Annotated in this window: 47 protein-coding genes; 22 read left to right on the top strand and 25 right to left on the bottom strand. The window is 60.3% G+C overall.

Annotated elements, in window-relative coordinates; genetic code table 11:
* The first annotated feature begins 182 nt into the window (after positions 1 to 182).
* The 5 genes from trxB to infA all read left to right on the top strand — a co-directional run bounded on the left by trxB (position 183) and on the right by infA (position 6,112).
* Positions 183 to 1,157 carry a thioredoxin-disulfide reductase gene (gene trxB / locus CYR55_RS00230; protein WP_101814178.1) on the top strand — a complete coding sequence of 325 codons (975 nt, stop codon included), beginning with the start codon at positions 183 to 185 and terminating at the stop codon, positions 1,155 to 1,157.
* A 242-nt stretch (positions 1,158 to 1,399) separates the two neighbouring features.
* Positions 1,400 to 3,172, top strand: a complete 1,773-nt coding sequence (gene cydD / locus CYR55_RS00225) for a heme ABC transporter permease/ATP-binding protein CydD (RefSeq protein WP_101814651.1) — start codon at positions 1,400 to 1,402, stop codon at positions 3,170 to 3,172.
* 2 nt (positions 3,173 to 3,174) lie between these two features.
* Positions 3,175 to 4,896: a heme ABC transporter ATP-binding protein/permease CydC gene (gene cydC / locus CYR55_RS00220; protein WP_101814177.1), complete on the top strand. Its 1,722-nt coding sequence runs from the start codon at positions 3,175 to 3,177 to the stop codon at positions 4,894 to 4,896.
* Between the two features lie 28 nt (positions 4,897 to 4,924).
* Entirely contained in the window at positions 4,925 to 5,662 is a 738-nt protein-coding gene (aat, locus tag CYR55_RS00215; RefSeq protein ID WP_101814650.1) for a leucyl/phenylalanyl-tRNA--protein transferase, read from the top strand.
* Between the two features lie 231 nt (positions 5,663 to 5,893).
* A complete protein-coding gene (gene infA, locus CYR55_RS00210) occupies positions 5,894 to 6,112 on the top strand; it encodes a translation initiation factor IF-1 (RefSeq protein ID WP_002211347.1) in 219 nt (72 codons plus the stop codon).
* A gap of 218 nt (positions 6,113 to 6,330) precedes the next feature.
* On the opposite strand, the gene clpA is transcribed toward infA, so the two are convergent.
* Both clpA and clpS read right to left on the bottom strand, forming a co-directional pair.
* Complete coding sequence (clpA, locus tag CYR55_RS00205; protein ID WP_101814176.1) at positions 6,331 to 8,607, bottom strand: ATP-dependent Clp protease ATP-binding subunit ClpA; 2,277 nt, start codon at positions 8,605 to 8,607, stop codon at positions 6,331 to 6,333.
* A gap of 26 nt (positions 8,608 to 8,633) precedes the next feature.
* Positions 8,634 to 8,954, bottom strand: a complete 321-nt coding sequence (gene clpS / locus CYR55_RS00200) for an ATP-dependent Clp protease adapter ClpS (protein WP_072925860.1) — start codon at positions 8,952 to 8,954, stop codon at positions 8,634 to 8,636.
* A 356-nt stretch (positions 8,955 to 9,310) separates the two neighbouring features.
* Here clpS and cspD point away from each other — a divergent pair, with 356 nt between their 5' ends.
* Positions 9,311 to 9,532 (top strand): cold shock-like protein CspD, encoded by a 222-nt coding sequence (cspD, locus tag CYR55_RS00195; RefSeq protein ID WP_072925863.1) that lies wholly within the window; start codon positions 9,311 to 9,313, stop codon positions 9,530 to 9,532.
* 170 nt (positions 9,533 to 9,702) lie between these two features.
* Here cspD and CYR55_RS00190 read toward each other — a convergent pair whose 3' ends face one another.
* Positions 9,703 to 11,406 carry an ATP-dependent nuclease gene (locus CYR55_RS00190; RefSeq protein ID WP_101814175.1) on the bottom strand — a complete coding sequence of 568 codons (1,704 nt, stop codon included), beginning with the start codon at positions 11,404 to 11,406 and terminating at the stop codon, positions 9,703 to 9,705.
* Between the two features lie 345 nt (positions 11,407 to 11,751).
* Between CYR55_RS00190 and poxB the strand changes: the two genes are divergently transcribed.
* The 3 genes from poxB (at position 11,752) to CYR55_RS00175 (ending at position 15,913) form a co-directional block, all read left to right on the top strand.
* Positions 11,752 to 13,473, top strand: coding sequence for a ubiquinone-dependent pyruvate dehydrogenase (gene poxB, locus CYR55_RS00185; protein ID WP_101814174.1), 1,722 nt, complete (start codon positions 11,752 to 11,754; stop codon positions 13,471 to 13,473).
* Positions 13,474 to 13,576: 103 nt separating this feature from the next.
* Positions 13,577 to 14,638: a low-specificity L-threonine aldolase gene (gene ltaE / locus CYR55_RS00180; protein ID WP_101814173.1), complete on the top strand. Its 1,062-nt coding sequence runs from the start codon at positions 13,577 to 13,579 to the stop codon at positions 14,636 to 14,638.
* 252 nt (positions 14,639 to 14,890) lie between these two features.
* Entirely contained in the window at positions 14,891 to 15,913 is a 1,023-nt protein-coding gene (locus CYR55_RS00175; RefSeq protein ID WP_101814172.1) for an NAD-dependent epimerase/dehydratase family protein, read from the top strand.
* Between the two features lie 11 nt (positions 15,914 to 15,924).
* Here the strand turns inward: CYR55_RS00175 and CYR55_RS00170 are convergent, their stop codons facing one another.
* Together CYR55_RS00170 and CYR55_RS00165 are read right to left on the bottom strand one after the other, a co-directional pair.
* Positions 15,925 to 16,758 carry an N-acetylmuramoyl-L-alanine amidase gene (locus CYR55_RS00170; protein WP_165699497.1) on the bottom strand — a complete coding sequence of 278 codons (834 nt, stop codon included), beginning with the start codon at positions 16,756 to 16,758 and terminating at the stop codon, positions 15,925 to 15,927.
* A 2-nt stretch (positions 16,759 to 16,760) separates the two neighbouring features.
* Complete coding sequence (locus CYR55_RS00165) at positions 16,761 to 17,090, bottom strand: heavy metal-binding domain-containing protein (protein WP_101814170.1); 330 nt, start codon at positions 17,088 to 17,090, stop codon at positions 16,761 to 16,763.
* Between the two features lie 126 nt (positions 17,091 to 17,216).
* Between CYR55_RS00165 and CYR55_RS00160 the strand changes: the two genes are divergently transcribed.
* The 9 genes from CYR55_RS00160 (at position 17,217) to sanA (ending at position 26,042) form a co-directional block, all read left to right on the top strand.
* Positions 17,217 to 17,804: a lipoprotein gene (locus CYR55_RS00160; protein WP_101814169.1), complete on the top strand. Its 588-nt coding sequence runs from the start codon at positions 17,217 to 17,219 to the stop codon at positions 17,802 to 17,804.
* Between the two features lie 267 nt (positions 17,805 to 18,071).
* Positions 18,072 to 18,800 (top strand): arginine ABC transporter ATP-binding protein ArtP, encoded by a 729-nt coding sequence (gene artP, locus CYR55_RS00155; RefSeq protein WP_101814168.1) that lies wholly within the window; start codon positions 18,072 to 18,074, stop codon positions 18,798 to 18,800.
* Positions 18,801 to 18,818: 18 nt separating this feature from the next.
* Entirely contained in the window at positions 18,819 to 19,550 is a 732-nt protein-coding gene (gene artJ / locus CYR55_RS00150) for an arginine ABC transporter substrate-binding protein (RefSeq protein ID WP_101814167.1), read from the top strand.
* Positions 19,551 to 19,559: 9 nt separating this feature from the next.
* Positions 19,560 to 20,276 carry an arginine ABC transporter permease ArtQ gene (gene artQ / locus CYR55_RS00145; protein WP_101814166.1) on the top strand — a complete coding sequence of 239 codons (717 nt, stop codon included), beginning with the start codon at positions 19,560 to 19,562 and terminating at the stop codon, positions 20,274 to 20,276.
* A complete protein-coding gene (gene artM, locus CYR55_RS00140) occupies positions 20,276 to 20,944 on the top strand; it encodes an arginine ABC transporter permease ArtM (protein WP_101814165.1) in 669 nt (222 codons plus the stop codon). The genes artQ and artM overlap by 1 nt, the downstream gene beginning before the upstream one ends.
* Positions 20,945 to 21,157: 213 nt before the next feature.
* Positions 21,158 to 21,889 (top strand): arginine ABC transporter substrate-binding protein, encoded by a 732-nt coding sequence (locus CYR55_RS00135; protein ID WP_101814164.1) that lies wholly within the window; start codon positions 21,158 to 21,160, stop codon positions 21,887 to 21,889.
* Between the two features lie 217 nt (positions 21,890 to 22,106).
* Positions 22,107 to 22,988, top strand: coding sequence for a cytidine deaminase (gene cdd / locus CYR55_RS00130; protein WP_101814163.1), 882 nt, complete (start codon positions 22,107 to 22,109; stop codon positions 22,986 to 22,988).
* 230 nt (positions 22,989 to 23,218) lie between these two features.
* Entirely contained in the window at positions 23,219 to 24,916 is a 1,698-nt protein-coding gene (locus CYR55_RS00125) for an NAD-dependent malic enzyme (protein ID WP_101814162.1), read from the top strand.
* Positions 24,917 to 25,094: 178 nt separating this feature from the next.
* Complete coding sequence (gene sanA, locus CYR55_RS00120; RefSeq protein ID WP_101814161.1) at positions 25,095 to 26,042, top strand: outer membrane permeability protein SanA; 948 nt, start codon at positions 25,095 to 25,097, stop codon at positions 26,040 to 26,042.
* Positions 26,043 to 26,104: 62 nt separating this feature from the next.
* Here the strand turns inward: sanA and mglC are convergent, their stop codons facing one another.
* From mglC to CYR55_RS00085, 7 genes are all read right to left on the bottom strand, one after another.
* Positions 26,105 to 27,115, bottom strand: coding sequence for a galactose/methyl galactoside ABC transporter permease MglC (mglC, locus tag CYR55_RS00115; RefSeq protein ID WP_101814160.1), 1,011 nt, complete (start codon positions 27,113 to 27,115; stop codon positions 26,105 to 26,107).
* A 20-nt stretch (positions 27,116 to 27,135) separates the two neighbouring features.
* Positions 27,136 to 28,656, bottom strand: a complete 1,521-nt coding sequence (gene mglA / locus CYR55_RS00110) for a galactose/methyl galactoside ABC transporter ATP-binding protein MglA (protein ID WP_101814159.1) — start codon at positions 28,654 to 28,656, stop codon at positions 27,136 to 27,138.
* A 173-nt stretch (positions 28,657 to 28,829) separates the two neighbouring features.
* Positions 28,830 to 29,828, bottom strand: a complete 999-nt coding sequence (mglB, locus tag CYR55_RS00105; protein WP_101814158.1) for a galactose/glucose ABC transporter substrate-binding protein MglB — start codon at positions 29,826 to 29,828, stop codon at positions 28,830 to 28,832.
* Between the two features lie 294 nt (positions 29,829 to 30,122).
* Positions 30,123 to 31,121: an HTH-type transcriptional regulator GalS gene (gene galS / locus CYR55_RS00100; RefSeq protein WP_101814157.1), complete on the bottom strand. Its 999-nt coding sequence runs from the start codon at positions 31,119 to 31,121 to the stop codon at positions 30,123 to 30,125.
* Positions 31,122 to 31,430: 309 nt separating this feature from the next.
* Positions 31,431 to 32,591, bottom strand: a complete 1,161-nt coding sequence (yeiB, locus tag CYR55_RS00095) for a DUF418 domain-containing protein YeiB (RefSeq protein WP_101814156.1) — start codon at positions 32,589 to 32,591, stop codon at positions 31,431 to 31,433.
* Between the two features lie 60 nt (positions 32,592 to 32,651).
* On the bottom strand, positions 32,652 to 33,314 hold the full coding sequence (folE, locus tag CYR55_RS00090) for a GTP cyclohydrolase I FolE (RefSeq protein ID WP_101814155.1): 663 nt from the start codon (positions 33,312 to 33,314) through the stop codon (positions 32,652 to 32,654).
* A 160-nt stretch (positions 33,315 to 33,474) separates the two neighbouring features.
* Positions 33,475 to 34,623 (bottom strand): YbfB/YjiJ family MFS transporter, encoded by a 1,149-nt coding sequence (locus tag CYR55_RS00085; RefSeq protein WP_101814649.1) that lies wholly within the window; start codon positions 34,621 to 34,623, stop codon positions 33,475 to 33,477.
* A gap of 195 nt (positions 34,624 to 34,818) precedes the next feature.
* Between CYR55_RS00085 and ptrR the strand changes: the two genes are divergently transcribed.
* The 4 genes from ptrR (at position 34,819) to CYR55_RS00065 (ending at position 38,836) form a co-directional block, all read left to right on the top strand.
* Positions 34,819 to 35,718 carry a putrescine utilization regulator PtrR gene (gene ptrR, locus CYR55_RS00080; protein ID WP_101814154.1) on the top strand — a complete coding sequence of 300 codons (900 nt, stop codon included), beginning with the start codon at positions 34,819 to 34,821 and terminating at the stop codon, positions 35,716 to 35,718.
* 66 nt (positions 35,719 to 35,784) lie between these two features.
* Positions 35,785 to 36,909: an S-(hydroxymethyl)glutathione dehydrogenase/class III alcohol dehydrogenase gene (locus CYR55_RS00075; protein WP_101814153.1), complete on the top strand. Its 1,125-nt coding sequence runs from the start codon at positions 35,785 to 35,787 to the stop codon at positions 36,907 to 36,909.
* 18 nt (positions 36,910 to 36,927) lie between these two features.
* Positions 36,928 to 37,767, top strand: a complete 840-nt coding sequence (fghA, locus tag CYR55_RS00070; RefSeq protein ID WP_101814152.1) for an S-formylglutathione hydrolase — start codon at positions 36,928 to 36,930, stop codon at positions 37,765 to 37,767.
* Positions 37,768 to 37,936: 169 nt separating this feature from the next.
* Positions 37,937 to 38,836, top strand: coding sequence for an SDR family oxidoreductase (locus tag CYR55_RS00065; protein ID WP_101814151.1), 900 nt, complete (start codon positions 37,937 to 37,939; stop codon positions 38,834 to 38,836).
* 94 nt (positions 38,837 to 38,930) lie between these two features.
* Here CYR55_RS00065 and CYR55_RS00060 read toward each other — a convergent pair whose 3' ends face one another.
* From CYR55_RS00060 to CYR55_RS00005, 13 genes are all read right to left on the bottom strand, one after another.
* On the bottom strand, positions 38,931 to 40,007 hold the full coding sequence (locus tag CYR55_RS00060; protein ID WP_101814150.1) for an aldo/keto reductase: 1,077 nt from the start codon (positions 40,005 to 40,007) through the stop codon (positions 38,931 to 38,933).
* Between the two features lie 120 nt (positions 40,008 to 40,127).
* Positions 40,128 to 40,805: a respiratory nitrate reductase subunit gamma gene (narI, locus tag CYR55_RS00055; RefSeq protein WP_101814149.1), complete on the bottom strand. Its 678-nt coding sequence runs from the start codon at positions 40,803 to 40,805 to the stop codon at positions 40,128 to 40,130.
* Complete coding sequence (gene narJ / locus CYR55_RS00050) at positions 40,805 to 41,506, bottom strand: nitrate reductase molybdenum cofactor assembly chaperone (protein WP_101814148.1); 702 nt, start codon at positions 41,504 to 41,506, stop codon at positions 40,805 to 40,807. Before narJ ends, narI begins: the two co-directional genes overlap by 1 nt.
* Complete coding sequence (gene narH, locus CYR55_RS00045; protein ID WP_101814147.1) at positions 41,506 to 43,041, bottom strand: nitrate reductase subunit beta; 1,536 nt, start codon at positions 43,039 to 43,041, stop codon at positions 41,506 to 41,508. The genes narJ and narH overlap by 1 nt, the downstream gene beginning before the upstream one ends.
* Complete coding sequence (locus CYR55_RS00040; RefSeq protein WP_101814146.1) at positions 43,038 to 46,775, bottom strand: nitrate reductase subunit alpha; 3,738 nt, start codon at positions 46,773 to 46,775, stop codon at positions 43,038 to 43,040. The genes narH and CYR55_RS00040 overlap by 4 nt, the downstream gene beginning before the upstream one ends.
* A gap of 102 nt (positions 46,776 to 46,877) precedes the next feature.
* Positions 46,878 to 48,239 carry a NarK family nitrate/nitrite MFS transporter gene (locus tag CYR55_RS00035; protein ID WP_420912713.1) on the bottom strand — a complete coding sequence of 454 codons (1,362 nt, stop codon included), beginning with the start codon at positions 48,237 to 48,239 and terminating at the stop codon, positions 46,878 to 46,880.
* A 719-nt stretch (positions 48,240 to 48,958) separates the two neighbouring features.
* Positions 48,959 to 49,873: a glutathione ABC transporter permease GsiD gene (gsiD, locus tag CYR55_RS00030; RefSeq protein ID WP_101814145.1), complete on the bottom strand. Its 915-nt coding sequence runs from the start codon at positions 49,871 to 49,873 to the stop codon at positions 48,959 to 48,961.
* 6 nt (positions 49,874 to 49,879) lie between these two features.
* Positions 49,880 to 50,800 carry a glutathione ABC transporter permease GsiC gene (gsiC, locus tag CYR55_RS00025; RefSeq protein ID WP_101814144.1) on the bottom strand — a complete coding sequence of 307 codons (921 nt, stop codon included), beginning with the start codon at positions 50,798 to 50,800 and terminating at the stop codon, positions 49,880 to 49,882.
* Between the two features lie 63 nt (positions 50,801 to 50,863).
* Positions 50,864 to 52,405 (bottom strand): glutathione ABC transporter substrate-binding protein GsiB, encoded by a 1,542-nt coding sequence (gene gsiB / locus CYR55_RS00020; RefSeq protein WP_101814143.1) that lies wholly within the window; start codon positions 52,403 to 52,405, stop codon positions 50,864 to 50,866.
* Positions 52,406 to 52,432: 27 nt separating this feature from the next.
* Positions 52,433 to 54,325: a glutathione ABC transporter ATP-binding protein GsiA gene (gene gsiA, locus CYR55_RS00015; RefSeq protein ID WP_241522042.1), complete on the bottom strand. Its 1,893-nt coding sequence runs from the start codon at positions 54,323 to 54,325 to the stop codon at positions 52,433 to 52,435.
* Positions 54,326 to 54,339: 14 nt separating this feature from the next.
* On the bottom strand, positions 54,340 to 54,465 hold the full coding sequence (locus CYR55_RS24080) for a hypothetical protein (protein ID WP_277622291.1): 126 nt from the start codon (positions 54,463 to 54,465) through the stop codon (positions 54,340 to 54,342).
* 395 nt (positions 54,466 to 54,860) lie between these two features.
* The gene (fucR, locus tag CYR55_RS00010; protein WP_101814142.1) at positions 54,861 to 55,592 is read right to left on the bottom strand and encodes an L-fucose operon activator; all 732 of its coding nucleotides are present in this window, start codon (positions 55,590 to 55,592) and stop codon (positions 54,861 to 54,863) included.
* A 1,192-nt stretch (positions 55,593 to 56,784) separates the two neighbouring features.
* Positions 56,785 to 57,624, bottom strand: a complete 840-nt coding sequence (locus CYR55_RS00005) for a class II aldolase/adducin family protein (protein WP_101814141.1) — start codon at positions 57,622 to 57,624, stop codon at positions 56,785 to 56,787.
* Positions 57,625 to 57,671 lie beyond the last annotated feature (47 nt).

Below are 57,671 nucleotides of genomic sequence, written 5' to 3'. Positions count from 1 at the left end.
CCCGCTCTTAACCGCGAGTACGCAGTCGATTGCTTTTCAGCGCATTTCCTTTTCTGCCTAATTAAAAATAGGTAAAAACTATCAAACAAATTGATAACAACATCGGCGCACTCTTTTGTTAACGCAATAATTTCCCTACAATCGCTCTCATTAGATTATCCCGCAGGCGGAGACGAACATTCATGGATAACGTGAAACACAGTAAGTTGTTGATTTTGGGCTCAGGCCCGGCAGGCTATACCGCAGCAGTCTATGCGGCACGGGCAAACTTACATCCGGTACTGGTGACCGGTATGGAAAAAGGCGGCCAGCTCACCACCACCACCGATGTGGAAAACTGGCCGGGCGACCCGGAAGGCCTGACCGGCCCGTTGCTGATGGAGCGGATGCATGAGCATGCGGCCAAATTCAACACCGAAATCCTGTTTGACCATATCCACAGTGTTGATCTGCAAACCCGCCCGTTCCGCCTGACCGGCGACAACGGCGTGTATACCTGTGATGCCCTGATCATTGCGACCGGCGCGTCGGCGCGTTACCTGGGCCTGCCGTCTGAAGAGGCATTTAAAGGCCGCGGCGTGTCCGCGTGTGCCACCTGTGACGGCTTCTTCTACCGTAACCAGAAGGTGGCAGTAGTGGGTGGCGGTAATACCGCCGTGGAAGAGGCGCTTTACCTCTCGAACATCGCGGCAGAGGTGCACCTGATCCACCGCCGTGACAGCTTCCGTGCAGAAAAAATCCTGATTGACCGCCTTAACGAGAAAGTGGCCAGCGGGAATATCGTGCTGCACACCAACCGGACGCTGGACGAAGTGGTCGGCGATCAGATGGGCGTCACCGGCGTGCATCTGCGCACCGCCCTGACGGATGAGATTGAAAAAGTGGAGGTTGCCGGCGTCTTTATCGCTATCGGCCACAGCCCGAACACCGCGATTTTCAACGGCCAGCTGGCACTGGAAAACGGCTACATCAAAGTTCAGTCCGGCCTGCACGGCAATGCCACCCAGACCAGCATCCCCGGTGTTTTTGCAGCCGGTGATGTGATGGACCACAGCTACCGCCAGGCGATCACTTCTGCCGGAACCGGCTGTATGGCCGCCCTGGATGCCGAGCGGTACCTGGACGGCCTGGCCGCGGCCCAGTGCAGCACTGACTGATTTCTTTCAGAAAATTATGCGAAAAAGGCGACCTCCGGGTCGCCTTATTATTTTCAGTCCGGCCACTGACGCGGTAACATGTGCGCGGTCGTGAAAATAGACCTTCAACGATCAGGGATTTGGCACCCGTGCCATATTTTTTCATGCGCTTATCTTCCCCGTCGGCCGGTTTCGGCCTTGCCGGTAATGCGCATGCCACCGCCATGCAACCCTTTGCATGTTCTGTGCGGACAGATGGCCTGATGAACAAAACAAGACAACACGAATTACTCCACTGGCTCCGGCAACAGCGTGCGCCCGCACGCCGCTGGTTACAGATCTCCATGCTGCTCGGCGTGTTCAGCGCCCTGCTGTTGCTGTTACAGGCAGCCCTGATGGCGACGTTGCTGGATGCGCTTATTGTGCATGCTATGCCGCGCGAATCCCTGCTGAAACTCTTCGTCCTGCTGGCGATCGTCTTCCTGTTACGGGGCCTGCTGGCGCTGATGCGTGAGCGGGTGGGTTTCCAGTGCGGCCTGCAGGTCCGCCGGCAGATCCGGCAAACCGTGCTTGACCGGCTGGAACAGCTTGGCCCGGCCTGGATCAGCGGCAAACCGGCAGGCAGCTGGGCGACGCTCATCCTGGAACAAATTGACGATATGCAGGACTACTACGCCCGCTACCTGCCGCAGATGTTTCTTGCGGGTATTATCCCGCTGCTGATCCTGATCGCGATTTTCCCGCTTAACTGGGCCGCCGGGCTGATTCTGCTGGTCACTGCCCCATTGATCCCGCTGTTTATGGCGCTGGTCGGGATGGGGGCTGCTGACGCTAACCGGCGCAACTTCGCCGCACTGGCGCGCCTCAGCGGCAATTTTCTCGACAGCCTGCGCGGGCTGGACACGCTGCGCCTGTTTCACCGCGCGGAGGCTGAACGCAGCGCTATCCGCCATGCGTCAGAGTCCTTCCGGGCACGCACGATGGAGGTGCTGCGGCTGGCCTTTCTCTCCTCTGCGGTGCTGGAGTTCTTTGCCTCGGTCTCCATTGCGGTAGTGGCGGTGTATTTCGGTTTCTCCTACCTCGGCGAGCTGCATTTCGGCAGTTACGGTACCGGTGTCACGCTGTTTGCCGGTTTTCTGGTGCTGATTCTGGCACCGGAATTTTTCCAGCCGCTGCGCGACCTCGGCACCTTTTACCATGCCAAAGCGCAGGCTATCGGCGCAGCCGAGACGCTGGTGACGTTTCTGACTCAGCCGCCCGATGCGTTGACGCCGGGCCAGGGGAATACGCCGTTCAGCGCAACGGCCCCGGTGAGCCTGGAGGCGGAGTCGCTGGAAATTCTGTCACCAGACGGCAAGGTGCTGGCCGGGCCGCTGAACTTCCGGATTACCGCCGGTCAGCGTATCGCGATTGTGGGCCTGAGCGGGGCCGGAAAAAGCTCTTTGCTGAATGCCCTGCTCGGGTTTCTGCCTTACCGCGGTACGTTACGGGTTAACCAGCAGGCGTTGCAGACGTTGGAACCGCTGAGCTGGCGGCGACAGCTGGCCTGGGTCGGGCAGAACCCGCACCTGCCGGCGGCCACCGTGCGGCAGAATATCCTGCTGGGTAACCCGGAGGCGACGGCTGAGGCGCTGGAGACCGCGATTTCGCGCGCCTATGTGGATGAGTTTTTGCCGCTGTTACCTGACGGCCTCGACACCCTGATTGGCGATCACGCCGCCCGGCTCTCAGTCGGGCAGGCTCAGCGGGTGGCGGTGGCGCGTGCGCTGCTGGCCCCCGGCCGGTTACTGCTGCTGGATGAACCGGCCGCCAGCCTGGATGCCCACAGCGAACAGCGCGTCATGGCCGCCCTGCGCGAAGCAGCGGACCACCAGACCACCTTGCTGGTCACCCACCGCCTGGAAGACACCCGGCACTGCGATGAAATCTGGGTGATGCAGCACGGCCAGATTGCTGAACGCGGCCACTATGCTCAACTGTGCGTACAGGCGGGCCCCTTCGCCCGCCTTCTGGCCCAACGTAGCGGAGAACTCTGACGATGCGCCTGCTTCTGCCTTACCTTGCCCTTTACCGTCGCCACAGCGGGCGCATGCTGCTCGGCATCCTGCTGGCCATTATCACCCTCCTGGCCAGCATCGGCCTGCTGGCCCTCTCCGGCTGGTTCCTGGCGGCCTCTGCCGTAGCCGGGTTTGCCGGACTTTACAGCTTTAACTACATGCTGCCGGCCGCCGGGGTGCGCGGCGCCGCGATTTTCCGCACCGCCGGACGTTATGCTGAGCGGCTGGTCAGCCACGATGCCACCTTCCGCGTCCTGTCACACCTGCGGGTTGATACCTTTGCCCGCATTATGCCGCTGTCACCCGGCGGGCTGGCGCGCTTCCGGCAGGCAGACCTGCTTAACCGGCTGGTTGCGGATGTCGACACGCTCGACCATCTCTACCTGCGGGTGATTTCGCCGCTGGTCAGCGCACTGGTGGTGATTCTGGTGGTGGCCGCGGGGCTGAGCTGGCTGGATGTCACCCTGGCCCTGCTGCTTTCCGGCATCATGCTGGCGCTGTTGCTGCTGTTACCGTTGATCTTTTATCGCGCCGGTAAACCGGTCGGCCGGGCGCTGACCACCTTACGCGGCGAGTATCGCATCCAGCTCACCGCCTGGCTTCATGGGCAGGCGGAGCTGGTTGTCTATGGGGCCGGTAGCCGTTTCCGGCAGGCGCTGGAAAGTACAGAACAGCAATGGCAACATCAGCAACAGCGGCAGGCCACGCTGGGTGGGCTGGCACAGGCGATAATGATCGCAGCCACCGGCCTTACAGCGACGCTGATGTTCTGGCTGGCCGCGGGTGGCCTCACTACCGCTGACGCGCCGGGTGCGCTGATTGCGCTCATAGTCTTTACCACGCTGGCCGCCTTTGAGGCCCTGGGGCCGGTTGCCGGGGCCTTCCAGCACCTTGGGCAGGTGATTGCCTCCGCGGAGCGCCTGCAGGCCATTACCGGCCAGTTGCCGGCCGTCTCGTTCCCGGCACAGGGCGCAGCGGCGGTCTCTCCGTCCCTGATGCTGGATAATGTCAGCTTTACTTATCCCGGCCAGCCGTTCCCGGTGGTGAAAGGGGTCACGCTGCAGGTGGCCGCCGGCGAGCATATTGCGCTGCTCGGCCGCACCGGCTGTGGTAAATCGACCCTGCTCCAGTTGCTGACCCGCGCCTGGGATGGGCAGACGGGAAGTATCCAACTGGGCGGCCACCCGATTGCCGACTATGATGAAGCCACCCTGCGCCGCTCTATGACGCTGGTGCCGCAGCAGGTACATGTGTTCAATACCACGCTGCGCGATAACCTGCGGCTGGCTGCCCCGGAGGCGAGCGATGCCCGGCTGGGGGAGGTATTGCAACACGTGGGGTTAGGCGCACTGTTGGAAAACAGCGGCCTGAACAGCTGGCTGGGCGAAGGCGGCCGCCCGCTCTCCGGCGGTGAGCAACGGCGTATCGGCATTGCCCGTGCGCTCCTGCACGATGCCCCGCTGGTGCTGCTGGATGAACCTACCGAGGGGCTGGATGCCGAAACCGAGCAACAGATCCTGACGCTGCTGCGCGAGCACTGCCGGGGGAAAACGTTGATCATGGTAACGCACCGCCTGCATGGTCTGCACCACCTTGACCGCATCTGCGTAATGGATGACGGTAAACTGGTTGAACAGGGGCCGCATCATGCCCTATTGGCGGCCGGTGGCCGCTATGCGCAATTCCATGCGCGCCTGGCCTGATTCTGATGCGAGAGAGATAATGGATGCTATGCGTGTCGTACAACTTTCCCCCCACTCGTTGCTGTTCCCCGCGCCGGAAAGCGCTTTGCGTGAGCCGAACGGGCTGTTGGCCGTGGGGGGCGACCTCTCCCCTGCCCGCCTGATGTCCGCTTACCGGTGCGGCATTTTTCCCTGGTTTAACCCCGGTGAAATGATTTTATGGTGGTCACCCGATCCGCGCGCGGTGCTATTCCCGGCGGAGCTGCACATCAGCCGCAGCATGCGCCGCTTTCTGCGCCACTGCCCGTTTCGTTTTACCCTGAACCACGCGTTTGATCAGGTGATCGAGGCGTGTGCAGAAGACCGCAGTGACGGCACCTGGATTGGCCCGCAAGTCGCGCGCGCCTATCACCGGTTGCATGCGGAAGGGCTGGCCCACTCGATTGAGGTGTGGCAGGGCGGTGCGCTGGTGGGCGGCATGTATGGCGTGGCGCAAGGCAGGCTATTTTGTGGCGAATCGATGTTCAGCCGCTGTACTAATGCGTCCAAGGCAGCCATGGTGATGTTCTGTCATCATTTCGTTGGGCATGGCGGCCAGTTGCTGGATTGCCAGGTGCTGAATGACCATACTGCGTCACTGGGGGCGACAGAGATCCCACGCCGTGCCTTTCTCACTGCATTACGGGAAATGCAGCAGCAACCACTGGCTGAGGGGTGCTGGCAGAAGCAGGAATTATGCCTGCCGGCGGTGCTGCCACCGGCCGGAAAACCGGGTCACAGCCCTTGAAAAGCCACGGCTGCTGAGGCGTTGGTTGAAATTAATTCCATGCCCGCGGCAGAAATGTGGTATCATTTTCTTGCACCATACCCCTGATTTATGTACATTTTTGGCTGCGTCTCCCACCATATCCGGTTTAACAACCACTTAGGGCGGAGCGAATGCCTCCTTTACATAATGTGGGTTTTTCGGCATTATCTTGCCGGTTAAAAACTAAGGTAGTAAAACCTAGAGGACTCGATGGCCAAAGAAGACAATATTGAAATGCAGGGCACCGTGCTTGATACGCTGCCGAACACCATGTTCCGCGTTGAATTGGAAAACGGACACGTGGTTACCGCGCACATCTCCGGTAAAATGCGTAAGAACTACATCCGTATCCTGACGGGCGACAAAGTCACTGTTGAGCTGACCCCGTACGACCTGAGCAAAGGCCGCATTGTCTTCCGTAGCCGTTAATCGGCGCATCTCCCGCTGATCTATTCCGGCGAACAATCAGGGAATTTATCCCTTGCGCCCTTCCGGTTTCCGGTCAGGGCGTTTTGTTATGGATGCAATATGCGGTTTATGTTCCGGTAACGGCGATCGGCAGGTGAAAAAAAAGAGCGATCCTTGGATCGCTCTTTTTGCATTCTGACGGCCCGTTTGTCAGGCCGCCCTGGTCATGACCGGTTGACTTAATGTACCGCCCCTTCCTCTTTGCGTTTTTGCGCGCTAAGGAATTCATAAGTCAGTTGATCGGCATCTTTATCCAGCTCGACTTTCACCGACCCCCCGTCAACCAGGCTGCCGAACAGCAGTTCGTTCGCCAGCGGTTTTTTCAGGTTTTCCTGCATCACGCGCGCCATTGGGCGGGCACCCATCGCCTTGTCATAGCCTTTCACCGCCAGCCAGTCACGGGCCTCGTCGCTGACTTCCAGTGACACCCCTTTGGCATCCAGTTGCGCCTGCAGTTCGACGATAAACTTGTCGACAACCTGCTGGATGACCTCGGCAGAGAGATGGTTGAACCAGATAATGTTGTCCAGACGGTTACGGAATTCCGGCGTAAACACTTTCTTGATCTCTTCCATCGCATCGGTGCTGTTGTCCTGATGGATCAGGCCAATCGACTTACGTTCGGTCTCACGCACACCGGCGTTGGTGGTCATCACCAGAATCACGTTGCGGAAATCAGCCTTGCGGCCGTTATTATCGGTCAGCGTCCCGTTATCCATCACCTGCAGCAGCAGGTTGAAAACGTCCGGGTGCGCTTTTTCGATCTCATCCAGCAACACCACCGCATGCGGGTGTTTGATCACTGCGTCCGTCAGCAGACCGCCCTGATCAAAGCCCACATAGCCCGGAGGCGCACCGATCAAACGGCTGACGGTGTGGCGCTCCATGTACTCGGACATATCAAAGCGCAGCAGTTCGATATCCAGCGCTTTGGCAAGCTGCACCGTGACTTCGGTTTTCCCGACCCCGGTCGGCCCGGCAAACAGGAAGGAACCTACCGGTTTGCGGTCCTGGCCCAGCCCGGCGCGGCTCATCTTGATCGCTTCGGTCAGCGCACCGATGGCCGGGTCCTGCCCGAACACCAGCATCTTCAGGCGATCGCCCAGGTTACGCAGCACATCGCGGTCACTGGCAGAGACGGTTTTCTCCGGGATGCGCGCAATGCGTGCCACCACGGACTCGATATCCCCGACGTTGACGGTCTTTTTACGCTTGCTCACCGGCATTAACCGGCTGCGGGCGCCCGCTTCATCGATGACGTCAATCGCCTTGTCCGGCAGGTGGCGGTCATTGATGTATTTCACGGAAAGCTCAACCGCCGCGCGCACGGCTTTCGCGGTGTAGCGCACATCGTGGTGGGCTTCATATTTGGTTTTCAGCCCGTTAATGATCTGCACCGTTTCTTCCACAGAAGGCTCAGTGATATCAATTTTCTGGAAGCGGCGCGCCAGCGCACGATCTTTTTCGAAAATATTGCTGAATTCCTGATAGGTGGTAGAGCCGATAACGCGGATCTTACCGCTCGACAGCAGCGGTTTGATCAGGTTAGCCGCATCCACCTGGCCACCGGAGGCAGCACCGGCACCGATAATGGTGTGGATCTCATCGATAAACAGGATGCTGTTTTTGTCCTGCTCCAGCTGTTTCAGCAACGCTTTGAAGCGCTTCTCAAAATCACCGCGGTATTTGGTGCCGGCCAGCAGCGAGCCGATGTCCAGCGAATAGAGGGTGCAATCGGCCATCACTTCCGGCACATCACCCTGCACAATCCGCCAGGCCAGCCCTTCGGCGATGGCGGTTTTACCCACGCCGGATTCCCCCACCAGCAGCGGGTTATTTTTACGGCGGCGGCACAATACCTGAATAGCACGTTCGAGTTCTTTGTCGCGGCCAATCAGTGGGTCAATGCCCCCGACGCGCGCCAGTTGGTTCAAATTGGTGGTGAAGTTTTCCATACGGTCTTCCCCTGCCGGCTGCTCTTCATTGACCGGGTTTTCCGCATTGGGAGCCTGGCCCGGTTCGTCTTTGCGCGTGCCGTGGGAAATGAAGTTCACCACGTCAAGGCGGCTTACGTCATGCTTGCGCAGCAGATAAGCTGCCTGCGACTCCTGCTCGCTGAAGATAGCGACCAGCACATTGGCACCGGACACCTCGTTCCGCCCGGAGGACTGAACATGGAACACGGCACGTTGCAGCACGCGCTGGAAGCTGAGCGTTGGTTGCGTGTCGCGCTCCTCTTCGCTGGCGGGCAGGGTCGGCGTCGTCTGTTCGATGAAGGCTTCCAGCTCCTGGCGTAACGCCACCAGATCGACTGTGCAGGCCTCAAGGGCCTCCCGCGCCGCAGGGTTGCTCAGTAGCGCAAGCAACAGGTGCTCCACGGTCATAAACTCATGTCGGTGCTCGCGCGCCCTGGCGAAAGCCATGTTGAGACTGAGTTCCAGTTCTTGATTGAGCATAAGCACCTCCCCAATAGATTGCCTTTTCAGGCTTTTTCCAGCGTACAAAGCAACGGATGCTCGTTCTCCCTCGCGTAGCGGTTCACATGCGCGACCTTGGTCTCGGCCACTTCGGCGGTAAACACGCCGCAAATGGCCTTTCCTTTATAGTGCACCGTGAGCATCAGTTGCGTTGCACGTTCAATATCATAAGAAAAGAACTTTTGAAGAACGTCAATCACAAATTCCATGGGTGTGTAATCGTCGTTGTTAAGTATAACTTTATACATAGATGGCGGTTTTACCGCATCCAACTGCTGATCCTGGATTAAGTGCTCAAAATTTAGCCAATCCTGATTATTGCCCATTGCTTGCCCGTCATCAATTGTCTGGTCTGAATGCCCGCCTCAGGGCGGGAGCTCTGCTTACAGCGTACACGCTTTAGCCCCTATTTTACCATCTCCGGACGCCCGCTGCCGCCCTGCATGGCCTTCCGGCTCACCGGGCAGTGCGTATAAATTTTAGCCGTGGAAAGCGAATAGCGTTACCTGCTTCAAACTTTAAACAACTGGTCAGCAGGAGCAAAAGCCGTTCCCTTGACGTGTCCCGCTATTCCTCTAGAGTGTAAAATCGTGAGCTGATGGAGTTTTAATCAATCAGCCTTCACTCGCAAAAAATCTTACCTCACCTACCTATAGAATAAACACGCGAGGGATGTAGAAGCATGGAGACGGGTACAGTCAAGTGGTTCAATAATGCCAAGGGCTTTGGTTTTATCTGCCCGCAAAATGGCGGTGAAGATATCTTTGCCCACTATTCCACCATCCAGATGGAGGGTTATCGAACGCTGAAGGCGGGTCAACAGGTCAGTTTCGATGTCCACCAGGGGCCGAAAGGTAACCATGCGAGCCTCATCATACCGCAGGTCAGCGAAGCCGTTGCCTGACCGCCTGCAAGGATTGAGCCCTTCACATGCCAGTCACTCCCGACTGGCATTTTTTATAAATGGGGACGTCACCGACGCTTTCAAGGTCAATTCTTAACCTTTTTTTACCGTTTGGCTAACAGATTTCACCCACTCCGCACACTTTCATTACCCCTCTCTTTGCTGAGCGGTTAATCCGCATGGCCGCGCGCCAGCCGCACCACGCGGGCAAACATCTGCCGCAATAACGGCGGCATCGCCTCCGGCCCGCGCTGACCGGCCGCCAGCGCCACTTCAATCGCCAGGTCGGGTTTGGAACTGCGCTGAATCGCTTTATGGATGATGCGCCGGGCGGGCATCGGTACGTTGCCCGGCAGCCCGGCCACCCGGTGGTAAACGTCACTGAACCCGTGGTGATAGAGGAAATGCTCCATGTCCGGGGCCGGCAGGGCTGTGAGCCGGTGGGGTTCGCTCTCCCCGGCCCGGCCGGCCATGTCACGGGCGGTCGCCGCATATTTTTTCCCGGCTTCGTCGCCATCCACCATGGCGTGCCACTCAATGCCCATCTGCCGGGCAAATTTCAGCAGCGGGCGCAGGCCGCACTGGGCGAATTCGATCACCTTGATCCCTTCTGCCTCAAAATGGAACCCGCACTGGCGCGCCAGTTGGCTCAGGATCCAGACTTCGGTTTCCCCCTCCACCAGCAGCCAGCAGCGGGCAAACAGCGCGGAGGGCCGGTTATAGCGCACATGGAACGCGAGCTTGCGGCTGTCCGCCGGGTTCAGCCCGGCCGGGCCAAGCCGATAGGCTGCGACGCGCCCCGGTTCCCGCACCAGCCGGGTCACCTCTTCCATCGGCGTCAGGGAGATCAACTCGCCGGAATTGGTGGTGGTCAGCCGTTGCAGCGGCAACTGGTTCAGCAGCCGCCAGGCCACTGACAGCATAATCGGGTGCAGCCGGGTTTCCGGGTCTTCAATCAGCAGCAGCGGCCGCGCACCCGGTGCCAGCCGCACCGCCCCGCGTGCCTGTAATAACGTAGAGAAGATGCCGAGCAGAATCAGCCGCGTGCTGCGGCCTTCCGGCGTACCCACCGCCTGGTTCAGGGCATCCAGCGAGTGCCATGCCTGTTTCGGCTCCGGTTGCGGCACGCTGCCGCGGGTCGCCAGGGGGCCGGCGGCCCGGTGCTGCTCGGCAAAATAGTGCTCCAGCAACTGCCGCATCGCCGTGACGCCCTGCTCAAGCGCCTGATCGCTGAGCATATGCGGGCTGCGCCCCAGTTGCCGCGTCAGAACGCCTATCTGATGGGCCGCCGCCTGCTGTTGCGCGTCCGGCTGCGGGCTGTCCGCCTCCGGCAACAAGGTCTTACCGCGTAAACGCCCGATAAAGCGCGCATCACGCAGGCGTAATACCGGGTGCAGGCGCGCCAGCGTCAGGGCCAGCGCATCGATGTCAGGCAGCGCCAGCGGTTCGCCATGCTGATCCAGAAAACGGCGCCAGGTCAGTACCGTGCCGTCATCCGCCAGCTCGCCCTCCAGCTGGTAATAAAGGCGGCGGCAGCCGTTCTCCCCCGGCACGGCCGCGGCAGCCAGCGCCCGGTAACGCGGCTGCCGCAACTGCCCCGGTGCCGGTTCGGCAAAGCGTAACAGCACCTGTAACGTGCGTTCGCGCGCGTGCTGCTCCCCGGCGGGAAAATGGAAATCCCCGGCGGTGAAGTGGTAGAGCCGCGGCTCCGGTGACAGCAACAGCGTCAGCGCATCCAGCAGGCTGGATTTGCCCCAGGCATTTTCGCCAATCAGCAGCGTGCTGCCCGGCAATGCGCCACCTGACAGCGGCAGCGACAGCGACAGCCGGTTAATACCGCGAAAGCCGGTAATATCAATCTGCTCCAGAATCATGGGTACGCCTCCCGCGTGTTTCCCTTTGCCTGAGCATGACCAAAAAAGCAACGCAGGGTCAAGCGGATAGCGCCAGAGATGTGGCAAAGATTACTGCTTTACTCATGAACGTATTATGTACTCAGGGAGGTTAATTATCCTGGTGCCGCGGAGGGCCTGCTTCTCACCGTAGCCGGTGCTCTTTTCCCGCCATTGTCCTATTTTGCGGCTGTCACCCCCCTGCCGCACACCCTCCCCCGGCACGCTGCTGCCCATCGTCTATGCTTAGCTGTGCAGAAAAAATGTGAAAGGGATCTCATTTAACAGATCCCTCGCCATCACCATCTTGGACATTGGGGGAAAGCGATGAAACAGACTGTGGCCGGTTTACTGGCGAAAACACTGGAAAAAGCGGGCGTGAAACGTATCTGGGGCGTTACCGGCGACTCCCTGAACGGGCTGAACGACAGCCTTAACCGCATGCACACCATCGAGTGGATCGGCACCCGCCATGAAGAGGTCGCCGCCTTTGCGGCCGGGGCGGAAGCGCAGCTCACCGGCGAACTGGCGGTGTGCGCCGGGTCGTGCGGGCCGGGCAACCTGCACCTGATCAACGGCTTGTACGACTGCCACCGCAGCCATGCGCCGGTGGTGGCGATTGCCGCGCATATCCCTTCCAGCGAAATCGGCAGCGGCTATTTTCAGGAAACCCACCCCACGGAGCTGTTCCGCGAATGCAGCCACTATTGTGAGCTGGTGACCAACCCGGAGCAGTTGCCGCAGGTATTAGAGATCGCGATGCGCAAGGCGATCCTCAACCGTGGCGTGTCAGTGATTGTGTTGCCGGGCGACGTGGCGCTGAAACCGGCACCGGAAGAGGCGCGCATGGCCTGGAACGCCCCGCAGGTGCCGCTGATGCTGCCGAACATTACCGAGCTGGAAACGCTGGCGGAAGTGCTGAACCGCTCGAAAAACATTACCCTGATGTGCGGCAGCGGCTGCGCCGGTGCGCATGATGAGGTGGTGCAACTGGCACAGACGCTGAAAGCGCCGATCGTGCACGCGATGCGCGGCAAAGAGCACCTGGAGTGGGACAACCCCTATGACGTCGGCATGACCGGGCTGATTGGCTTCTCGTCCGGTTATCAGGCGTTGATGAATGCCGATACGGTGGTGCTGCTCGGCACCCAGTTCCCCTACCGCGCCTTCTACCCGACCGACGCCACCATCATCCAGATTGACATCAACCCCGGCAGCATTGGCGCGCATTGCAGTGTCGATCTGGCACTGATGGGTGACATTCACACCACCCTCACCGCGCTGTTGCCGAAGCTGACGGTGAAACAGGATCGCCGCTTCCTCGACAAAGCGCTGGATCACTACCGCACCGCCCGTAAAGACCTGGATGCGCTGGCGGTGCCGACGCCGGGCCAGCCGATTCACCCGCAATACCTGACCCAGCAGCTGAGCCGCCACGCCACCGAAGATGCCATTTTCACCTGCGACGTCGGTACGCCGACGGTGTGGGCAGCGCGTTACCTGCAAATGAACGGCAAACGCCGCCTGCTCGGCTCCTTTAACCATGGCTCGATGGCGAACGCGATGCCGCAGGCGATCGGCGCACAGGCCACCGCGCCGGACAAACAGGTGATCGCGTTGTGCGGCGACGGCGGGTTCGCCATGCTGATGGGGGATTTCCTGACGCTGGCACAGAAAAAATTGCCGGTGAAAGTGGTGGTGTTCAACAACAGTTCGCTGGGCTTTGTAGCGATGGAGATGAAGGCCGGCGGCTATCTCACGGACGGCACCGAGCTGGAAAACCCGGACTTCGCCGGTATTGCACAGGCGTGCGGCGTGAAGGGCATCCGCGTCACCGATGCCACAAAACTGGACGCCGCCATTGAAGAGGCGCTGGCCCACCCCGGCCCGGTGCTGCTTGATGTGGTCACGGCCACGCAGGAGCTGGCGATGCCTCCCTCCATCAAATTTGAACAGGCCAAAGGCTTCAGCCTCTATATGTTGCGGGCGATCATCAACGGCCGCGGCGATGAGGTGATGGAACTGGCGAAAGAGAACCTGTTCCGCTGATCCCCCGGACAGGGCGCGCTGCCCTGTCCTTTCTCCCTCTGATTTTCATCTAGCCTGCCGCGCCATTCTGGTTATGATGGGGGCTTCCCCACGCCCGCCGCCGATGCGGCCGGGCGCGTCCGTTTACCGCCCTTTGAGAAGGAAAGTGAGTGTGATTGATCTACGCAGCGATACCGTAACCCGCCCTACCGCCGCCATGCGGCAGGTGATGGCCCAGGCTGACGTCGGTGATGACGTCTATGGTGATGATCCCTCCGTTAACGCGCTGGAAGCGCAGGTGGCTGAGCGTGCCGGTAAAGCGGCAGCGCTGTTCCTGCCCACCGGCACCCAGGCCAATCTGGTGGCGCTGCTCAGCCACTGCCAGCGCGGCGAAGAGTACATTGTGGGCCAGAAGGCGCACAACTACCTGTATGAGGCGGGCGGCGCAGCGGTGCTCGGCAGCATTCAGCCGCAACCGATCGACGCCGACGACGACGGCACCCTGCCGCTCGACAAGGTGATTGCCGCGATCAAACCGGATGACATTCACTTCGCGCCGACGCGCCTGCTGAGCCTGGAGAACACCCATAACGGCAAGGTGCTGCCGCTGGCGTACCTGCAACAGGCGTGGCAACTGACGCGCGAACGCGGGCTGGCGCTGCATATTGACGGCGCGCGCATCATGAATGCCGCGGTGGCGCTCGGCGTGGAGCTGGAGGCGATCACCCGCTACTGCGACAGCTTCACCCTCTGCCTGTCGAAAGGGCTGGGCACGCCGATGGGCTCCCTGCTGTGCGGCCCGGCGGAGTACATCGCCCGCGCCCGCCGCTGGCGTAAAATGGCCGGCGGCGGGATGCGCCAAATCGGCATCATGGCAGCGGCAGGCAGCTACGCCATGGAACACCATGTGGCGCGGTTGCAGGAAGACCATGACAACGCCCGCTGGCTGGAGCAACAGTTGCGCGATCTGGGTGTGGAAATTGTGGCGCCGGGCGCGCAGACCAACATTTTGTTCGTCCGGGTGAACGCCGCCCAGGCCGCCGCCCTCGGCCCCTGGATGCGTGAGCGCGGCGTGCTGCTCAACGCCGGGCCGGTGACGAGGCTGATTACCCACCTGGACGTCTCGCGCGACGAACTTCAGCAGGTGGTCACCCTGTGGCAAGCCTTCCTGGCGGAACACGCCTGACCCACCGCCGCCGCCTCCGCGGCGGCTTTTTTGCCCTTTGCTATACTCACCCCCCATAACAGGCAGGGCATTCTCCGGTTTTCCAGGAAGAACCGTTTAGCGCGGCTTACTTTTCAGCCGGTTGCGCGCCTTTCATCACGCCACCTCGCTATTGAGATTGCCTGCCGCTCATTTTCCAGAAAGAATGGCGCCCTCTTTGCTTTTGCCAGAGACAGGCGTCTTGCGCATAACGGGTTTGATGGATAGATATTTATGACGTTTTTGGTAACCGGGGCAACCAGCGGTCTGGGCAGAAATGCGGTGGATTTCCTCCAGCGGCAGGGGATCCCGGTGCGGGCGGCCGGCAGTCATGCGGCGATTGGCGCACTGCTGGCAAAACGCGGCGCGCAGTTTATTCCGGCAGACATGAACAATCTGGTGTCGTCCCAGGCGCGGGCGATGCTGACCGAGGTTGACACGCTGTGGCACTGCTCCGGGTTCTCCGCCCCGTGGGGCGCGGAAGAGGCATTTGAGCTGGCCAACGTGCGGGCGACCCGCCGGCTGGGCGAGTGGGCGGCGGCTTATGGCGTGCGCAATTTCGTCCATATCTCCTCACCGGCCATCTATTTTGATTTCCATCACCACCGCGACATCCGGGAAGATTTCCGCCCGCAGCGCTTTGCCAATGCGTTTGCCCGCAGCAAAGCGGCCGCCGAGGAGGTGATTCAGCATCTGGCGCAGGCCAACCCCCAGACCCACTTCACCATCCTGCGGCCGCAGGGGATGTTCGGCGCGCATGACAACGTGCTGCTGCCGCGCCTGTTGCAGATGATCCGCCACGGCTCCCTGCTGTTGCCGCGCGGCGGCGATGCGCTGGTGGACATGACCTACGTGGAAAACGTGGTACAGGCGATGTGGCTGGCGACGGAAAACAGCACGACCCCGTCCGGCCGGGCGTATAACATCACCAACCAGCAACCGCGCCCGCTGCGCACCATTGTGCAGCACCTGATGGCGTGCCTGGATATGCCGTGCAAAATCCGCTCGGTGCCCTACACCCTGCTGGATGTGATGGCACGCGGCATGGAACGGCTGAGCGCCGGTAACCATAAAGAACCGGCGCTGACCCACTACAGCGTGGCCAAACTCAACTTTGACCTGACGCTGGACACCCGCCGCGCGCAGGAGGAGCTGGGCTACCGGCCGCTGGTGTCGCTGGATGAGGGCATCCTGCGTACCGCCAACTGGCTGCGCGAGCACGGTAAACTGCGCGGCCTGCCCGCTTCCGGCAAATAACCCCGCCCGCATCAACGCCCGGGCGGGTACTGCGCCAGCAGCGCCCGGGCGATCGCCTCACTCTCCGCATCCGGCAGGCCACGGTAGTCAGCCGGGCGGAAATGCATCTGGAATGCAGCGATCACCTGCCGCTGCGCGGCGTCATCCATCCCTTCCCGCACCGGGTAACCATAGGCTGCCAGCAATGCCAGCAGGCGCGCCTGTGCCACCGGCTCACCCGGCGGCCGCCCCTGTAACCAGGTGCTGACCCGCGCCGGATCGGGCCACGCCCCGATGCCCGCCGCCGCCAGCGCCCGCCACGGGAAACAGGGGCCGGGATCTTGCTTACGCTGCGGCGCGATGTCCGCATGGCCGACCACATTCTGCGGGGCGATCTGGTAGCGTTGCACAATCTGCCCGGCCAGCTCCGTCAGCGCCGCGATTTGCGCGGGCGGGAACGGGTACCAGCGGCGGCCCAGCAGCGTGCGCCGGAAGCCGGGGTTTTCCAGTTCTATGCCGATGGACGTGTCATTAAGGTTGGTGCGATCGCCCCAGCCGCTGGCCCCGGCGTGCCAGGCGCGCGCCTGCTCCGGCACCAGTTGCCAGACCACCGGCTTGCCGCCCCGCTGCGGCGGCGCAGCCGGGATCAGGTAATGGGCGCTGACGTGCTCCTCGGTGAGGGTCGCCAGCGCGGTAGGGAAATCCCCGGCGGTATAGTGGATAACCAGAAACCGGATGCGCTGATCCACACCGCGCGCCGGGGCGGAGCGCTCCAGCAGCAGGTTGCCGCGTGCCGCCATGCCGGGCGGCAGCGGTTGCTGGCAGGCAGTCACCAGCAGCGCCAGTAACAGGGGGAGCAGGCGCATTATCACGCGCTGCGCGCCACCTTCACCGCCGTGCCGGTCACACTCACCATCAGCATGCTGCTGTCTTTGCCCACGGTTTCATAGTCGATGTCGATGCCGACCACCGCGTTGGCACCCAGCTCTTTGGCCTGCTGCTCCAGTTCACGGAAGGCGATCTGGCGCGCCTTGCGCAGCTCTTTTTCATACGCGCCCGAGCGGCCGCCGACGATGTCCCGCACACCGGCAAAGAAATCCCTGAAGATATTGGCGCCCAGAATCGCTTCGCCGGTCACGACGCCGCTGTATTCCGTGATGATAAAACCTTCAAGCGAGGGGGTGGTTGAGAATTGCATCATGCACTCCTTAAGCAGGGAAAGCGGCAGGCACCCGGCTTCGCAGCCAGAAACCATGCAGCAGTGAAAATCACATTTATACTAAGCTAAAGAGTTCATGGCAGAAACGTTCAATAAGGTAATGAGATGAAAAATAACATGATCGCCGCTGTGTTGCCGCTGGCCCTGTTACTGAGCGCCTGTACCACGCCGGTAGAACCCGCTTTCCAGCCCCAGGAGAACGGCAGCCATGCGGCCGCCTGTGTGGAGGGCGGGCCTGACGAGGTCGCCCAGAAATTCTATGATTTACGCATTCAGCAGCGCAGCAACGGCATTCCCTCCAGCAGCGCGCTGGCGGCGTACCGCCCCTACCTGAGCAACGCGCTCTACGGTGCGCTGCGTGATGCCGGCCAGGGTAAACGGGTGGATGTGGCCGCTACCCCGAACGAAAATACCGGCTTCAGCGATGGCGACATCTTCTCCAGCCTGTTTGACGGCCCGACCAATGCCGCCGTCGCGACCGCCTCCACCATCCCGAACCGGGATGCCCGTAACATCCCGCTGCGCGTCAACCTGGTTAACCAGAAGCCGGGCAGCGACACCGCCACCCAATGGCAGGATGAAATCCTGATGATCCGCGAAGGGCAGTGCTGGGCAGTGGATGACATCCGCTATCTGGGGCCGTGGGAATTCGCCTCCAGCGGCACGTTACGGCAGGTGCTGGAGAACCGCTGATCCAGGCGCCTTGCACCATTCAGAGAGGTAATGGCTTGATTTTGCGCGGGCTGTCCGGTGTTCGCTCACATTTCGCACAAAACAAGCAAATTCGCTATCCTAAATGGCAGCAGGGCGACAAATGCCCCCGACGGTCCGGCAATACCGCATCTTGTGCTGCGCCTCCCCGCTATTCAGGGTGATAAATAAATTTTAACGCACAATGATTGCATAACTATTCTGTGGAAGTTAACATTTGCGGCATCAATTGCTATTCAGATTCAGCGCATGAGTATTCAACTTAACGGCATTAACTGCTTTTACGGCGCGCATCAGGCGCTGTTCGACATCACGCTCTCGTGCCCGGCCGGAGAGACGCTGGTGCTGCTCGGGCCGAGCGGTGCCGGGAAAAGCTCGCTGCTGCGGGTGCTCAACCTGCTGGAAATGCCGCGCACCGGCCAGCTCCAGATCGCCGGTAACCAGTTTGATTTTTCCCACGCACCGGGCGAAAAGGCGATCCGTGAGCTGCGCCAGAACGTCGGCATGGTGTTCCAGCAATACAATCTCTGGCCGCACCTGACGGTGGTCCAAAACCTGATTGAAGCGCCCTGCCGGGTGCTGGGGCTGAGCAAAGCGGACGCCATGGCGCGGGCGCAGAAACTGCTCGACCGGCTGCGGCTGAATGACTACGCCGACCGCTTCCCGCTGCACCTTTCCGGCGGCCAGCAGCAGCGGGTGGCAATCGCCCGTGCGCTGATGATGGAGCCGCAGGTGCTGCTGTTTGACGAGCCGACCGCCGCCCTTGACCCGGCAATTACCGCACAAGTCGTGAATATCATCCGTGAACTGGCCGGCACCGGCATCACGCAGGTGATCGTGACCCACGAGGTGGAAGTGGCACGCAAGACCGCCAGCCGCGTGGTGTACATGGAGAATGGCCGCATCGTGGAACAGGGTGATGCCGGCCGCTTTACACAGCCGCAAACCAGTGCGTTTGCCAGCTATCTTTCCCATTAGGATTGTCCGGAGTTTGCCATGAAAAACGTCTTATTCGCCGCGGTACTCGCGGGCCTCAGCCTCTCTGCCACTGCGGCGGACAACATCCGCTTTGCCACGGAAGCCTCCTACCCGCCGTTTGAGTTCATGGATGCCAACAACACCATGCAGGGTTTTGATATCGATCTGGCGAAAGCGCTCTGCCAGCAGATGCAGGCGAACTGCACCTTCACCAACCAGGCGTTTGACAGCCTGATCCCAAGCCTGAAATTCCGCCGGTTTGACGCGGTGATCTCCGGCATGGACATCACGCCGGAACGGCTGAAACAGGTGGCGTTCACCAAACCCTATTATGACAATTCTGCATTATTCATCGCCCAGAAAGGCAAGTTCACTGACCTCGCGTCCCTGAAAGGTAAGCGCGTAGGTATGCAGAACGGCTCGACCCACCAGAAGTTCCTGACCGAGAAACACCCGGAGATCACCCCGGTGCCGTATGACAGCTACCAGAATGCGGTGCTGGACCTGAAAAACGGCCGCCTTGACGCGGTATTCGGTGACACGGCGGTAGTGAATGAGTGGCTGAAGCAGAACCCGAACCTGAGCGCCGTGGGCGATAAAGTCACCGACGCCGCCTACTTCGGTACCGGCCTCGGCATCGCCGTGCGCCAGCAGAACAGCGAGTTGCTGACCAAACTGGATGCCGCGCTGGCGAAAGTGAAACAGGACGGCACTTACCAGACCCTCTACCAGAAATGGTTCACGCAGTAATCTGCCGCGATGACTGAATTCCAACCGTTACTCAGTGCCGCCGGGATGACCGTCGGCCTGGCACTTTGCGCGCTGCTGCTTGGGCTGGCGCTGGCGATGCTGTTTGCCGTCTGGGAATCGGCCCGCTGGCGCGTGGTCGGCTGGCTCGGCACCGGGCTGGTGACGCTGCTGCGCGGGCTGCCGGAAATCCTGGTGGTGCTGTTTATCTACTTCGGCTCCTCGCAGCTGCTGCTGATGCTGTCAGACGGCTTCACGCTCAATCTCTTGCTGTTCCAGGTGCCGGTGCAGTTACCGATTGAGAACTTTGAGGTCAGCCCGTTCCTGTGCGGGGTGGTGGCACTGGCGCTGCTCTATGCTGCCTATGCCTCGCAAACGCTGCGCGGCGCGCTGAAAGCGGTACCGCACGGCCAGCGGGAGTCGGGGCAGGCGCTCGGCATGAGCAAGTCTGCGATCTTCTTCCGGCTGGTGATGCCGCAGATGTGGCGGCACGCGCTGCCCGGCCTCGGCAACCAGTGGCTGGTGCTGCTCAAAGACACGGCGCTGGTGTCGCTTATCAGCGTCAATGACCTGATGTTGCAGACCAAAAGCATCGCCACCCGCACCCAGGAGCCGTTCAACTGGTACCTGATTGCCGCGGCGATCTACCTGATTGTGACCCTGTTCAGCCAGTTTATCCTGCGGCGCATTGAACAACGCACCACCCGTTTTGAGCAGAGGCCGCAATAATGCTTGAGTATTTACCTGAGATCCTCAAGGGCCTGCACACCAGCCTGACGCTCACGGTGGCCTCCCTGATTGCCGCCCTGGTGCTCTCGTTGCTGTTTACCCTGGTGCTGTCGCTGAAAACCGCGGTGTTAAGCCCGCTGGTGCGGGTCTACATCACGCTGTTCACCGGCACGCCGCTGCTGGTGCAGATTTTCCTGATCTACTACGGGCCGGGGCAGTTCCCTTCCATCCAGCACTATCCGTGGCTCTGGAACCTGCTCTCCCAGCCGTGGCTCTGCGCGGTGCTGGCGTTGTCACTCAATAGCGCGGCCTACACCACCCAGCTGTTTTACGGTGCGGTGCGGGCGATCCCGGCCGGGCAGTGGCAGTCCTGCGAGGCGCTGGGCATGTCGAAGATGCAATCGCTGCGTATTCTGCTGCCGTTTGCCTTCAAGCGCGCCCTCTCTTCCTACTCCAACGAAGTGGTGCTGGTGTTTAAAAGCACGTCGCTTGCCTACACCATTACGCTGATGGAAGTGATGGGCCACAGCCAGCTGCTGTATGGCCGCACCTATGATGTGATGGTGTTTGGCGCGGCGGGGATTGTTTACCTCTGTGTGAACGGCCTGCTGACGCTGCTGATGCGGCTGGTGGAACGCCGGGCGCTGCGGTTCGAACAGCGCAATTAACTCCCCAGGGGCGACCGGTTCGCCCCTTTTTTCTGTCCGTTATTCCCCCTGCACAAAATCCCGCCGGCTGGTTAATTTTTTAAGCAAATTTATTGCATAATAATTCAATTAATGTCAGCGTAAGGGCTCTCCCGTCAGGCGTATTCCGGCACGTTCCGCCCGCTTTCGCCCTGCCCTGCGGGAACCCAACAGACAACAATAAGGAATGCCACCATGAAAAAGTTATTGCTTGCCGCCCTGCTTTCCGGCGTGGCCTTTACCGCCGGCGCGGCTGATACCATCCGTTTTGCGGCGTCTGCGACCTATCCGCCGTTTGAGTCTATGGATGCCAATAACCAGATTGTCGGGTTTGACATCGATCTGGCGAATGCACTGTGCAAACAGTTGCAGGCCAGCTGCACCTTCACCAACCAGGCGTTTGACAGCCTGATCCCGGCGCTGAAATTCAAGCGTTTCGACGCGGTGATCTCCGGCATGGACATTACCCCGGAGCGCCAGAAGCAGGTGGCGTTCACAGCGCCTTACTACGCCAACTCGGCGGTGGTGATTGCAGCGAAGGGCAAATACAAGACGCTGGCAGACCTGAAGGGCAAGCGTGTCGGCATGGAAAACGGCACCACGCACCAGAAATACCTGCAGGAGAAGCATCCGGAAATCACCACCGTGGCCTATGACAGCTACCAGAATGCGATCCTTGACCTGAAAAACGGCCGTCTGGATGGGGTATTCGGCGACACCGCCGTAGTGAACGAGTGGCTGAAAAATAACCCGAACCTGGCGGCCGTGGGCGAGCACATCACCGACCCGCAATACTTCGGTATTGGCCTCGGCATCGCGGTGCGCCCGGATAACACCGCGCTACTGGAAAAACTGAACGGTGCTCTGACCGCCATCAAAGCGGACGGCACCTACAAAGCCATCAACGACAAGTGGTTCCCGCAGTAATGTTTCGTTCCCCTGCTCCGGCAGGGGAATCTTCGTTGTTTCCCCTTTCCCTGTTCTGCCTTTCCCAGTCTCTGCGTCACGGTTAAAGATGCGCGATATCTCTCATTTTCAGATTTTGATTACACTCATTTCATTAATAGTGTGACAACCATCACATTGCAATCCTTTGCGGCTCCCTATATTGGTCAACCGAACTTTGTCATGAGATGGACTGACTATGCATGCACGATTTCATACCGCGTTTTCCGCGCTCTCTATAGAGCTTGCTACGGCCCTGGAGCCCCTGCTGCGCCATGATGATTTTCCGGCGTTCCTGACTGCGGCCGACGTAGACAAACTGGCACAGGAAAGCGGCATGGATGAAGATGCGCTGGCCTTTGCGCTGCTGCCGCTGGCCGCCGCCTGCGCCCTGACGCCGGTGTCACACTTTCTGGTCGGGGCGATTGCCCGCGGCATCAGCGGCAACTGGTATTTCGGTGCCAACATGGAGTTCGCCGGTACGCCGCTGCAACAAACGGTACACGCGGAGCAGTCGGCAGTGACCCACGCCTGGCTGCGCGGGGAGCGCGAGCTGACCGCCATTACGGTGAACTACACGCCCTGCGGCCACTGTCGCCAGTTTATGAATGAGCTGAACAGCGGCACCGATTTAACCATCCATCTGCCGGGCCGCGCCGCCGCCCGGCTGGGCCACTATTTGCCGGATGCCTTTGGCCCGCGCGATCTGGCGATCACCACCCTGCTGATGGATCAGGTCGATCACGGCTACAGCGCCGAAGGTGACGCGCTGGTGAAGTATGCGTTGACCGCCATTAACCAGAGCCACGCGCCGTACAGCCACTCCCACAGCGGCATTGCACTGGAAGGCAGCGACGGGCGCATTTTCCCCGGCCGCTACGCAGAGAACGCCGCGTTCAACCCAAGCCTGCCGCCGTTGCAGGCAGCCCTGAACCTGATGAATCTGGCCGGTGGTGACTGCAACGCCATCACCCGCGCGGTGCTGATTGAGCGCCGCGACGCGCTGCTGACCCAGGCAGATGCCACCCGCGCCACCCTGGCCGCGCTCGGCTGCACGGATCTCACGGTAGTACACGTCTGACCCCCTGCCCGGCCATTCCCCGGCCGGGCTTCTTCCCCGCTGCTCTCCTCTTCCCCGGCTCTCTTTCGCTGTCTACTGTGCGTTTTCTGTTAAAAAGCACAACCTGTTGTAAGTTAATTCCCTGATTGCGGATTTTTTGTCAAACACTGATAACAATTGCTGTACATATCAGCATTATCTTTTAGGATCAGCGCAGAAATTTCTTACCTCAGACCGTGAAGAGTAGATCAATGGAACTTGAATACGAGAGCAAACGCCCCCTTTACATCCCTTATGCCGGCCCGATTCTGCTTGAATTCCCGCTGCTGAATAAAGGCAGCGCCTTTACCGAGGACGAGCGCACCCACTTCAACCTGCACGGTCTGTTGCCGGAAGCGGTAGAAACCATTGAAGAGCAGGCCGAGCGCGCCTGGCGGCAGTTCCAGGATTTCAAAACCGATATTGATAAGCACATCTACCTGCGCAATATCCAGGACACCAACGAAACCCTGTTCTACCGCCTGCTGGATACCCACCTGAGCGAGATGATGCCGATCATCTACACCCCGACGGTTGGGGAAGCCTGTGAGCACTTCTCCGACATCTATCGCCGGGCGCGCGGCATTTTCCTCTCCTACCCGAACCGCGACCACATCGACGACATGCTGCAAAACGCCACCAAGCAGAATGTGAAAGTGATCGTGGTAACCGACGGCGAGCGCATCCTGGGGCTGGGCGATCAGGGCATCGGCGGTATGGGCATCCCGATCGGCAAGCTGTCGCTGTACACCGCCTGCGGCGGCATCAGCCCGGCCTACACCCTGCCGGTGGTGCTGGATGTCGGCACCAATAACCCGCAGCGCCTGAACGACCCGCTCTACATGGGCTGGCGTCACCCGCGCATCACCGGCGAGGAGTACAGCGAGTTTGTGGATATGTTCATCCAGGCGGTGAAACGCCGCTGGCCGAGCGTGCTGTTGCAGTTTGAGGACTTCGCGCAGGCCAACGCCACGCCGCTGCTGAACCGCTACCGTGATGAGATCTGCTGCTTCAACGATGACATCCAGGGCACCGCCGCCGTGACCCTCGGCAGCCTGATCGCCGCCAGCCGCGCCGCTGGCTGCCGCCTGCGCGACCAGACCGTCGCTTTCCTGGGTGCCGGTTCGGCCGGTTGCGGCATCGCCGAGCAGATCATCGCCCAGATGAAATCGGAAGGGCTGAGTGAAGACGAGGCGCGCGCCAAAGTCTTTATGATCGACCGTTTCGGCCTGTTGACCGACAAACTGCCGAACCTGCTGGAGTTCCAGGCTAAGCTGATTCAGAAAAGCGAGAACCTGGCGGAGTGGGACGTTAACAGTGATTCCATTTCACTGATGGATGCGGTGCGTAACGCCAAGCCGACCATTCTGATTGGCGTTTCCGGCCAGCCGGGGCTGTTCACGGAAGAGATCATCCGCGAGATGCACCGCCACTGCGCGCGCCCGATTGTGATGCCGCTCTCCAACCCGACCTCCCGTGTGGAAGCGCGCCCGGAAGATATCCTGAAATGGACTGACGGCGCGGCGCTGGTGGCCACCGGCAGCCCGTTTGCGCCGGTGCATTACAAAGATCAGGTCTACCCGATCGCCCAGTGCAACAACTCCTACATCTTCCCCGGCATCGGGCTGGGCGTGCTCGCCTCCGGTGCCACCCGCGTCACCGACAGCATGCTGATGGCCGCCAGCCGGGCGCTGGCCGACTGCTCACCGCTGGCAACCGAGGGTGAAGGCTCGCTGCTGCCGGACGTCAATGACATCCAGGGCGTCTCCAAAGTGATCGCCATGGAAGTAGGCAAAGCGGCGCAACTGCACGGCGTGGCGATGGTCACCTCTGAAGATGCGCTGTCGAAGGCGATTGAGCACAACTTCTGGCAACCGCAGTACCGCAGCTACAAACGCACCTCCTTCTGAGGCGCGGCACACCACACCGGCAAGGGGTTCCCCCCTTGCCTTTTTTATGCCCGTTACCTGCCCAACCTGATGAAAAACCCAGCGAAACATGCGCAGAAACGGGACATGCCTTGCGTCAGGCAAACAGGTAAAGTAGCCTTGGAACCCCTACCTTTCCTCATCCCTTAAAGGCAAAGCCATGTGGAAACGCCTGATAGCCAGCTTTTTACTCATCGTGATGGCGATGGGTGTGGCGGCTATTGCACTGGATCGCTGGGTGAGCTGGAAAACTGCCGGCTACATCTATGAAGATGTGCAGGCGCTGCCGCACCGGCAGGTCGGCGTGGTATTGGGTACCGCCAAGTACTACCGCACCGGCGTGATTAACCAGTACTACCTCTATCGGATCCAGGGCGCGATCAACGCCTATAACAGCGGCAAAGTGAAATACCTGCTGCTGAGCGGCGACAACGCTCAGCAGAGTTATAACGAGCCGATGACCATGCGCCGTGACCTGATGGCTGCCGGCATCCCGGCCAGTGACATTGTGCTCGACTACGCCGGGTTCCGCACGCTGGACTCGATTGTCCGCACCCGCAAAGTGTTCGACACCAACGACTTTATCGTGATTACCCAGCGCTTCCACTGTGAGCGCGCGCTGTTTATCGCGCTGCATATGGGGATTCAGGCGCAGTGCTACGCGGTGCCGTCGCCGAAAAACATGCTCACGGTACGGGTGCGCGAGATTTTCGCCCGCCTCGGTGCCCTCAGCGACCTCTACCTGCTCAAGCGCGAGCCGCGTTTCCTTGGCCCGCTGATCCCGATCCCGGCGGTACATGCCATCCCGGACGACGCGCAGGGCTACCCGGCCGTGACGCCGGAACAGTTGCTGGCGCTGCAACAGCGGCTGGCGCAGGAGAAACAGCAGGAGCAGGAGAAACAGCAGGCGCTGGAACGGGCAAAACAGCAGCGTGAGGCAGAGCAGAAGCAGGCTGAGGAGCAGGCGGCGCAAGAGAAAGCCGCACAAGAGAAAGCCGCAGAAGAGAAAGCGGCCCAGGAAAAAGCCGCGCAGGAAGCCGCCGCACAGCCGCCGCACCCCGGCCACCTGTTGCCGCCGCCGGAGGCCCCGCCCGCCCCGCTTCCCTGAACCGCAGACGCAAAAAAGGGCGACCGGTGTCGCCCTTTTTTTGGTGCTGAGTCTGGTGCCGGTTACTTCTTCTTCGCGTATTTCAGCGAGTCCAGCGCCACGGCAAAGATAATGATGCCGCCCTTGATGATGTACTGCCAGTATGGGTTCACGCCGATGTAGGTCAGCCCGTAGTTGATCACGGTAAAGATGATCACCCCGGTTACCACACCGGCCACGGTACCTACGCCACCGGCGAACGACACGCCGCCCACCACGCAGGCCGCAATCGCATCCAGTTCATACATAAAGCCGAGGTTGTTGGTGGCGCTGCCGATACGGCCCGCTTCCAGCAACCCGCCGAACGCATAGAACACACCGGAGAGCGCATAGATCATGATCAGGTTCAGCGGCACGTTAACGCCGGAGACTTTGGCCGCTTCCGGGTTACCGCCGATGGCGAAGATGTTTTTGCCGAAGCGGGTTTTGTTCCACAGCACCCAGACGAACAGGATGGCGATCACCGCGTAGAAGGTGATGTAGGAGAGCTTGAAGCCGCCCAGGCGGATAAAGCCCTGCGCAAAGGTCGAGAACCCGGCGTCAAACCCGGCAATCGGCGAGGCGCCCACGAAATCGTAATAGAGCGAGTTGATGCCGTACACGATGATCATGGTGCCGAGGGTGGTGATAAACGGCGTCACGTTAAGGTAGGCGATGATGATGCCGTTGAGCAGGCCAATCAGCGCGCCCACCACACACACCGTGAGGATCACCAGCGGAATCGGAATGGTGTCGATGTTTGGGAACACCTTGTTGACGTTGTCCATCGCCTGCAGCATGGTGGCCGCCACCACCGCCGCCAACCCGACCTGACGGCCGGCAGAGAGGTCAGTGCCCTGGGTCACAATCAGCCCGGCCACCCCCAGCGCGATAATAATACGCACCGACGATTGGGTCAGAATGTTACTCAGGTTCATCAGGCTTAAAAAGGTCGGATCCTGGAAAATAATAATTGCCAGCAGCACCAGCAATACCACATAAATCCCGCCCTCTTTGAGATAAGTGAGCATACTTTTCTTATTTAACGCAGTCATAATAAGAACCTTCAACAAGATTAGAGGTGCAAGGAGGCAAGACGTAATATTTCGTTCTGCGACGTTTCTTTGGTATTCACAATGCCTGCCACCTGGCCATTGCTCATTACCAGGATACGGTCGGTAATTCCCAGTAATTCCGGCATTTCAGAAGAGATAATAATGATGCCCTTCTCCTTTTTCGCCAGTTCGGTAATCAGCTGGTAAATTTCAAATTTGGCCCCGACATCAATACCGCGCGTCGGCTCATCCAGCATTAATATTTCCGGCTGGGTCAGCAGCCAGCGGCCGATAATGACTTTCTGCTGGTTACCGCCAGAGAGCGAGCCGATATTGGTGTGGTGACCGGGGGTTTTTACCCGCATCGAATCGATCACCCACTGGGTATCACTCTTCATCCGGCTGTTATCCAGCAGGCCGAACTTGTTTTTATAATTGCGGATATTAGAGATCAGCGAGTTAAAACCGATGTCCAGGTAGGCGTAAATGCCGGTGGAGCGGCGCTCCTCGGTCACCAGCGCGAAACCGTGGTTAATCGCCTCGTTGGCGCTGTGGTTGTTGATCGCTTTGCCGTGCAGTTTGATGGTACCGCTCACCTTTTCGCGGATGCCGAACAGCGTCTCCACGATGTCAGTACGCTTGGCACCCACCAGCCCGGCAATGCCGAGGATCTCGCCCTTATGCAGGTCAAACGACACATCCCGGATCGACGGCTGGCGCAGTGACGTCAGGTTTTTGACCTCAAGAATCACCTCTCCCGGTGTATTCATGCGGTCAGGGAAACGCTGGCTCAGGGAGCGCCCTACCATCATCGAGATAATCTGATCCATCGTCATGCCTTCCAGCGGCTGGGTCGCGATCCACTGGCCGTCACGCAGGATGGTGATTTCATCACACAGCTGGAAAATCTCTTCCATCTTGTGGGAGATATAAACGATGCCGCAGCCGCGTTCTTTCAGCTTACGGATAATGGTGAACAGGTGGTTCACCTCTTTTTCCGTCAGTGACGAGGTCGGCTCATCCATAATGACGATCTTGGCATCGTAAGAGAATGCCTTGGCAATTTCGATCATCTGCATCTGGGACACAGAAAGCCGGGCGACTTTATCGCGCGGGTCGATATTAATATCCAGTTCGTCAAAAATGGCTTTGGTATCGTTATACATTTTCTCCTGGTCAACAAACATGCCTTTGGTGGGATAACGGCCAAGCCACATGTTATCCATCACCGTGCGTTGCAGAACCAGGTTTAATTCCTGATGCACCATCGACACGCCTTTTTCCAGCGCCTCTTTGGAGCTTTTAAAATCGATTTCTTGCCCCTGAAAAAGAATACTTCCGGCATCTTTGCTGTAAATGCCAAACAGGCACTTCAATAACGTTGATTTGCCTGCGCCATTCTCGCCCATTAATGCGTGAATGGAGTGGGGGCGGACTTTTAAATTCACGTTATCCAATGCTTTTACGCCTGGAAATGACTTCGAGATATTGGTCATCTCCAACAACCACTCGCGTGATTGTCCCGTCGTGTTATCGGCCATAATTACACCTGGCTAGAATAAGGAGTCTGCATTCGGGGTGCCGCTGGCCCGGCCACCGGAAAAACCGGTCACCTGGTGTGCAGCATCCTGATAAGGCGGACGCTGCCGGCCATCCTGACCGGCAGCGGGTATACCCTGTTGGTCACCGTTAAACTAAACGGGGGTCGTGCGTATTACTTACCGATAAATTGTGCCAGGTTATCCTGGTCTACGCCGACGTAAGGGATACGTACGACTTTATTATCGATCTTCCAGTTGGTGCCCTCGGCTGCCGGTTTCCCTTCGGCCAGATTCTTCGCAAGCTGGAAGGTTGCTTTCGCCTGGTTATTGGCATCGTTCAATACTGTCCCGGCCATGGCGCCGGATTTCACCATCGCTAGCGCTTCCGGCAGGGCGTCAACGCCGAACACCGGGAGTTTGGACTTGTTATGCGCCTTCAGCGCTTCCACGGCACCCATCGCCATGGCGTCGTTGTTGGCGATCACCACTTCGATCTTGTCGGCGTTCGGGCCGGAGAGCCAGGCGTCCATCTTGTCTTTCGCCTGGGCGGTGTCCCACATTGCGGTATCAAGCTGCAGCTGCTGGGTCTTGATGCCGTCTTTGCCGTTCAGGGTATCCACCACATATTTGGTACGTGCTTCGGCGTCCGGGTGGCCCGGCTCCCCTTTCAGCAGCACAAACTGGATGGTGCCGTCTTTGTTCAGGTCCCATTCCGGGTGAGCTTTCCAGTGCTTGGCAATCAGCTCGCCCTGGATAATGCCGGACTCTTTGGAGTCGGTGCCGACGTAGTAAACCTTGTCATAGCTGTCGAGCGCTTTGCGGCTCGGCTCTTTGTTGTAGAACACCACCGGCACGTCGTTGCCGCGTGCTTTGTCGATCACCACCGGTGCCGCCGCCGGGTCAACCAGGTTGATTGCCAGGGCTTTGACGCCCTTGGCCAGCAGCACGTCGATCTGGTCATTCTGTTTGGACTGGTCGTTCTGCGAGTCATTCATCAGCAGTTCGATATCCGAGGAGGATTTGGCTTCTTTCTCAATCGCCTTACGCACCACGGACATAAAGTTGTCATCGTATTTGTAAATGGTGACGCCGATACGGGTGTCTGCGTGTGCTGCAGTACCAAACAGCATGGCTGCCGCCAGCGTGGCCAGGGTAAAAACCTTCTTATTCATTTTTTCTCTCCGGTTTATGTAGGGTACGACCAGGTAGTGCCGTCCTGCCGGTGTGCGGCGGGGAATAACCGTCCTCCTTGACCCTGCTGCTCCTGCGTTCGCTGTGGTGTCTCTGCGTCCGGCAGACGCGGCAGGAAAGCTGTCAGGAGCACCAAAGAAGGATCACGCCTTGACACATCCTGACAGAAAACGCTCGCATCATAATCGCTGCATTGTTAATAAACTGTGAATGCCTTCACACTTTGAAAACGGTTACACAACTGAAACATCACAGTCCGTGACCACCCCCGCATTTCAGCCCGCTGCCACTGAATGGCGGCGCACCAGCGTCGGCATAAAACAGTGGCTTACGCCGCTCTCCAGCGTGTTCGCCGCGCCTTTCAGCGCCAGCTCGGTGGCCAGCGTCGCCATAGAAATAATCGGGTAGCGCACGGTGGTCAGCTTTGGGCTGGTGTAACGGGCGATCGGGATATCATCAAACCCCACCAGCGAGCAGTGCTGCGGCACCGTGATACCGTTTTCTTTCAGCACCGCCAGCGCCCCGGCCGCCATGGCGTCGTTATAGGCGAAAATCGCCGTAAGGTGCTGATTGCGCCCAAGTAACTCCACCATTGCCGCTTCACCGCCCTGCAAGTCCGGCGAGGCGGCGGCGTACCAGGCGTCCGGCACGGCCAGCCCGGCTTCCGCCATCGCCTGGCGGTACCCCTGCCGCCGCTGCACTTCATCCTCAATCGGGTGGCTGGAGCCGACATAACCGATGCGCTGGTGGCCGTTGCTCAGCAGCAGGCGGGTCGCCATGTGCGCCCCGCTGACGTTATCCAGCCCCACGCAGCGGTGCTCAAACCCGGCGATGATGCGGTTAATCAGCACCATGCCGGGGATCTGGTTTAAGAAGTCAATCAGCTCATCGTCACTCAGCGCTTTGGCGTGCACAATCAGTGCGTTACAGCGCTGGCGGATCAGCACCTCAATCGCGTGGCGCTCTTTTTCCGCCTGGTGGTAACTGTTGCCGATCAGCACATATTTGTGGTTTTGCTGTGCCACGGTGTCCACCGCTTTCACCAGTGCGCCGAAAAAGGGATCGGAGACATCCATCACCACCACGCCGATGGTGTCGCTGGTCTGGGTAGCGAGCGCCTGCGCATTGGCATTGGGCCGGTAGCCCAGCTCTGACACCGCTTTCAGCACCAGTTCCCGCGTCTCTTTGCTGGCGATGGCGGAATTGTTCAGCACGCGGGATACCGTCGCCACCGAGACCCCGGCGCGCTTTGCCACATCACGGATGGTGATCATAAGCGGCTCCGGGCAAAGGGGCGCGGCAGGCGCAGGCACGCCCTGGTCTGGTCAAAAACAGAGGTAAAAAGGCAAAAGGAGCAACCATGTGAAGTCCTGTTATCAGGTTATTAAGCGGCATTCACTGCACGCCGCTATCCTAACGGGTTTGCCTGAGGGTCAGCGTGAAATGCGTCACAGGAAAGAAAACGTTTTCACACGAAAACTATATTTCTTCACAATATTGCAACGTTTGGCGGGAGATGATGCGGCCAGTTGGCCTGAAGAGAGGGAATGTCAGCGCGATACGCGCCCCCAGCGGGGCGCGTATCAGGGTTTAGCGGCTTCCACCGGCCGGCCGGCTGCCAGGGCGGTCAGCCGCCGCCATACCCGCTCCATCGGCCCCTGGGTGAAGAAGCGCAGCCAGAGCAGGGAAAACAGCAGGTTGACCAGCCACACCAGCGGCACAATCGCCAGCAGTTGCAGGCGGCCGAACTGGTCATACAGGCCGAAGGTATAGAACAGCGTGTTGCAGATCAGGGTTTGCAGCAGGTAGTTGCTCAGCGCCATGCGGCCAATCTTCGCCAGCCAGCCGGCTACGCGCCAGCGGGACAGCGTCGGCCAGAAGCCGTAAATCAGCGCCAGATAGCCGATGGATTGCAGCGCCGCGCCCACTTCACGCGGGGCCTGCAACAGGAAGCCGCTCCAGCGGTAGTCCCAGCCCAGGTGCCATTGCATCACCACCGACGGGATCTGAACGAGCCATGAAAGCGTTATCAGCCACAGCGCCAGTTTACGGTAGTGGCGCAGGCTGAACTCGCCGCGCAGCCAGCCGCTGCGCATCAGCCCGGCGCCGAACAGCATCGCGCCTGCCAGCTCCCAGCCATACTGCGCACCCACCGAAAGCAGCGTTGAGGAGAGCATGTCCAGCCGGTTTTGCCACGCCTCCTGCCCGCCCTGTAACTTCCAGAACGCCTCATACTGCAACGACGCGGGGCCGGGCTGCCAGAAATCGCCGGGGTTGGGGTTGGTCATAAAGGCAAACATCACCAAAATCCCCACCCCCAAGAAAAACAGCAATGCCCCGGTCATCAGCAGTGTGCGGGTGCCGGTCGCCTCCCGGATCAACCGCCAGCAGACCAGGCCGATCAACCCATATGAGAGCAGGATGTCGCCGTCCCAGAGAAAAATCGCGTGCAGCAGCCCGAACAGCAGCAGCCAGGAGAGCCGCGCCTGGATCCAGCGTTTGCCGCGCGGCAGCAGTAGCTGTAACCCGGCACCAAACAGCAGCGCGAACATGGTGAGGAATTTGGCCTGCGCCAGCACGTCCATGATGGCCCAGGTCCAGGCATCAGCCGTGGAGGGCAGCCCATGGTAGGCCGGGTTAAGGTAGGCGGCTTTCGGCAGGCCGAAGGCGTTGATATTGAGCAGTAAAATGCCGAGGATGGCTATCCCGCGGGCGCAATCCAGCGTAGCAATGCGTTGGCGCATAGGTCATAACATCCTGCGAGTCGGGCAGCACCAGGCGGTGCTGCCAATAACAAAAGCGGATCAGACGTGGCGGACGGCGCGCAGGAACTCCTGGCGGGTGTTCTGGCTGGACTTGAACAGACCGCCCAGCGAAGTGGTGGTGGTGGCGCTGGTCGCATCACGGATGCCGCGTGCTTTCACGCAATAATGTACTGCATCAATGGATACCGCAACGTTATTGGTGCCGAGCAGGGTTTGCAGCGCCACCAGAATTTGCTGGGTCAGGCGCTCCTGCACCTGCGGCCGCTGGGCAAAGAACTGCACAATGCGGTTGATTTTCGACAGGCCAATCACCCCGTCTTTTGGGATATACGCCACGGTCGCTTTGCCGTCGATGGTGACAAAGTGGTGCTCACAGGTGCTGGTCAGGGTGATGTCACGCACGGTCACCATTTCATCCACCTTCATCTTGTTCTCGATGATGGTGATCTTGGGGAAGTTGCCGTAATCCAGCCCGGAGAAGATCTCATCAACATACATCTTGGCGATGCGCAGCGGCGTTTCGGCCAGGCTGTCGTCAGTGAGGTCAAGGTTCAGCAACTGCATGATGCTGGTCATGTGCTCCTGGATGTGACGGGTGCGCGTCTCCCTGTCGAGCATAGGTTCTGGTCTCAAAGGGGTTTCCAGGCCGCGCGCCATCAGCGCTTCATGAACCAATGCGGCTTCTTTACTCAGCGTTGCCATTTCTCTTCTCCTGCGGGTATTACGATTCTGACGCCGATTCACGCCAAAATTGGGTGCCTCACTGTAGTGGAGAGCGCCCCGATTATCCAGTGATTACGTTTCATGATTGATGAAATAGCCGCAAGTTATTGACTACAGCAATAGGTACACCCTGCCCCGTTTACGAACGCACCGCCTCAGGCTGGGCGCGGCCCGGCAGCACCAGCCCGCCGGCCACGATCAGCGCCAGCACCGCCACATAGAGCGCCGGTTCCAGCCGGTGGGTCAGCGCCGTGGAGAGCGCCGAGAGCACCGGCCCCACCAGTTGCCCGACGGCGTACCCGGTGGTCAGCAGCCCGGCCAGATAGCGCGCATGGTGCGGTGCCAGTTCCCGGCCATACTGCAACGCGAGCTGCACCACGCAGAGGAAACCGCCGCCGGTCAGCAGCGCCCCCACCGCCAGCCCGGCGATGCCCGGCAGCCACTCTGCCCCCAGCACGCCCAGCGCCTGTATCCACAGCACAATGGCGAGCCGGATGCGGGTCGTCAGCCAGCCGCGCGTCAGAATGCCGAGCACAATCCCCGCCACTGCCGCGCCGCCAAACACCGGCCAGAGTAACTGGGCCATCAGGCTGTCCGGGAAGCGGCTGTGCGCCATCTGCGAGAAGAACGTCGCGGGCAGGATGTAACCAAACCCGGCCAGGCTGTAGCTCCACACCAGCCGCCGCAGCGCCGGGGTCAGCGGCAGCGGGGCCGGGGCGGTTGCCGGTCGGTGCAGCTCGCCTTTGCGCGGCAGGTTCATGCTGATCGTCGCCAGCAGCAGCAGCGCCAGCCCTCCATACAGCAGCCAGCCCTGCGCGGAGGAGAGATGATATGCATTGATCACCAGCGCCAGCAGCCCGCTCAACAGAATGCCCATGCCCGGCCCGGCAAACACCGCCGCGCTGAGGCCGGGGCGGCCGTGGTGCGCCAGTTGTTCATTGCACCACGCGGCCACCAGCACCAGCGCCCAGCCGCTCGCCATGCCGAGCAGGAAACGCACCGCGCAGTGCAGCACTTCGCCACCCACCACCGCTGACAGCAGCGTCAGCACCACCGCGCCCCAGACGCCAAGCCACAGCCGCAGTTCCACATGGCGGGTGGCGCGCATCGCATCAAACGCCCCAGCCAGATAGCCCAGATAGTTAAACGCCGCCACCAGCCCCGCGCCGGTCAGGCTGAACTGGTGCTCGGCAATCATCAGCGGCACCTGCGGGGTAAACGCAAAGCGCCCAATCCCCATCGCCACCACCAGCGCCAGAAATCCACTCATTGCAATGCGTAGTGCCATCGACATGCTCCCTCAGGTCGCCCGGTTCAGGCGAATCAAGACGTTATCAAAAGGTTAACTTTTGCCCAAGCATTACCTGTTTGTAGCCGCTAATAGTCATACAGGTTAATTAGCGGTTGCCACTACTCTGCCTGACCGCTAGACTCACGGAAACTGAATAATTCAGATCACGTTATTCACAAAAAGAGAACAGTTATGGACCTCACCCAGCTCCGGATGTTTTGTTGCGTGGCCGAGACCGGTTCGCTGGCCAAAGCGGCCGAGCAACTGCACCGCGTGCCTTCCAACCTCACCACCCGCCTGCGCCAGCTGGAGCAGGAGCTGGGCACCGATCTGTTTATCCGTGAAAAACAGCGTCTGCGGCTCTCGGCGATGGGCCATAACTTTCTCGGCTATGCGGAACGCATCCTGGCGCTGAGCGACGAGGCAATGAGCCTGACCCATGCCGGTGAACCCGCCGGGCAATTTGCCCTCGGGTCGATGGAGAGCACCGCCGCCACCCGTCTGCCCGCGCTGCTGGCCGCTTACCACCAGCAGCACCCGAAAGTGGCGCTCTCCCTGGTGACCGGCACCTCCGGCGACATCATCGACAGCGTGCGCGCCGGCACCCTGGCCGCGGCGCTGGTGGACGGCCCCATAGACCATGATGACCTGAACGCCTGCATCGCCTTCCGCGAGCGGCTGGTGGTGATCTCCCCGGCCAACCGCCCGCTGGCGGCACACGGCGCGGGCGCACCGATCACGGTGTTTGTGTTTGGCCCCACCTGCTCTTACCGCCGCAAATTTTACGCCTGGCTGAAACAGGCCGGGTGGGCGGTGGGGTCGTCGCTGGAGATCCACTCCTATCACGCGATGCTGGCCTGCGTGGCCAGCGGGGCGGGCATCGCCATTCTGCCGGAGTCCGTGCTTGGGCAGTTGCCCGGCCATGAGCGCATCACGGTCAACGCCCTGCCGGACGAGGTAGCCGACACCGCCACCTGGCTTACCTGGCGGCGTGAGGCGTTCAGCCCCAACGTGCGCGCGCTGAAAGAGATCATTATTGAGCATAACCACGGCGTCATTCCGGTACTGAAACACCCGATTCCCGGTGAGTGAGATACACTTAACCAACGATTAATTATTAACCACCCAACCCGCATTAACCCGTAAAGGAGCACTACCATGGAGATGATCAAAACCCGCGCCGCCGTTGCCTGGGGGCCAGGCCAGCCACTGAAAATTGAAGAAGTGGATCTGATGCCGCCGCAGAAAGGCGAAGTGCTGGTGCGCATCGTCGCCACCGGCGTTTGCCACACCGATGCCTACACCCTGTCCGGCAAAGATCCGGAGGGCGTGTTCCCGGCGATCCTCGGCCATGAAGGCGGCGGCGTGGTGGAAGCGGTCGGCGAAGGCGTCACCAGCGTGGCGGTCGGCGACCATGTGATCCCGCTCTACACCCCGGAGTGCGGCGAATGCAAATTCTGCCGCTCCGGCAAAACCAACCTCTGCCAGGCGATCCGCACCACCCAGGGCAAAGGGCTGATGCCGGACGGCACCACCCGCTTCTTCAAAGACGGCAAGCCGATTTTCCACTACATGGGCACCTCCACCTTCTCGGAGTACACCGTGGTGCCGGAGATCTCGCTGGCAAAAATCAATAAAGAAGCTCCGCTCGAAGAAGTCTGCCTGTTGGGCTGCGGCGTCACCACCGGCATGGGCGCGGTGATGAACACCGCCAAAGTGCAAAAAGGCGACACCGTGGCGATCTTCGGCCTCGGCGGCATCGGCCTCTCGGCCATCATCGGCGCGCAGATGGCCGGGGCAGGCCGCATCATCGGCATCGACATCAACACCAGCAAGTTCGATCTGGCCCGTAAACTGGGCGCGACGGACCTGATCAACCCGAAAGATTACGACAAGCCGATTCAGGAAGTGATTGTGGAAATGACCGACGGCGGCGTGGACTTCTCCTTTGAGTGCATCGGCAACGTGAACGTAATGCGTTCCGCGCTGGAGTGCTGCCACAAGGGCTGGGGCGAATCCGTGATCATCGGCGTGGCCGGGGCCGGGGAAGAGATCTCCACCCGTCCGTTCCAGCTGGTGACCGGCCGCGTCTGGCGCGGTTCCGCCTTTGGCGGCGTTAAAGGCCGCAGCCAGTTGCCGGGCATTGTGCAGGATTACCTCGACGGGAAATTCCCGCTCAATGATTTCATCACCCACACCATGGGGCTGGACGCGATCAACGAAGCGTTTGACCTGATGCACGAAGGCAAGTCGATCCGCTCCGTTATCCATTTCAATAAATAAATAAGGCACCGCGCTGCGATGAGCATTGAACTTCTTGAAGAACACCGGCTGTTTGGCGGCTGGCAACAGCGTTACCGCCACCACAGCAGCAGCCTGAACTGCACCATGACGTTCAGCCTCTACCTGCCGCCGCCACGGGACGATGCGCCGCCGCCGGTGCTGTACTGGCTGTCCGGGCTGACCTGCAACGATGAAAACTTCACGCAGAAGGCCGGTGCACAACGCGTGGCGGCTGAACTGGGGCTGGTACTGGTGATGCCGGACACCAGCCCGCGCGGTGACGGCGTGGCAGACGACCCGGGCTACGATCTCGGCCAGGGCGCGGGCTTCTATCTCAATGCCACCCAGGCACCATGGTCAGCGCATTACCGCATGTATGACTACCTCAATGATGAGCTGCCCGCGCTGGTACGCCAGCAGGTCAGCGTCAGTGACCGGCAGTCAATCTGCGGGCATTCCATGGGCGGCCACGGCGCGCTGATGCTGGCCCTGCGTAACCCGCAGCGCTACTGCTCGGTGTCAGCGTTCGCGCCGATCGTTAACCCGAGCCAGGTGCCGTGGGGCCGCAAGGCGTTTACTGCCTATCTCGGCAGTGACGAAAGCCAGTGGCTGGCGTATGACAGCTGCCACCTGCTGACCAGCACCCCGGCCACGGCGCTGCCGATGCTGGTGGATCAGGGCGACAGTGACCAGTTCCTGCCGGACCAGCTGCAGCCGTCAAAACTGGCTGAGCTGGCTGACCAGCATGGCTGGTCGCTGACCCTGCGCACCCAGCCGGGGTATGACCACAGCTACTTCTTTATCGCCAGTTTTATTGAGGATCACCTGCGGTTCCACGCCGCGCATCTGTTTGCCTGACCCTCGTCTGAAATTTTGCGGCCCGCCGGAAGGAGGGCCGCTGCTTCCTTCCCGGCTGACTGGCAGGCTCAGCATTTTCAACTACACTTTATGGTTCGTACAGATTTTTACGTGCGCAAAGCCTTGGCTTTACGCGCCTCCTGTTGTTTCAAGTGAATGGAGAAAAACAATGTCGAAACCAGACCAATATACCCGCCAGAATCCACTCACCCAGTACAAGCATGACCGTTATCCAAAGCAGACTCAGCCCGCGCCAGGGCTGGCCGTCAATATGCAGCCTGCTCCGGATCACGGTGAAGAGAGCTACCGCGGCAGCGAGCGCCTGAAAGGGCGTAAAGCGCTGGTCACCGGCGGTGACTCCGGGATCGGCCGCGCCGCGGCGATTGCCTATGCCCGTGAAGGGGCGGACGTCGCCCTCTCCTACCTGCCCTCCGAACAGCGTGACGCCGAAGAGGTGGCCGAGCTGATTCGTGAAGCCGGGCGTGAAGTGGTGCTGTTGCCGGGTGACATCAGTGATGAAACGTTCTGCCAGAAACTGGTCGCCGATGCCCACGCCAAACTGGGCGGGCTGGATATTCTGGCGCTGGTGGCCGGTAAGCAGGTCGCGATTCAGAACATCAGTGACCTGACTACCGATCAGTTCCGCAAGACCTTTGAAACCAACGTCTTCTCGCTGTTCTGGATCACCAAAGCAGCGCTGCCGCACCTGCCGGAAGGGAGCTCGATTATCACCACCTCTTCCATCCAGGCGTATCAGCCCAGCGAATTCCTGCTGGATTACGCGTCCACCAAGAGTGCCATTGTGGCGTACAGCCGCGCACTGGCAAAACAGGTAGCGAGCAAAGGCATCCGCGTGAATATCGTGGCACCCGGCCCGATTTGGACGCCGTTGCAGGTCAGCGGCGGCCAGTTGCAGGAGAACATCCCGGACTTCGGCGCGGCCACCCCGCTCAAACGTGCCGGTCAGCCGGCTGAGCTGGCACCGATTTATGTGTTCCTCGCCTCGCAGGAATCGAGTTATGTCACCGCCGAAGTGTTTGGCGTGACCGGTGGGAACCACACGGCGTAAGCGAGTTATATGCGGTTTTTTAAACCAGCATATCCCCCATAAAGAAGCCGGGCAAATGCCCGGCTTTTTCTTGCCTGCTGACCCTGTCACAGCATCAGCGGTCTTTACGGTGCTCCACGGTTTCGCGGTATTCGTCCAGGAACGGCTGCTCCGCCGGGTCGATGCGATCCATCCCGGAGGTAAAGCGATGCCAGTACGGATAACGCGGTGCCGGGCGGGTCGCCCGCTCAATCTGCTGCAATTCCTCTTCGGACAAGTGCAGGTCAGCTGAGGCCAGGCTGTCGCGCAGTTGCGCCTCGTTACGTGCGCCCACAATCAAACTGCTGATGCCGGGGCGGCTGTTGAGCCAGGCCAGGCAGACGCGCGCCGGGGAGACACCCTGTTTTTCCCCCACCGCCGCCAGCACGTCAATCACGTCGTAGGCGTGTTCCATGTCATGCACATAGGGTTCCGGCCAGCCGTTGCCCTGACGCGAACTCTCCGGCGTTTTCTGGCCGCGGCGCACGGTGCCGGTCAGCAGCCCTTCGCCCATCGGCCCCCAGATCAGCGTGCCGATGTTCTGGTCCAGCGCCAGCGGCAGTAACTCGAACTCGGCTTCGCGTGATTCCGGCGTGTAGTTGATCTGCTGGCTGACCGGCTTATGCACCCCGAGCAGTTCCGCTTTGCCCAGGGTTTTCATCATCTGCCAGCCGGTGTAGTTGGAGGTGCCGAAGTAGCGGATTTTGCCGCTCTGCACCAGGGATTCCAGCGCATACAGCGTCTCTTCCACCGGGGTGACGCCGTCCCAGTTATGGATCTGGTAGAGGTCGATGTGGTCGGTCTTCAGGCGGCGCAGGCTGTTTTCACAGGATTTGATCAGGTGGTAACGCGTGGCCCCGCTGTCATTCGGGTCATCGCTCATTGGGCTGCGGGCCTTGGTGGCGAGGATAATCCGCTGGCGGTCGTGGCCCAGCGCCTCCCCCACCACGCTTTCCGCGCCGCCTTTTGAGTAAAGGTCAGCGGTGTCCACGGTATTCACGCCCTGTTCAAAGGCGATGTCCATAAAACGGCGGGCGGTTTTGGCATCCACATGGCCGGTCTTTTCGAAACCGTCGGTACCGGCAAACGTGAGGGTCCCTAGTGTCAATTCCGAGACAAACAGGCCGGAGTGGCCGAGTTGGCGGTATTTCATGACTGACTCCTTGTACGTTGGATTAAGAGGAGGAACCTATAGGTATAGCCAAAAATTCCTCACCCTTCATCGAATTAGGACTCCCCTTACCCGCCGGCCCGGTCTGCGCCCCCGTAGCGTTTAGCGTCTGGCCCGCACCACCTGGTAGCGGCGGGTGAGGTATTCCACCGGCGCGCTCCAGACATGCACCAGCCGGGTGAACGGAAACACCAGGAAGATCGTCATGCCCAGAATCAGATGCACGCGGTAGATCCACTCCACGCCGTCCAGCCAGTGTGACGCGTTGCCCTGCAACGTCACGATCGCCTGCGCCCAGCCCACCAGCTTCATCATCCCGAGGCCGTCGAGGTGCTGAAGTGAGAACCAGATGGAGGTCAGCCCCAGCGTCACCTGCACGATTAAAATCCCCAGGATCACGATGTCAGCGCGGGTTGAGGTGGCGCGGATGCGCGGGTTGAATAACCGCCGCCTCAGCAACAGCAGCCCGCCCGCCAGCGTCATCAGCCCAAACACCCCACCGGCCACCATCGCTAGTTTCTGTTTGGTGGCGATGGCGAGAAACGGCTCATAAACCCAGTGCGGCGTCAGCATCCCGAACAGGTGGCCGAGGAAAATGCCGATAATGCCGATGTGGAACAGGTTAGAACCGAGGCGCATACCCTTTTTATCCAGCATCTGGCTGGACGCCGCCCGCCAGGTGTACTGACCGTAGTCATACCGCAGCCAGCTGCCGATCAGGAACACGGTGCCGCAAATGTAGGGGTAGATGTCAAAAAACAGGATATTGAGGTAATGCATTATTTTGCTCCTCCGGCAGAGAGATCCAGATACTGCGGCAATACGTCATGGCCGCCCCGGGGCGCGTGCTGCGCCGGGGCGTCACCGCATGGGTTGTCCATAACAGAGTGGCTGCCCATAAATTTCACCTGCTCCTCTTCCCAGACGGCGTCCATCGCCGCCGGGGAGTCGTCGCGTGCTTCACCGGCCACCTGCCCGGCCAGCGCATCGCTGCGCAGCGGGCTTTGTGCCGCGGCCAGCAGGGCGTCGAACAGCGCGCTGAACTCACTGTCGCGCGCCTTCAGGCGGCCGCCCAGCAACGCAAGGATCGGGGCGATATCCTGCAAGCCCTCACGGGCGGCGGCCGCGTCCTGCCTACTCAGGTATTCGAGATAGAGCGGCAGATAGTCCGGCAGTTCGCGACAGCTGAGCTGCAGCCCCGCCGCCTCATACTGGTTCAGCAGATCCACCATCGCCTGCCCGCGCTCGCGGGATTCGGCATGCACATGCTCAAACAGCAGCAGCGAGGTGGCGCGCCCGCGTTCAAACAGCGCGCACCATTCCGCCTGCTTATCCAGCACCGGTGCGGCGAGGTAACGCTGCACAAACGCCAGCAGATCGGGCTGCGCCTGTTCCGTTGCCGCCAGCAGTTCCTCCCGGTTCTGCCAGAGATCCTCATCCGGGTATTCCAGCAGCAGTGAGATGATTTTTAACAGCGGCATCATTCACCCCCGGCCTGATCGCCGATGTTGATGGCATCAATCCGGCGGCTGTTGAACAGGTTAAATTTGGTGTCGCTGCCGTGGCAGCCGTCACCAAAGCTGAACCCGCAGCCGTTGCGTTCCGGGAAGGCGTCACGCGCCAGCTCACGGTGGCTGGTCGGGATCACAAAGCGATCCTCATAGTTGGCGATGGCGAGGTAGCGGTACATCTCCTCCACCTGCGCCTCGCTCAGCCCCATCTCATCAATCGCCCGCGTGTCCGTGACGCCCTCGACGCTCTGCGCCCGTTTATAGTGACGCATTGCCATCATCCGTTTCAGCGCCCGCAGCACCGGGGCGGTATCCCCGGCGCTCAACAGGTTCGCCAGGTATTGCACCGGAATGCGCAACTGCTCCACGGCCGGTAACACACTCCCCGGCTGTGCCAGTGCGCCCGCTTCCACCACCGATTGAATCGGTGACAGCGGCGGCACATACCAGACCATCGGCAGCGTGCGGTATTCCGGATGCAGCGGCAGCGCCAGCTTCCAGTCCATCGCCAGTTTCCACACCGGCGAGGCCTGCGCCGCCTCGATCACGTTCTGGGTGATGCCCTGTTTCAGCGCTTCCTCAATCACCGCCGGGTCGTGCGGATCAAGGAAGATGTCGCACTGGCGTTCATACAGGTCGTGCGGGTTTTCTGCGCCGGCGGCGTCAGCGATGCGGTCGGCATCGTAGAGCAGCACGCCGAGGTAGCGGATGCGCCCGACGCAGGTTTCCGAGCAGACGGTGGGCATCCCGGATTCAATGCGCGGGTAACAGAAAATGCACTTCTCCGATTTCCCGCTTTTCCAGTTGAAGTAGATTTTTTTGTAGGGGCAGCCGCTGATGCAGAGCCGCCAGCCACGGCATTTATCCTGGTCGATCAGCACAATGCCGTCTTCTTCGCGCTTGTAGATGGCACCGCTCGGGCAGGTCGCCACACAGGCTGGGTTCAGGCAGTGTTCACACAGGCGCGGCAGGTACATCATGAAGGTGTGTTCAAACTGGCCGTACATCTCTTTCTGAATGGCGTCGAAGTTTTTGTCGGCCGCGCGTTTACTGAACTCGCCGCCCAGCAGCTCCTCCCAGTTGGGGCCGCCCTCGATTTTGTCCATCCGCTGGCCGCTGATCAGCGAGCGCGGCCGCGCCGTGGGCTGGTTTTTGCCCTGCTTCGCGGTATGCAGATGCTGGTAGTCATAGGTGAACGGCTCGTAATAGTCGTCAATACCCGGGATCACCGGGTTAGCGAAGATTTTCGACAGCACCCCGGCGCGGCTGCCGAGGCGCGGCTCAAGCTTACCGTTGATTTTACGGATCCAGCCGCCGCGCCATTTGCTCTGGTCTTCCCACGCCTGTGGGTAGCCCACGCCCGGCTTGGTTTCCACGTTATTGAACCACGCGTACTCCATGCCTTCGCGCCCGGTCCAGACGTTTTTGCAGGTCACGGAGCAGGTATGGCAACCGATGCATTTATCAAGGTTCAGCACCATGCCGACCTGAGAACGGATTTTCATTTTGACGCCTCCTGAACCTGATCGCGGCCCTCGTCATCCAGCCAGTTAATGTGTTTCATTTTGCGCACCATGATGAATTCATCGCGGTTGGAGCCGACCGTGCCGTAATAGTTGAAGCCATACGCCAGCTGGGCGTAGCCGCCGATCATATGGGTCGGTTTCGGGCTGACGCGGGTCACGGAGTTGTGGATGCCGCCGCGCATGCCGGTGATTTCCGACCCCGGGATGTTCAGCAACCGCTCCTGCGCGTGGTACATCATGGTCATCCCGGCCGGGACACGCTGGCTGACCACCGCGCGGGCGGTCAGCGTGCCGTGGGCGTTGAACACCTCGATCCAGTCGTTGTCCGCGATGTCCAGCTCTGCGGCATCCGCCTCACTCATCCAGACGATCGGGCCGCCGCGTGACAGCGTCAGCATCAGCAGGTTGTCGCTGTAGGTAGAGTGGATGCCCCATTTCTGGTGCGGCGTCAGGAAGTTCAGCGCCTTTTCCGGGAAGCCGTTAGAGGGAATATGCGACAGCGCTTCCAGGCTGCGGGTATCCACCGGCGGGCGATAGACCACCAGACTTTCTCCAAAGGCGCGCATCCATGGGTGATCTTGATAGAGCTGCTGGCGGCCCGTCAGGGTGCGCCACGGGATCAGCTCATGAACGTTGGTGTAGTTGGCGTTATAGGAGACGTGCTCATCCTCCAGCCCTGACCAGGTCGGGCTGGAGATGATTTTACGCGGCTGTGCCTGAATATCGCGGAAGCGGATTTTCTCTTCCTGTTTGGGCCGTGCCAGGTGGGTATGGTCGCGGCCGGTAACGCTGCTCAGCGCCTCCCACGCTTTGACCGCCACCTGCCCGTTGGTTTCCGGCGCGAGGGTCAGGATCACTTCGGCGGCATCAATCGCGCTGTTGATCTGCGGCTGGCCTTGCGCCGGGCCGCCGGCTTTGACGTAGTTAAGCTGACGCAGCAGCTCAACTTCGCTGTCGGTGTTCCAGCTGATGCCTTTGCCGCCGTTGCCCAGTTTTTCCATCAGCGGGCCGACCGAGGTAAAGCGCTCGTAAGTGGCCGGGTAATCCCGCGTGACGGTGACGATATGCGGCGCCGTCTTGCCGGGGATCAGGTCACATTCGCCCTTTTTCCAGTCCTGGATCTCATACGGCTGCGCCAGTTCTGCCGGGGAGTCGTGCTGGATCGGTTGCAGCACCACATCCGTCTCCTCGCCGAGATGGCCCGGGCAGAGTTCAGAGAAGGTTTTCGCGATGCCTTTGTAGATCTCCCAGTCGCTTTTCGATTCCCACGCCGGGTCAACCGCCGCCGACAGCGGGTGGATGAACGGGTGCATATCCGAGGTGTTCATGTCATCTTTTTCGTACCAGGTGGCGGTCGGCAGCACGATGTCGGAGAACAGGCAGGTGCTGGACATGCGGAAGTCGAGCGTCACCACCAGATCGAGCTTGCCTTCAATCGCCTGGTTGCGCCACTCCACCTCTTCCGGCATCACGCGTTCATCGCTCAGCGCGTCGCCCTGAATGCCGCTCTCGGTGCCCAGCAGGTAACGCAGCATGTACTCGTGGCCTTTACCCGACGAACCGAGCAGGTTGGAGCGCCAGATAAACATATTGCGCGGGTGGTTGTTGCCGCCGTCGGGTTGCTCGCCGGCAAAGCGCAGCGCGCCGGCTTTCAGTGCCTGCACGGTGTACGCCTGCGGCGACAGGCCCGCCTTCTGTGCGTCGGCGGCAATCTGCAACGGGTTGGTATTGAGCTGCGGCGAGGACGGCAGCCAGCCCATGCGTTCGGCGCGCACGTTGAAATCGATCAGCTGGCCGGGGAACGCCTCCGGCGACGCCAGCGGGGAGAGCAGCGAGGCAACGCTGAGTTTCTCGTAACGCCACTGGCTGGAGTGGTTATAGAAAAACGAGGTGCTGTTCATCTGGCGCGGTGGGCGGTTCCAGTCCAGCGCAAAGGCCAGCGGCGTCCAGCCGGTCTGCGGGCGCAATTTCTCCTGCCCGACATAGTGCGCCCAGCCGCCGCCGCTCTGCCCCACGCAACCGCAGAAAATCAGCATGTTAATCAGCCCACGGTAGTTCATGTCCATGTGGTACCAGTGGTTCATCCCGGCCCCCACAATGATCATCGACCGGCCGTGGGTTTTGTGGGCGGTGTCAGCGAATTCACGGGCGATGGTGATGATGGAAGCGCGCGGCACGCCGCAGATCTGCTCAGCCCAGGCCGGGGAGTAGGCGCGGATGTCATCATAGCCGGTTGGACAGGCGTTATCGTTCAGCCCGCGCTCAATACCGTAGTTGGCCAGCGTCAGATCATACACGGTGACCACGCGCGCCTCGCGGCCATCCGCCAGCGTCAGGCGTTTCACCGGCAGTTTATGCAGCAGGATCGGGTCTTGTTTCACATGGCGGAAGTGCGCATTTTCGATGCCGCCGAAATAGGGGAAGCCCACCTCCGCCACCTCGTCATGCGTCGCCAGCAAACTGAGGCTGAGCGTTTGTGGATGACCGGCCGCCACCGGCTCCAGGTTCCATTTCCCCTTTTCGCCCCAGCGGAAACCGATCGCGCCGTTCGGCACCACCAGCTCACCGGCGTCGTTCAGCGCCACGGTTTTCCAGTCCGGGTTATTGGCCTCGCCCAGGTTGTCCACCAGATCGGCGGCGCGCAGCATCCGGCCGGGCGCGAAGGTGCCGTCATCACGCGGCTCCAGCAGCACCAGCATCGGCATGTCGGTATAACGGCGGGCGTAGTTCAGGAAATAGTCGCTGGGGCGCTCAAGGTGGAACTCTTTCAGGATCACATGCCCCATCGCCAGCGCCAGCGCGCTGTCGGTGCCCTGCTTCGGTGCCAGCCACTGGTCGCTTAATTTGGCGACTTCTGAATAGTCAGGCGTGATCGCCACCGTTTTGGTGCCTTTGTAGCGCACTTCGGTGAAGAAGTGGGCGTCCGGCGTACGGGTCTGCGGCACGTTCGAGCCCCAGGCGATGATATACCCGGCGTTGTACCAGTCTGCGGATTCCGGCACATCGGTCTGTTCGCCCCAGGTCATCGGCGAGGCGGGCGGCAAATCACAGTACCAGTCGTAGAAGCTGAGGCAGGTGCCGCCAATCAGCGAGAGGTAACGGGTACCGGCGGCGTACGAAACCATCGACATCGCCGGGATCGGGGAGAACCCGGCGATGCGGTCCGGCCCGCAGTGTCTGACCGTCCAGATATTGGCGGCGGCGATAAGCTGGTTCATCTCCTGCCAGGTGGATCGCACAAAACCACCGCGGCCGCGCGCCTGTTTATAGCTCTGCGCTTTTTCAGGATCGGTAACGATGGCGTCCCAGGCGTCAACCGGGTCAGGATGGTGAGCCAGCGCCTCGCGCCAGAGTTCAATCAGGCGTTGGCGGATCAGCGGGTATTTCAGGCGGTTGGCGCTGTAGAGGTACCAGGAGTAGCTGGCCCCGCGCGGGCAGCCGCGCGGTTCGTGGTTCGGCAAATCCGGGCGGGTGCGCGGGTAATCGGTCTGCTGGGTTTCCCAGGTTACCAGCCCGTTTTTCACGTAGATCTTCCAGCTACAGGAGCCGGTACAGTTCACGCCATGCGTGGAGCGCACCACTTTGTCATACTGCCAGCGCTGGCGGTAGCTGTCTTCCCAGTCACGGTTGGTGGTATAGGCCTGACCATGCCCGGCGGCGAAACTGTCACCCTTTTGTTTAAAATAACGAAAACGATCCAATAACTTGCTCATGATTGTTCTCCTGCCAGGGTCGGATGCCCTGACGTTTTTTTAATCATTGCTCTATGCCCTGGGGGCGGGGTAAAGACCGGAACCGCAGCGTTCCGGCAGGCGTTATGCAGACGGTGACGCGCGGTGACGGCCATACACCAGCCAGGTCACCAGGAAACAGACCGCGTAGAAAACCAGGAAGATTTTCATCGCCCCGACCGGCGAGCCGGTGAGGCTCAGCGACGTGCCAAACGCTTTCGGAATAAAGAAGCCGCCAATCGCGCCGATGGCGGAGATGAAGCCCAGCGCGGCGGCAGTATCCGTCACGGCGGTATGCTGTGCCTGTTCCTGGGTGCCGCCCTTTTTCAGCACCGCCGTCATCGCCAGTTGGCGGAAGATCACGGCGATCATCTGGAAGGTAGAGCCGCTGCCCAGCCCGGCCGTCAGGAACAGCCCCATGAAAATCAGGTAGAAGGTGATGAAGCTGCCGCTGCTGTGGCTGTCCGGCAGGGTGAAGAACAGCGCCAGGGTGAACAGGGTCATCATCAGGTAATTGATGATGGTGACGCGGATGCCGCCGAATTTGTCAGAGAGCATGCCCCCGCCGGAACGGGCGAGCGCGCCCAGCAGCGGCCCGAAGAAGGCGAGCTTAATGATGTCGATGTCAGGGAATTGCGTTTTCGCCAGCATGGCGAACCCGGCGGAAAAGCCGATAAAGGAGCCGAAGGTGGCCAGATAGAGCATCCCGAGCAGCCAGAGGTGGCCGCTTTTCAGCACCGGCAGTTGCTGCCGGAACGAGGCTTTCAGGCCGGCCAGATCGTTCATGCCGAACCAGGCCGCCAGTGTGGTGACCACCAGCAGCGGCACCCAGACCCACGCGGCGTTGGCCAGCCACAGCGTGCCGCCGGTGGGCTGTGCCACGCCCTGCACCCCGATAAAAGTAAAGAGCGGCAGCGCCACAATAAACGGCGAGAGCAGTTGCATCACGCTGACGCCCATATTGCCCAGCCCGCCGTTAATCCCCAGCGCACTGCCCTGTTTCTTCTTCGGGTAAAACAGGCTGATATTACCCATGCTGGAGGCGAAGTTTGCCCCAGCGAAGCCGCACAGCAGCGCGATGATCACAAACACCCAGAACGGCGTCTGCGGGTTTTGGATCGCATAGCCCAGCCACATACAGGGCACGATCATGATGGCAGTGCTGATAACCGTCCATAAACGCCCACCGAGGATCGGCACCGCAAAGGAGTAAGGCACCCGCAGCAGCGCACCGGAGAGCGACGGCAGCGCCGTGAGCCAGAACAGCTGGTCAGTGGTGAACGCAAAGCCCACGCGGTTAAGGTAGACCGCCACGGTGCTGAACAGCATCCAGACGCAAAACGCCAGCAACAGGGACGAGACCGAGATCACCAGATTGCGGCGGGCGATAAATTTCCCGGTGGCCTCCCAGAAGACAGGGTTTTCAGGTTCCCAGCCGGCGATCAGGTGCCCTTTCTGCCGGTTGTTTTCTGGGTTTGGATTACGGTTAGTTTTCTGGTTATTACCTATGATTTGGTTATCTTCCACGACATGCGCCCCTCTGAAATCGATCTGCTGCCTGTACCAGGCATTACGCGCTAATTTTATTGGCGCGCCTGATACGGGTACTGAGGAATATCAAAGAAAAGCGGATTAACCGGCCGCCACGAATAAAAATCCGAGCTGCCTCTTATTATTACGGTTGATTTTTCAGGAAGAAGAAAAGTAAAAATCAGGCACCATCCGAAAGGGATATTGCGTGAAATAAAGCATTAACCATTGATAAATAATGAAATAATAAAAGTATAAGAGTGTTCTGATCAGGCATAAATAGCGAATGCTCACCAACCATTACCTATTTATGGGTAGCGCACCCGGCGTAACCCGCCTATTTTCACACCCGATAACCTTTTTGACAGAATAATGACAACCGCTTACGGGTTAATTTTTTAACCCCAAAGAGGTACTATTTTCTGCCAAAAGAAATAACGTTAACCCGAAAGGAGTAATCAGGTGGAGTTATCGCCAAAAATAAACCTCTGCGCATGGCAGGTAATGAACGGGATATTTTGCGACAGGGATTCCACCGTTGCCTGAAATAGCCTGAACACCGGTGGCCGATGTTCAGGAGTAAAAAGCAGGAGTAAAAAGCAGAAAAAGGCAGAAAGAGGCGGCAGGCGTGAACGTCAGGTTTTCAGCTTCGGATCGAGGGCATCCCGCAGCCCATCGCCCAGCAGGTTAAACGCCAGCACCGTGAGGAAAATCGCCAGGCTCGGGAAGATCGCCACATGCGGTGCCATCACCATATCTGCCCGCGCCTCATTGAGCATCGCGCCCCACTCCGGCGTTGGCGGCTGCGCGCCCAGCCCCAGGAAAGAGAGGCTGGCGGCGGTAATGATCGAGGTGCCGATGCGCATAGTGAAGTAGACCACAATGGAGGAGAGCGTGCCCGGCAGCACATGGCGCAGCAGAATGGTGGCATCAGACGCGCCGATGCTGCGTGCTGACTCAATATACGTCTGGTGTTTCAGCACCAGCGTATTGCCGCGCACCAGCCGGGCAAACGCCGGGATGCTGAAAATCGCCACCGCCACAATCACGTTGGCCATGCCGCTGCCCATGATCGCCACCACGCCTATCGCCAGCAAAATGCCGGGAAAGGCAAACAGCACATCACAGATACGCATGGTGATGCGGTCCCACCAGCCTTCATAGTAACCGGCCAGCAGGCCGAAGAAGGTGCCGATGGCAGCACCGATCACCACCGAGCCCACCCCGGCCGCCAGCGAAATCCGCGTGCCCATCAGGATGCGGCTGAAAATATCCCGTCCCAGTGAATCCACCCCCAGCCAGTGCACCGCAGACGGCCCCTCATTCAGCCGGTCATAATCAAAGTAGTTTTCCGCGTCATACGGCACCAGCCAGGGGGCCAGCAGCGCCACGGCAATCAGCAGCAGCACAAACACCCCTGCCACCAGCGCCACCGGCTGGCGGGTAAACCGTTGCCAGAAGGCGCGCCATGGCGTGCGCGTTGCACCCAGCCCCGCCACCCGGATCACCGGCATCCCCGCCAGGGTGGCATCACGTCTCCAGAATTTCATGCGGCCTCACTTATAGCGGATGGAAGGGTTGATGGCGGCGTAAAGAACATCCACCACCAGGTTAATCAGGATGAACTCCAGCGAAAACAGCAGCACCTCGGCCTGAATCACCGGGTAGTCGCGCATCTCCACCGAGTCCACCAGCAGCCGCCCCAGCCCCGGCCAGTTGAAGACTTTCTCCACCACAATCGAGCCGCCGAGCAGAAAACCAAATTGCAGGCCCATCATCGTCACCACCGGGATCATCGCGTTGCGCAGGCCATGCTTGACCACCACCACGCTTTCACGCACCCCTTTGGCGCGTGCGGTGCGCATGTAATCCTCCTGCATCACCTCCACAAACGAGGCGCGGGTGAAGCGGGCCATCACTGCCGCCACCGCCGCCCCCAGCGTGATCGAGGGCAGGATGTAGTGCTGCCAGCTGTCAGCCCCCACGGTGGGCAACCAGCCAAGATTGACCGAGAACACCTGCATCAGCAGCATCCCCAGCGCAAAGGCCGGGAAGGAGATGCCGGAGACCGCCAGCGTCATGCCGAGGCGATCCGGCCAGCGGTTACGCCAGACGGCGGAGACCACGCCAATCACCATGCCGAAAAGCACCGCCCACACCATGCTGGCAAGGGTCAGCCACAGCGTCGGCATAAAGCGCTGGGCGATCTCCTCCGCCACCGGCCGTTTTGAGACGATCGAGGTGCCGAAATTGCCCTGCACCACGTTGGTAAAGAAGTGGAAAAACTGCACCGGCAGCGGTTTATCGAGGCCGAGATCCTGGCGCACCAGCGCCACCACGCTCTCATCCGCATCCTGCCCGGCGGCCAGCCGCGCCGGGTCGCCCGGCAGCAGATGGACAAACAAAAACACCAGCACCGCCACAATCAGCAGTGTCGGAATTAACCCTAAAAGTCGTTTCAGAAAATAGTTCAGCATCGGTCCAAAAGTCCCTGGCTGCCGGTGACCGGCGGGCACCCGTTACAGATGCCCGCCGCCGCCTTATTTGATGTCGGCGTCATCAAAACTGAACAGGGTATCCGGCATCATATAGAACCCTGTCAGGCGTTTGTTATGCGCGGAGACCAGGCGCTCCGTGGCCAGGAAGGCCCACGGCGCGTCGGCCCAGATCTTATCCTGCGCATCTTTATAGAGCCTGGCTTTCGCCGCGCGATCGGTGGTGGCCAGCGCGTCGCTCAAATCTTTATCCACCTGCGGGTTGCTGTAGAAGGCGGTATTGAACTGTTTCGGCGGCGCAGACTGGCCGGCAAACAGCGGCGTCAGCGCCCAGTCCGCTTCCCCGGTGGAGGCGGACCAGCCGGTGTAGAACATCCGCACCCCGGCCTCTTTCTGGCCGACCGCTTCCACCTGTGCGGCACGCTGGCCGGCATCCATCGCCGTCACCGTGACTTTGATGCCGACCTGCGCCAGCTGTTGCTGGGTGAATTGCAACACTTTCTGCGCGGTGCTGTGGTTATGGGACGACCAGAGCGTGGTGGTGAAACCGTTCGGGTAGCCCGCCTCTTTCAGCAACTCGCGCGCTTTGGCCGGGTCATACGGCCACGGCTTATACTGCGCGGCGTAGTCGATGCCCGGCGGCACCGGCCCTTCCGCCGGTACGGCGTAGCCGGAGAAAGCCACCTTGATCAGCGCTTCCTTATTGATCGCGTAGTTGATCGCCTGGCGCACCTTCAGGTTGTCGAACGGTTTCTGCGTGACGTTAAAGCTGATGTAGCGCTGCAAAATCGACGGCGTGGTGACCAGATCCAGTTTCGCGTTTTTCTTCAGGATAGCCGCCTGCTCGTAAGGGATCGGGTAGGCGAAATCCGCCTCGCCGGTCTGGAGCATCGCCGCGCGGGTGTTGTTGTCCACCACCGGGCGCCAGGTGATGCTGTCGAGCTTCGGCAGGCCCGGCTTCCAGTAGCCGTCAAATTTCTTCACTTTGACGTAGTCGGTCTGGTTCCAGGCGACAAACTGGTACGGCCCGGTGCCGACCGGGTGGAAGCCGATCTCTTTGCCATATTTCGCCAGCGCCGCCGGGGAGATCATCACCGCTGACGGGTGCGCCAGGTTGTTGATGAAGGCGGAGAACGGCGCTTTCAGGGTGATTTTCACCGTGGCCGGGTCGATCACTTCGGTGGAAGCGATCATTTTGAACAGGTTGTAGCGCTTGAGGTGGCTCTCGGGGTTGCTGGCGCGGTCGAGGTTGACCTTCACCGCCTCGGCATTGAACGGCGTGCCGTCCTGGAATTTCACCCCGGGATGCAGCTTGATGGTGTAATTCAGGCCGTCACTGCTGACCTGGTAACTGTCCGCCAGCACGTTGACCAGTTTCATGTCCTTATCAAAGCCGAACAGCCCCTGATAGAAGGATTTTGCCACCGCCTGCGACAGCGAGTCGTTGGCGTCATACGGGTCGAGCGAGGTGAAATTTGACCCCACGGCGATGGTGGCGTCTTTCGCGGCCCAGGCGGGCGCGGCGGCCAGCACGGCCAGTACGGCACCGGCCACCAGCGCACGGCGGGGCATAGTCTGCTGAGTCATCTCATGTTCTCCTGGGGATATTCCCTGTCAGTAAGCACCTGCAATCGGATGTCGTGCCACAAAGTGCCCGTCCCCTACCTGCACCAGCGGCGCAATGATAGGCTCGTCACCTACTGCCCGGATTGGGCTTGGGATCTCATCCACTAAAAGGGCCTGCTCCGGCCGGCGGTGCGCCGGATCGGCCACGGGTACGGCAGCCATCAGTTTGCGCGTATAGGGGTGTTGCGGGTTTTCAAATACGGCGCGGCGCGGGCCGATCTCCACAATCTGGCCCAGGAACATCACCGCCACCCGGTGGCTGATGCGTTCAACAACCGCCATATCATGTGAAATAAACAGGAACGCGATGCCGAATTCGCGCTGGAGATCCATCAGCAGGTTCACAATCTGTGCCTGGACGGAGACATCCAGCGCCGAGACGGACTCGTCGGCGATCACCACTTTCGGGTTCAGCGCCAGCGCGCGCGCAATGCAGATGCGCTGGCGCTGGCCGCCGGAAAATTCGTGCGGGTAACGGGCGGCGTGTTCCGGTTGCAGCCCGACCCGCTCCAGCAGCCAGGCGACACGCGCCTCGGCCTCTTTGCCGCGCGCCACGCCGTGCACCAGCAATGGCTCCATGATGGCGTAACCCACCGTAAGGCGCGGGTCGAGCGAGGCGTAAGGGTCCTGGAAGATGAACTGGATGTCGCGCCGCAGGTGTTGCAGCGCCGCGCCCGACAGATGGGTAATCGACTGGCCGTTAAAGGTCAGGCTGCCGCCCTGGCTCTCCACCAGCCGCAGCAGCGACCGCCCGGTGGTGGATTTGCCGCAGCCGGATTCCCCGACCAGCGCCAGCGTCTCGCCGGGGTAGAGATCGAAACTGACCTTTTCCACCGCATGAACCTGCCGGGTGACGCGGTTAAACAGGCCGCTGCGGATGTCAAAGCGCGTCACCAGATCGCGCACCTGTAACACCGGTGCGGCGCCGGGCGGGATGGTGTCTTGCGGCGGGGCGGCGTCAGTGCGCGTTTCCCCGGCGTGAACCAGATCAAAACGTGCCGGGAAGGCTTTCCCGCGCATCGCGCCCAGTTTCGGCACAGCCGCCAGCAGGGCGCGGGTATAGGGGTGTTGCGGCGCGGCGAATACCTGCTTCACCGCCCCGGTTTCGACGCCCTCACCGCGGTACATCACCAGCACCCGGTCAGCCACTTCGGCCACCACGCCCATATCATGGGTGATAAAAATCACCCCCATATGCATCTCTTGTTGCAGCACGCGGATAAGTTGCAGGATTTGCGCCTGAATAGTGACATCCAGTGCGGTGGTGGGTTCGTCGGCAATCAGCAGCGCCGGTTTGCAGGAGAGCGCCATGGCGATCATCACCCGCTGGCGCATCCCGCCGGAGAGCTGGTGCGGGTAGCGGTCCAGAATGTTGCGCGCCTCCGGGATGCGCACCAGATCGAGCATCCGCAACGCCTCCTGCCGGGCACTGCGGTGGTCCATGCCCTGATGCAGCCGGATGGACTCGGCGATCTGCTCGCCGACCGGGAACACCGGGTTGAGGGAGGTCATCGGTTCCTGGAAGATCATCGCCATATCGGCACCGCGCAACGTGCGCAGGGTAGATTGCCGGGCGGTCGCCAGGTCAAGCACCGCGCCGCGCCGCCGGCGGAACAGCATCCGCCCCTGCTCAATCACACCGCCGCCCTGCTCCACCAGGCGCATCAGCGCCAGCGAGGTCACGGACTTGCCGGAGCCGGACTCCCCGACAATCGCCAGGGTTTCGCCGCGCCGCACCTCAAAGCTGAGCTGTTTTACCGCCTGAATGTGCTGTTTTTCCGAGGTGAAGCCAACGCTGAGATCGCTGACGGCCAGCACCTGATCGTCCGGCAGTAACCCGGTTACCGCCGCAGGCGACACCGACGGGGAGAGCGCACGCACCGGCCCGCCCCCGCTCAATGCGCGCGCCCAACAGGGCGGCGCGGCGTGGTCAGCCGGTTCGCGAAAAAGGCGGAGACGGCCACGGCAAGGCCGGACGCTGCTTGCGCACCGCCGTGAACGGTAATCTCTGGTTTACTCATGATGGCACTGCACCCTGTTGGTCAACTGTCCGTAAAAAACGCGCGCATCCCGGCGCGTTCTGGCGTCATTGTTTTATGGCTTATCCGACGACGTATTGAGCAGAGGAATAAGCCAGCGTTTTTTAGTGTGGCACTGAATGGCCGGACGCGCTTATTTTTGACTATATTTAGCCGCGCCCGGTAAGTAAAGCGGAAACTGCGTGCGCCTTAGACGGTAATTTACTTAGCATATTCAAAGTAATATAAGAAAGCGGGATGGGGGCGGAAGAACGCAGGCGGGTTTTGGGGCCTCCGGGCGGCACCGGTTTACCGGCTGGCCGCCCGGCTAAGCCCATCAGGGGAAATAGTCACCGGGCGGAAATCATTAAGCCTGTGAAGCAATTTTACGCACGGGCTCAGACGCAGCCGGCGGCCTGCGGTAAGTTGAGTTCCCGGTTGCTGATGATGATATCGATCTCCTGTAACAGGCAGATTCGCGCCACGCCCTGCCGCCACAGCTTACTTTTGTCCATCAGCAGCAGGGATTGGGCGGCCCGCTTCACCAGGATCGCCTTGTACTCGGCGTTATGGTCATTGGAGTCCCACAGCAGGCCCTGTTTATCCAGCCCCTCGCAGGAAAACATAAACAGATCGATATCATAATGTTTAATCAGCGCGAAGAAGGCCGGGTTGCGGTAGACCTCTTCTTTGCGCAGCAGCTCCCCGCCGGTGCAGATCACCCGGATATGCTGCCGCCGCTCGAGTTCGCGCACAATGCGCGCACTGTTGGTCAGCACTGTGAGCGGCACATCCGGCAGTTTGCGCGCCAGGTACCAGCAGGTGGAGCTGGCATCCAGCGCCAGCAGCATGCCCGGCTCAATGTACGCCAGCGCCTGGCGGGTGATGTCATCTTTATCGCTGAAGTGGCTTTTTGCCCGGTGGATAAAGGGTTCACCGATGTCATCCTGGTGGATAATCCGTTTGGCTTTACCGTGGCGGCGCAGGATCAGCCCCTGCTCCTGCAATTCGCTGAGATCACGGCGGATCGTTTCCCGGCAGACATGTAATTGCAGGGACAACTGGTTAACACTCATCACATCCTGCTCAGCAATAAGTTTCAGCAACGCTTCATGGCGGCTATTTTTCATTCTCCGGTCACGCTCCCTCTGCGCATCAACGCCGCCAGCATACCGTGCGGGGCATGACACTTTTGGGATCGGCCGCTATTTATTGCAAAGGGTATCACGGTTTTTTGTTTTTAAATTTTTCAGGGGGGATCACATTGGCATGTGGGGGCGTTATTTAGTGTGATGTTTGTGAAGTGAAGTGGCATGTTTCGGTTGTTTATGTGTATTTGTCTACCCGGCTTTCTGAGCCTCAACCGAGCAGGGCCTGCCGGCGCGCCGGCCCTGCACCCGCGGGCACGGTTTTAAAGGGTTTTGTGGCATGTTTCGGTTGTTTATGTGTATTTGTCTACCTGAGCCGCCAAGCCTCAACCGAGCAGGGCGCGCCAGTGCGCTCGCCCTGCACCCGCGCACTTTCGGTGGTTTGGCTGAATCATTGCACGCTCTCGCGTGTTCCCTCATTTCGCCTCCGGGCTTTCCGGGCCGCCGCAGACACGCTCCCGGCGTGGCTGCGACTCTCACGGGCATCCATGCCCGTTCACCCAGCCCTGCGTCTCCATTCGGCAATGATTTTTACGCCCCCACCAGACTGCAAATCATCAGGTATGTAAGGAAAGAGTAGCTCGCATATTTTGGCTGGGCGCGGATGTGTTTATGTCCTGCGTCTCCATTCGGCAATGATTTTTACGCTCCAGCATTTCTGAAAACCAAAAAGTATATGAGGAAATAGTAGGGGGAGGTTTTTTAGACGTAAGGTGCACGCTTTTCGTGCTGCATTTTCATGTGGCAGCGATTTTCATGACTGCTTCAAAACCTAAAAAGAACCTATCTACTCTTTCCTTACATAGCCGAGGATTTGCAGTTAGGTGGGGGCATTAAATTATTGCCGACGAGGACGCAGGGCCGGGCGAGCACACAGGGATGTGTGCGAGAGGTACAGCCACGCTGGGAGCGTGTCTGTACCGGCCCGAAAAGCCCGGAGGCCGAAGGAGGGAACCCGCTACGCGGGCAATAATTCTGCCGGGGCACCCAAAGCGCGGGGATGCAAGGGGCGGGCGCTTACGCGCCCCTTGCGCGGTGGCGGCAGCAGAGCCGCAGAAGGAATGCAGGCGTTTGCCAACGCAACACACCTCGATCCCAAAAAGCCATCGCACATGAACAACCGAAACATGCCACTTCACCAATGACGGCGGCTTATCTGCCGCCGCTCAAACCATTACGCCTCTGGGTGCGCTTTCAGCGCCCTCCCCGCAAACTCCCGCAGGTTAAACAGCGTCTCCGCGCTGCGCTGGTCGCGGTTATCCGGCATCCCCAGCTTTTTCCGCAGGGCGATAAAATCATTCATCGACGCGGCGTTCACCTGCTGGATCGGGATGTTGAGTTGGGTGGCCAGCAGCAGAATACGGCAGTAGGAATCGACGTTTTCCAGCTTCCAGTAGGCATCCTCCACATGATTACCCCAGACGATCACGCCGTGGTTTTCCATGAAAATACACTGGTGATCCGGGGAAACTGACCCGACGTTCTCCGCATTCTCCGGTGTGCCGGGAGTCGCGTATTTTGCCTGCACCACTTCCCCGAAGAAAATATCCGGCTCCGGCATAATACCGGTCGGCGGCACGGTACCTGTTACCACAAACGCGTTAGCGTGCACCGGGTGGGCGTGCACGCAGGATTTGGCCGCCGGTACGCGGCTCATGATGCCGAGGTGTGTTTTGATCTCGCTGGTGGACGGGCGCTTGCCCGCTTTCTGGCGGCCCTGCATGTCCACCAGGCACATATCATCCGGCGTCATAAACCCTTTGCTGATAAGCGTCGGGGTGCAAAGCACCAGGTTGTCGCCCACGCGCACGGAGATGTTGCCGCCGTTGCCGTCCACGTAGTCCTTCTGCCACATCCGCTGGCCGATGGCGACAATCCGCTGCTTGATGACCTGAAGCGCATCGCTGTAGAAAAACTGATTCACCTCTTGCGGGGTCTGCGGGTCTTTGCCCTCTTCCCAATGGAATTCCAGTTTTGGTAACGGCGGGGAAATTGACCAATCAGATTCACTCATCGCTCTACTCTCTTTGCTGTGTGTCGGGGGCCGCGCACGGCACGGCG

The organism is Chimaeribacter californicus, assembly GCF_002858675.1.
GTDB lineage: Bacteria > Pseudomonadota > Gammaproteobacteria > Enterobacterales > Enterobacteriaceae > Chimaeribacter > Chimaeribacter californicus.
This window is presented reverse-complemented; position numbering and strand designations above follow the sequence as displayed.

Bases quoted from the DNA above. Each gene is read 5' to 3' on its own strand.
- artQ (WP_101814166.1), top strand. From the start codon at position 19,560: ATGACTGAATTCCAACCGTTACTCAGTGCCGCCGGGATGACCGTCGGC.
- CYR55_RS00175 (WP_101814172.1), top strand. From the start codon at position 14,891: ATGACGTTTTTGGTAACCGGGGCAACCAGCGGTCTGGGCAGAAATGCG.
- CYR55_RS00040 (WP_101814146.1), bottom strand. From the start codon at position 46,775: ATGAGCAAGTTATTGGATCGTTTTCGTTATTTTAAACAAAAGGGTGAC.
- gsiC (WP_101814144.1), bottom strand. From the start codon at position 50,800: ATGCTGAACTATTTTCTGAAACGACTTTTAGGGTTAATTCCGACACTG.
- folE (WP_101814155.1), bottom strand. From the start codon at position 33,314: ATGGCAACGCTGAGTAAAGAAGCCGCATTGGTTCATGAAGCGCTGATG.
- CYR55_RS00135 (WP_101814164.1), top strand. From the start codon at position 21,158: ATGAAAAAGTTATTGCTTGCCGCCCTGCTTTCCGGCGTGGCCTTTACC.
- gsiD (WP_101814145.1), bottom strand. From the start codon at position 49,873: ATGAAATTCTGGAGACGTGATGCCACCCTGGCGGGGATGCCGGTGATC.
- narH (WP_101814147.1), bottom strand. From the start codon at position 43,041: ATGAAAATCCGTTCTCAGGTCGGCATGGTGCTGAACCTTGATAAATGC.
- mglC (WP_101814160.1), bottom strand. From the start codon at position 27,115: ATGACTGCGTTAAATAAGAAAAGTATGCTCACTTATCTCAAAGAGGGC.
- galS (WP_101814157.1), bottom strand. From the start codon at position 31,121: ATGATCACCATCCGTGATGTGGCAAAGCGCGCCGGGGTCTCGGTGGCG.
- clpS (WP_072925860.1), bottom strand. From the start codon at position 8,954: ATGGGCAATAATCAGGATTGGCTAAATTTTGAGCACTTAATCCAGGAT.
- trxB (WP_101814178.1), top strand. From the start codon at position 183: ATGGATAACGTGAAACACAGTAAGTTGTTGATTTTGGGCTCAGGCCCG.
- CYR55_RS00005 (WP_101814141.1), bottom strand. From the start codon at position 57,624: ATGAGTGAATCTGATTGGTCAATTTCCCCGCCGTTACCAAAACTGGAA.
- mglA (WP_101814159.1), bottom strand. From the start codon at position 28,656: ATGGCCGATAACACGACGGGACAATCACGCGAGTGGTTGTTGGAGATG.
- artM (WP_101814165.1), top strand. From the start codon at position 20,276: ATGCTTGAGTATTTACCTGAGATCCTCAAGGGCCTGCACACCAGCCTG.
- narI (WP_101814149.1), bottom strand. From the start codon at position 40,805: ATGCATTACCTCAATATCCTGTTTTTTGACATCTACCCCTACATTTGC.
- ltaE (WP_101814173.1), top strand. From the start codon at position 13,577: ATGCGGCCGGGCGCGTCCGTTTACCGCCCTTTGAGAAGGAAAGTGAGT.
- mglB (WP_101814158.1), bottom strand. From the start codon at position 29,828: ATGAATAAGAAGGTTTTTACCCTGGCCACGCTGGCGGCAGCCATGCTG.
- poxB (WP_101814174.1), top strand. From the start codon at position 11,752: ATGAAACAGACTGTGGCCGGTTTACTGGCGAAAACACTGGAAAAAGCG.
- fucR (WP_101814142.1), bottom strand. From the start codon at position 55,592: ATGAAAAATAGCCGCCATGAAGCGTTGCTGAAACTTATTGCTGAGCAG.
- fghA (WP_101814152.1), top strand. From the start codon at position 36,928: ATGAGCATTGAACTTCTTGAAGAACACCGGCTGTTTGGCGGCTGGCAA.
- infA (WP_002211347.1), top strand. From the start codon at position 5,894: ATGGCCAAAGAAGACAATATTGAAATGCAGGGCACCGTGCTTGATACG.
- clpA (WP_101814176.1), bottom strand. From the start codon at position 8,607: ATGCTCAATCAAGAACTGGAACTCAGTCTCAACATGGCTTTCGCCAGG.
- CYR55_RS00190 (WP_101814175.1), bottom strand. From the start codon at position 11,406: ATGATTCTGGAGCAGATTGATATTACCGGCTTTCGCGGTATTAACCGG.
- cspD (WP_072925863.1), top strand. From the start codon at position 9,311: ATGGAGACGGGTACAGTCAAGTGGTTCAATAATGCCAAGGGCTTTGGT.
- yeiB (WP_101814156.1), bottom strand. From the start codon at position 32,591: ATGCGCCAACGCATTGCTACGCTGGATTGCGCCCGCGGGATAGCCATC.
- cydC (WP_101814177.1), top strand. From the start codon at position 3,175: ATGCGCCTGCTTCTGCCTTACCTTGCCCTTTACCGTCGCCACAGCGGG.
- CYR55_RS00170 (WP_165699497.1), bottom strand. From the start codon at position 16,758: ATGCGCCTGCTCCCCCTGTTACTGGCGCTGCTGGTGACTGCCTGCCAG.
- artJ (WP_101814167.1), top strand. From the start codon at position 18,819: ATGAAAAACGTCTTATTCGCCGCGGTACTCGCGGGCCTCAGCCTCTCT.
- artP (WP_101814168.1), top strand. From the start codon at position 18,072: ATGAGTATTCAACTTAACGGCATTAACTGCTTTTACGGCGCGCATCAG.
- CYR55_RS00065 (WP_101814151.1), top strand. From the start codon at position 37,937: ATGTCGAAACCAGACCAATATACCCGCCAGAATCCACTCACCCAGTAC.
- gsiB (WP_101814143.1), bottom strand. From the start codon at position 52,405: ATGACTCAGCAGACTATGCCCCGCCGTGCGCTGGTGGCCGGTGCCGTA.
- CYR55_RS00075 (WP_101814153.1), top strand. From the start codon at position 35,785: ATGGAGATGATCAAAACCCGCGCCGCCGTTGCCTGGGGGCCAGGCCAG.
- aat (WP_101814650.1), top strand. From the start codon at position 4,925: ATGCGTGTCGTACAACTTTCCCCCCACTCGTTGCTGTTCCCCGCGCCG.
- narJ (WP_101814148.1), bottom strand. From the start codon at position 41,506: ATGCCGCTGTTAAAAATCATCTCACTGCTGCTGGAATACCCGGATGAG.
- CYR55_RS00060 (WP_101814150.1), bottom strand. From the start codon at position 40,007: ATGAAATACCGCCAACTCGGCCACTCCGGCCTGTTTGTCTCGGAATTG.
- ptrR (WP_101814154.1), top strand. From the start codon at position 34,819: ATGGACCTCACCCAGCTCCGGATGTTTTGTTGCGTGGCCGAGACCGGT.
- CYR55_RS00125 (WP_101814162.1), top strand. From the start codon at position 23,219: ATGGAACTTGAATACGAGAGCAAACGCCCCCTTTACATCCCTTATGCC.
- sanA (WP_101814161.1), top strand. From the start codon at position 25,095: ATGTGGAAACGCCTGATAGCCAGCTTTTTACTCATCGTGATGGCGATG.
- CYR55_RS00085 (WP_101814649.1), bottom strand. From the start codon at position 34,623: ATGGCACTACGCATTGCAATGAGTGGATTTCTGGCGCTGGTGGTGGCG.
- CYR55_RS00165 (WP_101814170.1), bottom strand. From the start codon at position 17,090: ATGCAATTCTCAACCACCCCCTCGCTTGAAGGTTTTATCATCACGGAA.
- cdd (WP_101814163.1), top strand. From the start codon at position 22,107: ATGCATGCACGATTTCATACCGCGTTTTCCGCGCTCTCTATAGAGCTT.
- cydD (WP_101814651.1), top strand. From the start codon at position 1,400: ATGAACAAAACAAGACAACACGAATTACTCCACTGGCTCCGGCAACAG.
- CYR55_RS00160 (WP_101814169.1), top strand. From the start codon at position 17,217: ATGAAAAATAACATGATCGCCGCTGTGTTGCCGCTGGCCCTGTTACTG.
- CYR55_RS24080 (WP_277622291.1), bottom strand. From the start codon at position 54,465: ATGAGTAAACCAGAGATTACCGTTCACGGCGGTGCGCAAGCAGCGTCC.